The organism is Paraburkholderia humisilvae (assembly GCF_902859855.1).
GTDB lineage: Bacteria > Pseudomonadota > Gammaproteobacteria > Burkholderiales > Burkholderiaceae > Paraburkholderia > Paraburkholderia humisilvae.
On the sequence record NZ_CADIKH010000016.1, the window covers coordinates 1 to 54185 of the forward strand.

The 54185-nt window shown below is 63.9% G+C and carries 57 protein-coding genes and 2 pseudogenes (1 of these 59 running past the window's edge); 27 read left to right on the plus strand and 32 right to left on the minus strand.

Annotated elements, in window-relative coordinates:
* The first annotated feature begins 283 nt into the window (after positions 1-283).
* The 3 genes from HV796_RS18070 to HV796_RS18080 all read left to right on the plus strand — a co-directional run bounded on the left by HV796_RS18070 (position 284) and on the right by HV796_RS18080 (position 1772).
* On the plus strand, positions 284-553 hold the full coding sequence (locus tag HV796_RS18070; protein WP_246355913.1) for a hypothetical protein: 270 nt from the start codon (positions 284-286) through the stop codon (positions 551-553).
* A gap of 44 nt (positions 554-597) precedes the next feature.
* Positions 598-984, plus strand: a complete 387-nt coding sequence (locus HV796_RS18075; RefSeq protein ID WP_175227863.1) for a VOC family protein — start codon at positions 598-600, stop codon at positions 982-984.
* A 176-nt stretch (positions 985-1160) separates the two neighbouring features.
* Complete coding sequence (locus HV796_RS18080) at positions 1161-1772, plus strand: hypothetical protein (RefSeq protein WP_246355914.1); 612 nt, start codon at positions 1161-1163, stop codon at positions 1770-1772.
* A 16-nt stretch (positions 1773-1788) separates the two neighbouring features.
* On the opposite strand, the pseudogene HV796_RS18085 reads toward HV796_RS18080, so the two are convergent.
* Together HV796_RS18085 and aldA are read right to left on the minus strand one after the other, a co-directional pair.
* Positions 1789-4175, minus strand: a pseudogene (locus HV796_RS18085) (phosphoketolase family protein).
* Between the two features lie 224 nt (positions 4176-4399).
* Positions 4400-5845, minus strand: coding sequence for an aldehyde dehydrogenase (aldA, locus tag HV796_RS18090; protein ID WP_175227865.1), 1446 nt, complete (start codon positions 5843-5845; stop codon positions 4400-4402).
* A gap of 431 nt (positions 5846-6276) precedes the next feature.
* Here aldA and HV796_RS18095 point away from each other — a divergent pair, with 431 nt between their 5' ends.
* Positions 6277-6681, plus strand: coding sequence for a heme-binding protein (locus tag HV796_RS18095; RefSeq protein ID WP_175227866.1), 405 nt, complete (start codon positions 6277-6279; stop codon positions 6679-6681).
* 119 nt (positions 6682-6800) lie between these two features.
* Positions 6801-8981, plus strand: coding sequence for a malate synthase G (locus HV796_RS18100; RefSeq protein ID WP_175227867.1), 2181 nt, complete (start codon positions 6801-6803; stop codon positions 8979-8981).
* Between the two features lie 132 nt (positions 8982-9113).
* Here HV796_RS18100 and asnB read toward each other — a convergent pair whose 3' ends face one another.
* Together asnB and HV796_RS18110 are read right to left on the minus strand one after the other, a co-directional pair.
* Positions 9114-10949, minus strand: coding sequence for an asparagine synthase (glutamine-hydrolyzing) (gene asnB, locus HV796_RS18105; RefSeq protein WP_175227868.1), 1836 nt, complete (start codon positions 10947-10949; stop codon positions 9114-9116).
* Between the two features lie 275 nt (positions 10950-11224).
* A complete protein-coding gene (locus HV796_RS18110) occupies positions 11225-12211 on the minus strand; it encodes a polysaccharide deacetylase family protein (RefSeq protein ID WP_175227869.1) in 987 nt (328 codons plus the stop codon).
* Between the two features lie 403 nt (positions 12212-12614).
* On the opposite strand from HV796_RS18110, the gene HV796_RS18115 reads away from it, so the two are divergent.
* From HV796_RS18115 to HV796_RS18135, 5 genes are all read left to right on the plus strand, one after another.
* Complete coding sequence (locus HV796_RS18115) at positions 12615-13388, plus strand: GntR family transcriptional regulator (RefSeq protein WP_175227870.1); 774 nt, start codon at positions 12615-12617, stop codon at positions 13386-13388.
* Between the two features lie 110 nt (positions 13389-13498).
* A complete protein-coding gene (locus HV796_RS18120; RefSeq protein WP_246355915.1) occupies positions 13499-14596 on the plus strand; it encodes a BMP family ABC transporter substrate-binding protein in 1098 nt (365 codons plus the stop codon).
* Between the two features lie 74 nt (positions 14597-14670).
* A complete protein-coding gene (locus HV796_RS18125) occupies positions 14671-15825 on the plus strand; it encodes an ABC transporter permease (protein WP_175227872.1) in 1155 nt (384 codons plus the stop codon).
* A gap of 1 nt (position 15826) precedes the next feature.
* Positions 15827-16756: an ABC transporter permease gene (locus HV796_RS18130; protein ID WP_175227873.1), complete on the plus strand. Its 930-nt coding sequence runs from the start codon at positions 15827-15829 to the stop codon at positions 16754-16756.
* 79 nt (positions 16757-16835) lie between these two features.
* The gene (locus HV796_RS18135; RefSeq protein ID WP_246355916.1) at positions 16836-18434 is read left to right on the plus strand and encodes an ABC transporter ATP-binding protein; all 1599 of its coding nucleotides are present in this window, start codon (positions 16836-16838) and stop codon (positions 18432-18434) included.
* Between the two features lie 28 nt (positions 18435-18462).
* Here HV796_RS18135 and HV796_RS18140 read toward each other — a convergent pair whose 3' ends face one another.
* The 14 genes and pseudogenes from HV796_RS18140 to HV796_RS18200 form a co-directional block, all read right to left on the minus strand.
* On the minus strand, positions 18463-19959 hold the full coding sequence (locus HV796_RS18140; RefSeq protein WP_175227874.1) for an amidohydrolase family protein: 1497 nt from the start codon (positions 19957-19959) through the stop codon (positions 18463-18465).
* Positions 19960-20046: 87 nt separating this feature from the next.
* On the minus strand, positions 20047-20172 hold the full coding sequence (locus tag HV796_RS45405; RefSeq protein ID WP_281369793.1) for a hypothetical protein: 126 nt from the start codon (positions 20170-20172) through the stop codon (positions 20047-20049).
* Positions 20169-21320, minus strand: a complete 1152-nt coding sequence (locus tag HV796_RS18145) for a DUF1501 domain-containing protein (protein ID WP_175228013.1) — start codon at positions 21318-21320, stop codon at positions 20169-20171. The genes HV796_RS45405 and HV796_RS18145 overlap by 4 nt, the downstream gene beginning before the upstream one ends.
* Before the next feature lie 8 nt (positions 21321-21328).
* Positions 21329-22870, minus strand: a complete 1542-nt coding sequence (locus HV796_RS18150; RefSeq protein ID WP_175227875.1) for a DUF1800 domain-containing protein — start codon at positions 22868-22870, stop codon at positions 21329-21331.
* A 73-nt stretch (positions 22871-22943) separates the two neighbouring features.
* A complete protein-coding gene (locus tag HV796_RS18155; protein ID WP_175227876.1) occupies positions 22944-23450 on the minus strand; it encodes a periplasmic heavy metal sensor in 507 nt (168 codons plus the stop codon).
* On the minus strand, positions 23447-23872 hold the full coding sequence (locus HV796_RS18160) for a hypothetical protein (protein WP_175227877.1): 426 nt from the start codon (positions 23870-23872) through the stop codon (positions 23447-23449). The genes HV796_RS18155 and HV796_RS18160 overlap by 4 nt, the downstream gene beginning before the upstream one ends.
* Before the next feature lie 127 nt (positions 23873-23999).
* A pseudogene (locus HV796_RS18165) lies at positions 24000-24536 on the minus strand (RNA polymerase sigma factor); the annotation flags it as partial.
* A gap of 214 nt (positions 24537-24750) precedes the next feature.
* Complete coding sequence (locus tag HV796_RS18170) at positions 24751-26658, minus strand: tetratricopeptide repeat protein (protein ID WP_175227878.1); 1908 nt, start codon at positions 26656-26658, stop codon at positions 24751-24753.
* 105 nt (positions 26659-26763) lie between these two features.
* Positions 26764-27960 (minus strand): cytochrome P450, encoded by a 1197-nt coding sequence (locus HV796_RS18175; protein ID WP_175227879.1) that lies wholly within the window; start codon positions 27958-27960, stop codon positions 26764-26766.
* Between the two features lie 127 nt (positions 27961-28087).
* Entirely contained in the window at positions 28088-29305 is a 1218-nt protein-coding gene (locus tag HV796_RS18180) for an MFS transporter (RefSeq protein WP_175227880.1), read from the minus strand.
* A 233-nt stretch (positions 29306-29538) separates the two neighbouring features.
* On the minus strand, positions 29539-29907 hold the full coding sequence (locus HV796_RS18185; RefSeq protein ID WP_175227881.1) for a superinfection immunity protein: 369 nt from the start codon (positions 29905-29907) through the stop codon (positions 29539-29541).
* Positions 29908-30119: 212 nt separating this feature from the next.
* Positions 30120-31472: a TAXI family TRAP transporter solute-binding subunit gene (locus HV796_RS18190; RefSeq protein ID WP_246355917.1), complete on the minus strand. Its 1353-nt coding sequence runs from the start codon at positions 31470-31472 to the stop codon at positions 30120-30122.
* A 170-nt stretch (positions 31473-31642) separates the two neighbouring features.
* Complete coding sequence (locus HV796_RS18195) at positions 31643-32455, minus strand: alpha/beta fold hydrolase (RefSeq protein ID WP_175227882.1); 813 nt, start codon at positions 32453-32455, stop codon at positions 31643-31645.
* 32 nt (positions 32456-32487) lie between these two features.
* Positions 32488-33030: a 2,4'-dihydroxyacetophenone dioxygenase family protein gene (locus HV796_RS18200; RefSeq protein WP_175227883.1), complete on the minus strand. Its 543-nt coding sequence runs from the start codon at positions 33028-33030 to the stop codon at positions 32488-32490.
* Between the two features lie 455 nt (positions 33031-33485).
* Between HV796_RS18200 and HV796_RS18205 the strand changes: the two genes are divergently transcribed.
* Positions 33486-33746 (plus strand): hypothetical protein, encoded by a 261-nt coding sequence (locus HV796_RS18205; protein WP_175227884.1) that lies wholly within the window; start codon positions 33486-33488, stop codon positions 33744-33746.
* A 103-nt stretch (positions 33747-33849) separates the two neighbouring features.
* On the opposite strand, the gene HV796_RS18210 is transcribed toward HV796_RS18205, so the two are convergent.
* The 3 genes from HV796_RS18210 to HV796_RS18220 all read right to left on the minus strand — a co-directional run bounded on the left by HV796_RS18210 (position 33850) and on the right by HV796_RS18220 (position 37116).
* A complete protein-coding gene (locus HV796_RS18210) occupies positions 33850-34266 on the minus strand; it encodes a hypothetical protein (RefSeq protein WP_175227885.1) in 417 nt (138 codons plus the stop codon).
* Between the two features lie 190 nt (positions 34267-34456).
* Positions 34457-35809, minus strand: coding sequence for an alpha/beta hydrolase family protein (locus HV796_RS18215; RefSeq protein WP_217477931.1), 1353 nt, complete (start codon positions 35807-35809; stop codon positions 34457-34459).
* A gap of 467 nt (positions 35810-36276) precedes the next feature.
* Positions 36277-37116, minus strand: a complete 840-nt coding sequence (locus tag HV796_RS18220; RefSeq protein ID WP_175227887.1) for a sulfite exporter TauE/SafE family protein — start codon at positions 37114-37116, stop codon at positions 36277-36279.
* Positions 37117-37264: 148 nt separating this feature from the next.
* Between HV796_RS18220 and HV796_RS18225 the strand changes: the two genes are divergently transcribed.
* Positions 37265-38161: a LysR family transcriptional regulator gene (locus HV796_RS18225; RefSeq protein WP_175227888.1), complete on the plus strand. Its 897-nt coding sequence runs from the start codon at positions 37265-37267 to the stop codon at positions 38159-38161.
* Positions 38162-38187: 26 nt separating this feature from the next.
* Positions 38188-38646, plus strand: coding sequence for a GNAT family N-acetyltransferase (locus tag HV796_RS18230; protein WP_175227889.1), 459 nt, complete (start codon positions 38188-38190; stop codon positions 38644-38646).
* 70 nt (positions 38647-38716) lie between these two features.
* Here HV796_RS18230 and HV796_RS18235 read toward each other — a convergent pair whose 3' ends face one another.
* From HV796_RS18235 to HV796_RS18250, 4 genes are all read right to left on the minus strand, one after another.
* Complete coding sequence (locus HV796_RS18235; protein ID WP_175227890.1) at positions 38717-38938, minus strand: alpha/beta fold hydrolase; 222 nt, start codon at positions 38936-38938, stop codon at positions 38717-38719.
* Positions 38939-39017: 79 nt separating this feature from the next.
* Positions 39018-39374, minus strand: coding sequence for a BON domain-containing protein (locus tag HV796_RS18240; RefSeq protein ID WP_175227891.1), 357 nt, complete (start codon positions 39372-39374; stop codon positions 39018-39020).
* Between the two features lie 426 nt (positions 39375-39800).
* Positions 39801-40148: a TFIIB-type zinc ribbon-containing protein gene (locus HV796_RS18245; protein WP_175227892.1), complete on the minus strand. Its 348-nt coding sequence runs from the start codon at positions 40146-40148 to the stop codon at positions 39801-39803.
* Between the two features lie 90 nt (positions 40149-40238).
* A complete protein-coding gene (locus HV796_RS18250) occupies positions 40239-41009 on the minus strand; it encodes a TerC family protein (RefSeq protein ID WP_175227893.1) in 771 nt (256 codons plus the stop codon).
* A 127-nt stretch (positions 41010-41136) separates the two neighbouring features.
* Here HV796_RS18250 and HV796_RS18255 point away from each other — a divergent pair, with 127 nt between their 5' ends.
* Positions 41137-42018 carry a LysR family transcriptional regulator gene (locus HV796_RS18255; RefSeq protein ID WP_175227894.1) on the plus strand — a complete coding sequence of 294 codons (882 nt, stop codon included), beginning with the start codon at positions 41137-41139 and terminating at the stop codon, positions 42016-42018.
* Between the two features lie 35 nt (positions 42019-42053).
* Here HV796_RS18255 and HV796_RS18260 read toward each other — a convergent pair whose 3' ends face one another.
* On the minus strand, positions 42054-42458 hold the full coding sequence (locus HV796_RS18260) for a TerB family tellurite resistance protein (RefSeq protein WP_175227895.1): 405 nt from the start codon (positions 42456-42458) through the stop codon (positions 42054-42056).
* Between the two features lie 256 nt (positions 42459-42714).
* On the opposite strand from HV796_RS18260, the gene HV796_RS18265 reads away from it, so the two are divergent.
* Positions 42715-42936, plus strand: coding sequence for a hypothetical protein (locus HV796_RS18265; protein WP_175227896.1), 222 nt, complete (start codon positions 42715-42717; stop codon positions 42934-42936).
* Positions 42937-43211: 275 nt separating this feature from the next.
* Here the strand turns inward: HV796_RS18265 and HV796_RS18270 are convergent, their stop codons facing one another.
* On the minus strand, positions 43212-43448 hold the full coding sequence (locus tag HV796_RS18270; protein WP_175227897.1) for a hypothetical protein: 237 nt from the start codon (positions 43446-43448) through the stop codon (positions 43212-43214).
* A gap of 402 nt (positions 43449-43850) precedes the next feature.
* Here HV796_RS18270 and HV796_RS18275 point away from each other — a divergent pair, with 402 nt between their 5' ends.
* Together HV796_RS18275 and HV796_RS18280 are read left to right on the plus strand one after the other, a co-directional pair.
* The gene (locus tag HV796_RS18275; RefSeq protein ID WP_175227898.1) at positions 43851-44720 is read left to right on the plus strand and encodes a slipin family protein; all 870 of its coding nucleotides are present in this window, start codon (positions 43851-43853) and stop codon (positions 44718-44720) included.
* A gap of 36 nt (positions 44721-44756) precedes the next feature.
* The gene (locus tag HV796_RS18280) at positions 44757-45566 is read left to right on the plus strand and encodes a PRC-barrel domain-containing protein (RefSeq protein WP_175227899.1); all 810 of its coding nucleotides are present in this window, start codon (positions 44757-44759) and stop codon (positions 45564-45566) included.
* 30 nt (positions 45567-45596) lie between these two features.
* On the opposite strand, the gene HV796_RS18285 is transcribed toward HV796_RS18280, so the two are convergent.
* A complete protein-coding gene (locus HV796_RS18285) occupies positions 45597-46316 on the minus strand; it encodes a Crp/Fnr family transcriptional regulator (RefSeq protein WP_175227900.1) in 720 nt (239 codons plus the stop codon).
* 454 nt (positions 46317-46770) lie between these two features.
* Between HV796_RS18285 and HV796_RS18290 the strand changes: the two genes are divergently transcribed.
* The 3 genes from HV796_RS18290 to HV796_RS18300 all read left to right on the plus strand — a co-directional run bounded on the left by HV796_RS18290 (position 46771) and on the right by HV796_RS18300 (position 47882).
* Positions 46771-47040, plus strand: coding sequence for a hypothetical protein (locus HV796_RS18290; protein WP_175227901.1), 270 nt, complete (start codon positions 46771-46773; stop codon positions 47038-47040).
* 39 nt (positions 47041-47079) lie between these two features.
* The gene (locus tag HV796_RS18295; RefSeq protein ID WP_175227902.1) at positions 47080-47529 is read left to right on the plus strand and encodes a type II toxin-antitoxin system HicB family antitoxin; all 450 of its coding nucleotides are present in this window, start codon (positions 47080-47082) and stop codon (positions 47527-47529) included.
* Positions 47530-47645: 116 nt separating this feature from the next.
* Entirely contained in the window at positions 47646-47882 is a 237-nt protein-coding gene (locus tag HV796_RS18300; RefSeq protein WP_175227903.1) for a hypothetical protein, read from the plus strand.
* A gap of 70 nt (positions 47883-47952) precedes the next feature.
* On the opposite strand, the gene HV796_RS18305 is transcribed toward HV796_RS18300, so the two are convergent.
* The 3 genes from HV796_RS18305 to HV796_RS18315 form a co-directional block, all read right to left on the minus strand.
* Positions 47953-48159: a hypothetical protein gene (locus HV796_RS18305; protein WP_175227904.1), complete on the minus strand. Its 207-nt coding sequence runs from the start codon at positions 48157-48159 to the stop codon at positions 47953-47955.
* A gap of 122 nt (positions 48160-48281) precedes the next feature.
* A complete protein-coding gene (locus tag HV796_RS18310; protein ID WP_175227905.1) occupies positions 48282-48437 on the minus strand; it encodes a hypothetical protein in 156 nt (51 codons plus the stop codon).
* Positions 48438-48499: 62 nt separating this feature from the next.
* Positions 48500-48652, minus strand: a complete 153-nt coding sequence (locus tag HV796_RS18315; protein ID WP_175227906.1) for a DUF3309 family protein — start codon at positions 48650-48652, stop codon at positions 48500-48502.
* A gap of 137 nt (positions 48653-48789) precedes the next feature.
* On the opposite strand from HV796_RS18315, the gene HV796_RS18320 reads away from it, so the two are divergent.
* The 7 genes from HV796_RS18320 (at position 48790) to HV796_RS18350 (ending at position 53848) form a co-directional block, all read left to right on the plus strand.
* On the plus strand, positions 48790-49374 hold the full coding sequence (locus HV796_RS18320) for a BPSL1445 family SYLF domain-containing lipoprotein (protein ID WP_175227907.1): 585 nt from the start codon (positions 48790-48792) through the stop codon (positions 49372-49374).
* Positions 49375-49432: 58 nt separating this feature from the next.
* Positions 49433-49579, plus strand: a complete 147-nt coding sequence (locus HV796_RS18325; RefSeq protein ID WP_175227908.1) for a DUF3096 domain-containing protein — start codon at positions 49433-49435, stop codon at positions 49577-49579.
* Positions 49580-49686: 107 nt separating this feature from the next.
* The gene (locus HV796_RS18330) at positions 49687-49890 is read left to right on the plus strand and encodes a hypothetical protein (protein ID WP_175227909.1); all 204 of its coding nucleotides are present in this window, start codon (positions 49687-49689) and stop codon (positions 49888-49890) included.
* A gap of 123 nt (positions 49891-50013) precedes the next feature.
* The gene (locus HV796_RS18335) at positions 50014-50469 is read left to right on the plus strand and encodes a hypothetical protein (protein WP_175227910.1); all 456 of its coding nucleotides are present in this window, start codon (positions 50014-50016) and stop codon (positions 50467-50469) included.
* Positions 50470-50773: 304 nt separating this feature from the next.
* Positions 50774-51892, plus strand: coding sequence for a DesA family fatty acid desaturase (locus HV796_RS18340; RefSeq protein WP_425497096.1), 1119 nt, complete (start codon positions 50774-50776; stop codon positions 51890-51892).
* A 510-nt stretch (positions 51893-52402) separates the two neighbouring features.
* Positions 52403-53287, plus strand: a complete 885-nt coding sequence (locus HV796_RS18345) for a manganese catalase family protein (RefSeq protein ID WP_175227912.1) — start codon at positions 52403-52405, stop codon at positions 53285-53287.
* Between the two features lie 66 nt (positions 53288-53353).
* Positions 53354-53848: a YciE/YciF ferroxidase family protein gene (locus HV796_RS18350; RefSeq protein WP_175227913.1), complete on the plus strand. Its 495-nt coding sequence runs from the start codon at positions 53354-53356 to the stop codon at positions 53846-53848.
* 284 nt (positions 53849-54132) lie between these two features.
* Here the strand turns inward: HV796_RS18350 and HV796_RS18355 are convergent, their stop codons facing one another.
* Positions 54133-54185: the 3' portion of a hypothetical protein gene (locus tag HV796_RS18355; protein ID WP_175227914.1), read on the minus strand. Its footprint extends 262 nt past the window's final position; only the last 53 of its 315 coding nucleotides appear in the window; its start codon lies beyond the right edge, outside the window; the stop codon is at positions 54133-54135.

The following is a 54185-nucleotide window of genomic DNA, read 5'->3' on the forward strand; positions in this document are numbered from 1 at the left end:
GGCCCGCAGCGGGCATTACCGGCTGCAACAAGGCCGGATAGAGAGCTGCAGCCCATCCTGTCAGTCCGAACACGCGAAAGCTGTTGCAAAGCGGGACGCGTTCATAGAGAGTCGTATGGCTAACGATCAGTGTAATTAATATTTCGTTTGTCACGAGATGGCATGCTGTCGCCTCGCGGGCCGATTTCTAAACGAATGTGTTAGTGCGCGCGAACCTGCGCTTCTTATAATGAAACAGCGCACGTACCTGCCGACGCGCACACCTCTTTTGTGGACGAGCACGATGACTGAGTCGCCGCTTAATATGACCGCGCCGATGCTGCGCCAGGACGCCGCGGTGTGGTTTTCCGTTTACGGCTTTGGTTGGGGCTATCGCGCGTATGCGCTGCCTCATGAAATGGTGTGTGCGCGCCTCGGTGCGAGCGACACCAGCGAACAGCAGCTGCGCCTCGCGTTCGAACTGAGCAAGCTGCGCATCCTGCGTGCAATCGAGCCGAGCGGATCGACGCCTTACGACGGTCAGCGTGTCGCGCTTGAATCGGAACAGCTGTAGCCGTTCGCCGCCATTCGTTCAGCAAGAAAAGGAGTGAGCCTGCGATGAGCCTGATCGATCATCTCGACCATCTGGTGGTGACCTGCGTCGACGCCGAAGCAACCCAGGACTTCTACACGCGTGTGATGCAAATGAAACTCGAGACGTTCGGCAAGGGTCGTGTTGCATTTCGTTTCGGTAACCAGAAGATCAATCTGCACGTGCGCGGCAGCGAATTCGAGCCGAAGGCGCATTTGCCGGTGCCGGGCGCGCTGGACCTGTGCTTTATCGCATCCGTGCCGCTCGATCAGGTGATCGCGCATCTTGCCGCGTGCAACTGGCCGATTATCGAGGGGCCGGTTGAGCGGGCCGGCGCGACACAGAAGATCCGTTCGGTGTATCTGCGCGATCCGGATTTGAATCTGATTGAGATTTCGGAACTGATTGATTGAGGGTGTGCGTGGCCGCAATGGCTGCGTTTGCCAGACGGGCAGGCGAAGCGCGTTCGGGAAGCGCCATAGGGCGCCGCGTTGTTAAAGCAATTGGAATTATCTTCGCCATCCGCAAGTAATGATCACCCGGGCGGAATAACCGATGATTGAGCCGTCATCCCATCAAGGACGCGCTCATGAACCCCAGCACCTCAGACGCAAGCGCCGGCGCGACGGCGCACGCGCGCAAGACTGTCGCGCCGATGAGCCGATTCCCTTACTTCAAGCGCGTTTTATCGCTGGCATTGCTTGTCTTTGCCGTCGTAAGCGACAGCCTCACACTCCGCGCGACCTCTGCACAAGCATCGGAGCATCCGACCATGAAACTCTCAACCACCTATCTTCACCTGTTGCGCAAGACCCCGTTTTTCACGGAGCTGAATACTGCGCAACTGCGCTGGACCATCGACCATTCACAGGAATGGGAAGCCCAAGTCGGCACGGTGATCGTCGATTGCGCGACCACCGAGGCGAAGGACGACGTCTGGATTCTGCTCGACGGCGGCTGGCAGGTCGAAACCGGCGGCCGTGTGTACCCGGCGGGCCACGCGGACCCCGGCAAGTGGTTCAGCGCGCAGCATGCGACAGACGATTGCCGGCTCGTCGCGACCGAGCACAGCTACGTGATGAAAATCACCGGCGCCGAGATGCGCGACATGCAGTCGCTCGGCTTCGCGTTCAACGCGCACCTGGACGCGGGCCGCGAGTACTATCGCAAGCTGTTCGGCGCGCGTGCGGCGCAGCGTTGAACGCGTTTCGCGCGGGTTACCCCTTCCAGCACCAGTCGCGAATCTCCTCGCGGTCGATGCCTTCGGTGTGCGCGTAGTTCAGGTGATCGATTATCTGATCGCGCAGTCGCTCCTTCGCGTGGTCGCCGATCCCGCGCAGGCGCGACACGCGGTCAATCACGTCGATGGCGAGCGTAAACCGGTCGATGCCGTTGATAATCGCGAGCTCGAGCGGCGTATTGATGTTGCCTTGTTCCGCGTAGCCGTGCACATGGATGTTCTCGTGATTCGTCCGCTTGTAGGTGAGCTTGTGCACGAGCGTTGCGTACGAGTGGAAATTGAAAATCACCGGCTTGCTCGTCGTAAACAGCGAATCGAAATCACGCGAGGACAGCCCATGCGGATGCTCGGTTTCCGGCATCAGCCGGAACAGATCGACCACGTTGACGAAGCGGATCTTCAGATCGGCAAACAGTCCTTTCAGTATCTCGACCGCGGCGAGCGCTTCCATCGTGGCGATATCACCGGCGCACGCAACCACCACGTCCGGTTCGAAACCCTGATCGGTCGAGGCCCAGTCCCAGATACCGATGCCCTTCGTGCAATGTGTGACGGCTTCGTTCATATCGAGGTACTGCAAATGCGGCTGTTTGTCCGCCACGATCACGTTGACGTAATCGCGTGAACGCAGGCAGTGGTTGGCCACGCTCAGCAGGCAATTCGCGTCGGGCGGCAGATAAATACGCACGACGTCCGGGCTCTTGTTGGTGACGACGTCAAGAAAGCCTGGGTCCTGGTGCGTGAAGCCGTTATGATCCTGACGCCACACGAGCGACGTGATCAGCAGATTCAACGATGGCACCGGCTGCCGCCAGCGCAATTCGCGCTTCGCTTTTTCGAGCCACTTCGCGTGCTGGTTGAACATCGAGTCAATCACATGCACGAACGCTTCGTACGTCGCGAAGAGCCCATGACGGCCGGTCAGCGTGTAGCCCTCTAGCCAGCCTTCGAGTGTGTGCTCGCTCAGCATCTCCATCACGCGGCCGTCGACCGACAACTCGCCGCCGTCGGCGTCGCTCTCTTCGAGTTCGGCCAGCCAGGTTTTTTTCGACGCTTCATAAACGGCGTTGAGCTTGTTGCTCGCGTTCTCGTCCGGGCCGAATACACGAAAGCTCGTCATGTTCCGCCGCATCACGTCGCGCAGGAACTTGCCGAGCACGTCGGTCGGCGGCACATATTCGCTGGCCGGTTTCTTCACCGCGACCGCGTACTCCTGAAACGGCGGCAAATCGAGTGCCTTGCAGAGCGCGCCGCCATTCGCATGCGGGTTCGCGCTGATGCGGCGCGAACCTTCCGGCGCGAGCGCGCGCAATTCTTCGACGAGGCGTCCGGATGCATCGAACAGCGTGTCGGGCTGGTAGCGCTTCAACCACGCTTCGACGAGGCGCAGGCTCTCGCGGTTGGTTGCGGGGTCGGCGATCGGCACCTGGTGTGCGCGCCACGAACCTTCCACCTTATGGCCGCCCACCTCGCGCGGCCCGGTCCAGCCTTTCGGCGAGCGCAGCACGATCATCGGCCAGCGCGGGCGGTTGCGGATGCCTTGCGTGCGCGCTTCGCGCTGGATCGCGTGAATTTCGTCGACGCAGCGGTCGAGCGTCGCCGCCATTTTCTGGTGCATCACGGTCGGATCGTCGCCTTCGACGAAGTAGGGCTTATGACCGTACCCGATAAACAGCGCTTCGAGCTCGTCATGCGGAATGCGCGCGAGAATCGTCGGGTTCGCGATCTTGTAGCCATTCAGATGCAGCACGGGCAGCACCGCGCCGTCACGTATCGGGTTGAGAAACTTGTTCGAATGCCACGATGTCGCGAGCGGCCCGGTCTCCGCCTCGCCGTCGCCGACCATCGCGGCGACGATCAGATCCGGGTTGTCGAATGCCGCGCCATACGCATGCGACAGGCTGTAGCCGAGTTCGCCGCCTTCTCGTGAATGGACCCCGGCGTTTCGGGCGTGCAGTGCGAACCCACGCCGCCCGGAAACGAAAATAGCCGGAAGAACTGCGCCATGCCTTCCTCGGTTTCGCTGCGATCCGGATAAATCTCCGAATAGCGGCCTTCGAGGTAGCTATGCGCAAGCGTAGCGGGAGCCCCGTGACCCGGGCCCGAAACGAAAATCACATTCAGGTCGCGCTGCTTGATCAAGCGGTTCAGATGCACGAGCAGAAAGCTTTGCCCTGGATCGGATCCCCAGTGGCCGAGCAGGCGCCGCTTGATGTGCTCGGCGGCGAGCGGCTTGCGCAACAACGGGTTCGCGCGCAGGTAAATCATGCCGGCAGACAGATAATTGCAGGCCTGCCAATACCGGTCCATTTTGCGCAATTCTTCGGATTGCAGCGGGGATTGAGCGAGAGGAGCGTCGGCCATTGCGAAAGCCTCCGTGTGCGGTGTGTCGCGACGCGGGGGCACGGCGATGCGTCGCGAATGACGTCTGGCAGCGCCGCCGCGGGACTCGCGACGCTGGGCGAGTTACCTATCATAGGATGCCCATCGCGATTTTTCGACTGTCTTTCGTGCCGCATCATGATCTTGCGCAGGCTGCGCAAATCGCACGGCAGCCTGCGCAAGCGAGCCGATCGCCGCCTGATGCGTTATGCGTTCAGATAAATGGTTTTGGTGCGCACGTAGGCATCGAGGCCATATTTGCCGTCCTCGCCGCCGAGGCCGCTGTCACCGTAACCATGATGGAAACCTTGCGGCGCTTCGCCGAGCGACCGGTTCACGTAAATCTCACCGAAGTTCAGTTCGGCCGACGTACGCATCAGCACGCCGATGTCTTTCGTAAACAGATACGCGGAAAGGCCATAGCTCGAATCGTTCGCGAACTTCAAGGCTTCATCGAAGCTGCTGATTTTCAGCACGGAAACGACTGGACCGAATACTTCAGCATGCACGATATCCATCTGATGGGTGATGCCGGTCAGCAGGGTCGGCTGGTAGAAGTGGCCGAGGTCGTACATCCCGCCGCTGAGCCGGCCGCCGCCGAACTGCACCCTGGCGCCTTGCTGCACCGCTTTCGAGACCATCGCGTCGACTTTCTCGAGCTCGACCTTGCTGATCTTCGGCCCCATGTCGGTGGTCTCGTCCGTCGGGTCGCCGACTTTGAGCGCCTTGATCTTCTGCGTGACGAGTTCGATAAAACGGTCGTAGACGGCTTCATGAACGTAGGTGCGCTCGTTGCTTGTGCAGACCTGGCCCGCGTTCAGAAAGCGCGCTTCGACGGCGGCGCTGGCCGCCAGTTCGAGGTCCGCGTCGGCCAGTACGATAAACGGCGCCTTGCCGCCCAGTTCGAGCCGAACTTCCTTGAGCAACGGCGCGCCGGCCGCCATGATCTGCTTGCCCGCGCGGGTGCTGCCGGTCATCGTGATCAGCTTGACCAACGGGTGCGTCACGAGCCGTTGGCCGGTGCGGATGCCGCCGCTGACGATATTCACGACGCCCGCCGGAATGCCCGCTTCGGCGATCAGCTTGCCGATTTCGAGCGATGTAACAGGCGTGATTTCGTGCGGTTTCAGCACAATCGTATTGCCGGCCGCGATGGCCGGCGCGACCTTGCGCGCCAGCAGCGCAGCCGGAAAATTCCACGCGGTGATGCCGCCTATGACGCCGTGCGGCAGTTTCTCGATCAGGATCTTTTCTCCGGGGCGGCTGCCCGGCACGATGTCACCTTCGATACGGCGCGCGTTTTCGGCGGCATAGCGGATCAACGCGATCGTGAAGTCGATTTCGCCGCGCGCCTCGCGGATCGGCTTGCCCACTTCCTGGGTGAGCAGGCGCGCGAGGCGCTCGTGGTCGCGCTCGATCAGCACGTTCAGACGCAGCAGGAAGTCGGCGCGCTCGAGCGCGGTGCGGCGGCTCCACGCAGCAAACGCGGCTTGCGCGGCATCGACGGCGCGATCGACATCGGCGTCGGTCGCGTCGGTCACGGTGGCGATCGTTTCGCCGGTGGCGGGGCTGCGAATGGTCAGGCGTTCTGCGCCCGTCGACGGCATCCAGTCGCCGTTGATAAAGAGCGAATACGGTTGGGTCGAACTCATGCGGGGTCACCTTTGGCTGAAGGGGGTGCCGCGTCGCGCGGCGTTCATTCGGTGCGTGCGCATCGAATGCAGTCAGTAGACCTCGCGACACCGCATTTGTTGCTGCGAATCCTCGCAACAATCGTTGCGAGAGCAACGCGTCCGCCGCGCCTTAGACTGCGCGCACGATACACAGAACGCATTTCAAAGTGGTACTCTCGCCCCCGAACCTGCGTTTCGGGCGTCATCACGCCTGGGCGCCGCACGACCGGCGGTACCCCACCGTTCCAGTGCCGTGAATGAAAGGTTCAGGCTTCGCTTCGATCCATCGGGAACAGTCATTGCCTGGATGTCAATGGCCGCGTCCCGCGGCGTGCGCGGGCCGGGCGGACACCCGCGTTCGCAGGTCCGGTGTGTGCCGAGCAAACCTATCGTCGAAAGGAAAATCGAATATGTTGAACAAGCCCACGCTGTCCGTCGCCGAAACGTCGCGTATTCTGGATGCTGCCCGCGCCGAGGCCGAAAAGAACCACTGGGCCGTGACGATCGCGGTCGTCGACGACGGCGGCCACCCGCTCGCGCTTCTGCGCCTTGACGGCTGTGCGCCGATCGGCGCCTATATCGCGACCGAAAAGGCCCGCACCGCCGCGCTCGGACGCCGCGAATCGAAACAGTACGAAGACTCGGTCAACGGCGGGCGCGCCGCGTTTCTCAGTGCGCCGCTGCTGACTTCGCTCGAAGGCGGCGTGCCGGTCGTGGTCGACGGGCAGGTGGTCGGCGCCGTCGGCGTGTCCGGCGTGAAGGCGTCGGAAGATGCGCAGATCGCTCGTGCCGGCGCACAGAGTGTCGCGCATTGACGCAGCCCCGGACGCAGCCCCGGAACGCCCCGCGCCCAGCCCGCGCGCGGTCATTTAGCCGATAACTTTACTCGCAACCTCACTTGCCCCAACGAAACAGCAGACAGGATGTACCGACGATGACACCGACCAAGATGATTCAACGCGGCGGCCTGCAAGTGGCTGCCAACCTCGATCAGTTCATTGAAAAAGAAGCGCTGCCGGGCACCGGCGTCGATAGCGCGACGTTCTGGGCCGGCTTCGACAAGCTGGTGCATGACCTCGCGCCGAAGAATCGCGCGCTGCTCGCCGAGCGCGAGCGGCTGCAGCGCGAACTCGACACGTGGCACCGCGCGCACCCGGGACCGGTGCGCGACGCGCATGCGTACCGCGATTTTCTGGAGAAAATCGGCTATATCGTGCCGTCGCCGGCGCGCGTGCGAGCGACGACCGACGACGTCGATACGGAAATTGCCGAGCAGGCGGGTCCGCAACTGGTCGTGCCGCTGTCGAACGCGCGTTATGCGCTGAACGCCGCGAATGCGCGCTGGGGCAGCCTCTACGATGCGCTGTACGGCACCGATGCGATTGCCGGGACCGATGGCGCGGAAAAAACCGCGAGCTTCAATCCGAAGCGCGGTGCGCGTGTGATTGCGCGCGCCCGGGCGTTCCTCGATGAAGCCGCGCCGCTCGCGAACGGTTCGCATGCCGATGCGACGCGCTATGCGATCGAGGGCGGCAAGCTGGTCGTCACGCTGAAGAGCGGCAGCAGCGCGCTGCGCGACCCGGGCCAGTTCGCCGGCTTCCACGGCGAAGCGGCGACGCCGTCGGCGGTGCTGCTCAAGCACCATGGGCTGCACTTCGAGATCCAGATCGATGCGGCCGATCCGATCGGCAAGACCGATGCCGCGCAGGTGAAGGACGTGCTCGTCGAAGCGGCGGTGACGACCATCATCGACTGCGAAGACTCGGTTGCCGCGGTCGATGCGGACGATAAGGTCGAGCTCTACCGCAACTGGCTCGGTCTGATGAACGGCACGCTGACCGAAGCGGTCACGAAGAACGGCAAGACCTTCACGCGCCGGCTGAACGCGGACCGCGAGTACCGCCGCCCGGACGGCTCGAAGCTGACGCTGCACGGCCGCTCGCTGCTCTTTATCCGCAACGTCGGCCATCTGATGACGAACCCGGCCGTGCTCGATCGCGACGGCAACGAGATTCCGGAAGGCCTGCTCGACGGCATGATCACGACGCTGTGCGCGCTGCACGATCGCACCACCAGATTGAATTCGCGCACCGGCTCGATCTATATCGTGAAGCCGAAGATGCACGGCCCGGATGAAGTCGCGTTCTCGAACGAACTGTTCGGCCGCGTCGAAGACGTGCTGGGCCTCGCGCGCAACACGATGAAGATGGGCATCATGGACGAGGAGCGCCGCACCAGCGTGAACCTGCTCGCGTGTATCGCGCAAGCGTCCGCGCGCGTCGCGTTCATCAACACGGGCTTTCTCGACCGCACCGGCGACGAGATGCATACGTCGATGGAAGCGGGGCCGATGCAGCGCAAGGGCGACATGAAGTCGACCGCGTGGATCACCGCGTACGAGCGCAGCAACGTGCTGGTCGGTCTTGCGGCGGGCTTGCGCGGGCGTGCGCAGATCGGCAAGGGGATGTGGGCGATGCCCGACCTGATGGCCGCGATGCTCGAACAGAAAGTCGCGCATCCGAAGGCCGGCGCCAACACCGCATGGGTGCCGTCACCGACGGCCGCGACGCTGCATGCGCTGCACTATCACCAGGTCGACGTGCAGGCGGTTCAGCAGCAACTCGAGCGCACCGATTACGCAAGCGCGCGCGACGAATTGCTGGCCGGTCTGTTGACGGTGCCGGTGGTCGAAAAGGCGCAGTGGAGCGCAGACGAGATTCGTCAGGAAGTCGACAACAACGCGCAGGGCATTCTCGGCTATGTGGTGCGCTGGATCGACCAGGGCGTCGGCTGCTCGAAGGTGCCCGACATCAACAACGTCGGCTTGATGGAAGATCGCGCGACGCTGCGTATCTCGAGCCAGCATATTGCGAACTGGCTGCATCACGGCGTCGTCACCCGCGAACAGGTCGAGGATACGTTCCGCCGGATGGCGAAGGTGGTCGACCAGCAGAACGCGGGCGACCCGAACTACCGGCCGATGGCGCCGAACTACGACGCGTCGCTTGCATTCAAGGCCGCGTGCGCATTGGTGTTCGAGGGGCGCGAGCAGCCGAGCGGCTACACCGAGCCGCTGCTGCACAAGTTCCGACTGGAACTGAAGGCGAAGGGCTAAGCGCGCTGCACGTGTGAAAAGCGGCGCTCATCTGCCGGCACGGCCGGCGGGTGAGCGCCGCGTTGCGTTTACCGCGCTTCATATGGTTCGCTTCACGTCCTTCACTGCATATCGCTGACTTCGCATCGATTCTCACACCCGTTCGACGTCGTAGCGCTCGAGCCAGTCGATCAGCACGAGCGCTTGATCGAGATCGATCCGGTCGTTGCTGATGCTCACCTTGCCGACCGGATTCCCAGATATGCCCCGCAACGCGTTGAGGTCGAACGTCTGCTGCATCATCGGCGACGGATTCGCGAGGCGCGCCGCCATCTGTCGCTGCAACAACCGTTCATAGCCCGGGTCCTGGGTGGCCGGATAGGGGCTCTTGGTTCGCTTGAGAATTGCTTCGGGCAGCACGTCGTCACAGGCGGCGCGCAGCAGGCTCTTTTCGCGTCCGTCGAATGTCTTCATGCTCCATGGCGTATTGAAGACGTACTGAGCGAGTTCGTGATCGCAAAACGGCACGCGCACTTCGAGTCCGACCGCCATGCTCATCCGGTCCTTGCGATCGAGCAGCACCGGTAGCCACGAGGTCAACGCGAGAAAGCAGAGTTCGCGCATGCGTTTTTCGGTGCTGTTCTCGCCGGGCAGGGACGGGGTGGCGGCGGTCAGTTGTGCATACATGTCCGCCTGGTATTCGGGCAAACGCAGCGCTTCGACCAGGTCTTTCGACAGCACGTGGCCCAGGCCGGGAAAGTCCCGCAGCCACGGCAGCTGCGGCGCGTTGATGGCTTCGGGTAGGTGAAACCATTGATACCCACCAAAGACTTCATCGGCGGCTTCGCCGGACAGCGCGACCGTTGAATGTTTGCGCAGCGCGTCGAATAACAGGTAGAGCGACGGGTAAAGGTCGCTGCCGACGTTCCAGTTCGCGTCGAGCGCGTCCACCACTGCGCGACGTACGCCGGAATCGCCCAGTTGCTCGGGTTCGAGCACGACCTCGGTATGGTGCGTGTGCACTTCCTTGACGAATTCGTGCACGAACGGAGTGTCGGACGTGCCGCGAAGCGGGTCGGGCACGAACGCCATGCCCCGGTCGGGAAAGTCAACGGAGTAGGACCTGACAGGCGAGTGGGCGCGTCGCCGCATCACGCGGTCGGCGAGCGCGGTAATGGCCGATGAGTCGAGGCCGCCCGACAGCAGGCTGCATAGCGGCACGTCGGAAACGGTTTGCTGTTGCACGATCCGGTCCAGATGCGCGCGCACGGTCTCGATCGTGACCACGAGCGAATCGGTATGCTCGCGCGCTTCGAGTTTCCAGTAGCGGCGTTCGGTGATCCCGCCGCGCGAGACGCGCACGACGTAGCCGGGTTTCACTTCGTGCATGCCGTCGTAAATCGCGCAGCCGGGGAGGCGGCCGGCGGTCAGTACCTGCCGTAACCCGTCGAGCCCGACGCGCGCGCGCACATCGGGATGCGCGAGAATCGCTTTCGGCTCGGAGCCGAACAGCACGCCGTGGCCGAACGGCTGATAGAAGAGCGGCTTCACACCGAACCGGTCGCGGATTAGCACCAGTTGCTGTTCGCGTACGTCCCAGATCGCGAACGCAAACATGCCGACAAAATGCTCCGCGCACGCATCGCCCCATTCGAGGTACGCGTGCAAGACGACCTCGGTGTCGCTCTTCGTTCTGAAGGCGTGACCGCGCTTGCGCAGTGCGTCGCGCAGTTCGACGAAGTTGTAGACCTCGCCGCTATAAGTGAGGCACGCGATGGCTCTGTTGTCTTCGGCAGCGCACATCGGCTGCACGCCACCTTCCAGATCGATAACCGCAAGCCGTCGATGACCCAACGCCGCATGTCGGTCAATCCAGATGCCTTGGGCGTCGGGGCCGCGCAACGCCATCGTGTCGGTCATCGCCTGAACGATCGGCCGCGCGCCGTTCAGATCGCAATCGTAGTCAACCCATCCCGCAATACCGCACATAACGTCTCCTGACAGTCATCTAACGACGTGAGTGCACGCAGCGATCGGTCGCGTGTCGCGCGGACCCTCACGTGTGAATAACGCTTGTCTGCCAGGCAAATTCCTCGACGCTCGACAAGCGCGCTTCTTCTCTGCGGCCGATCGTCACGCGGGTTGCTTAATGGAGGCTTAAGCGCCGCGGCGCGGCTGTGCAACGTCGCATCGCACGGAAGGCGCCGGTCGCGAATGTGGCGGTTATCTGGATGCCGCGCCGGCGCAAAGACTTCGCCCCGGCTTCAGCCAGCATGCGCGTCGTGCGGCGGTGTGTACGTCCGCACGAGTCCCGCGCTTTGCATCGCGTCCATATGGCGTGCGATCGCACCGGGCGTCGTGACCCACACGTCGCCTTGCGCACGGGCCGCGGCGATGTGCTGGAGCGCCCGCCGCAAGTGACGCAGCCGGTAGGGCTGCCCGACCAGATACGGATGCAGCGCGATGCCCATCACGAGCGCTTGCGGATGCCGGCCTGAGCGCACCTGCTCGCGCATTTCGTCGAACTGGTCGATGATCATGTCCGCGAATGCGCGCCCGTCGAGGTGACGGGCGATCATCATCGGCAGATCGTTCAGCTCCTGCGGATAGGGAATCGACCAGAGCGCACCGCTCCTGGTCGTCATTGGCACCGGGCGATCGTCGTGACACCAGTTCAGCGTATAGCGATAACCGGTCTCGGCCAGCAGGTCGGGTGTCGCGTGCGACTCGGAGATCCATGGCGACAGCCAGCCGGTTGGCGGCGTGCCCGTGTGCGCGGCGATCCGCTCGCGGCAATGCGCAAGCAGTGCGCGTTCGTCGGCTTCGCCGAGCGTGCTTTGCCGCTGCGAGTTCGTGTGGCCATGTCCGATCAACTCGTCACCGCGCGCGACGCACGCGTCGATCACTTCCGGGCAATGGTCGTATAGCGCCGTATTGATGAGTACCCCTGCCGGCATATCGAGTTGATCGAACAGTTCGAGGCAGCGCCATACGCCGACCCGATTGCCGTATTCGCGCCAGCTGTAGTTGAGCACATCCGGCTCCGGCGACACAGGGCCCAGCGCCGCACCGAGACCGCTGCCGAACGCGAAGTGTTCGATGTTGAAGCCCAGATAGACGGCGAGTCCTTTGTCGCCGGGCCAGCGGAACGCATCGGCGTGCGTGATAGGACGGTAAGCAAAGCGGCCGTGTGTCGCGAGCGGACCGAATGCGGCCGCATCGGCTGCGTGGACAGCGCGGGTTTCGTTCATAGGCGAAGGACAGTGAAAGGAGGCATTCAGCTGTTAGCGAGGCACGCGGACACGGCCGGATTTCCGCTGTCCTGTATCCCTGACTAAAAATCGTTGTCGACAATACGTGGTTTTCACGTATGCAGCAAGAAGTCAAAACGGTGTACCAAAACGGGGTGCCGATTCTTCGCTATGGCGCATGGCGCGCGCCAAAAGCGGGCGCGGCACGGTGTGAGTGCGGCGCTCGAAGCGAACGGACAGGTTGCCCTGAGTGTGTCGCGAAGCCGCATCTGTATGCCGCTTCGGGCCAGTTCAGTATTCTTGACGCTGGTGTCTGGCATACAAGTTGCGATCTATCGCGTCCACTTGCCAGTCCGTGCGCGATGCTGCGCGGCCGGTCCCGCTTCTCTTTCCGCTTTCCTTCATGAAGCCAGTCAGTCGTGCCGATGTCGCCTATCTGTCGTTGCGGCAGGCCATTGTCGAGCAAGCGCTCGTACCCGGCACAAAGCTGCCCGAAGACGCGCTGGCCGCGCATTTCGGCGTGAGCCGCACACTGATTCGCGCGGCCCTCGCGCGGCTCGCGAACGAAGGTCTGATCGACACCGGCAACAAGCGCACCGCGACCGTTGCGCGGCCTAGCCGCGAAGAAGCGAAGGCGGTTTTCGATGTGCGCCGCTGTCTCGAAGTGGAGGTCGTGCGTCTGGTCGCGCAGAACTGGCAGCCGCAGTTCGCCGCGCTGCTTGAGGACCACGTGCGCGCCGAGGAGGCCACGCTCGGCGCCGGCAGCGCGAAGCTCGAGCTGCGCATTGCCAGCGAGTTCCATCTGCTGCTCGCGCAACTCACCGGCAATCCGCTGATGGAGCGCTACGTGTCCGAGGTCGTGTCGCGTTGCTCGCTGATCCTCGCCGTGCATGGACATGAGCCGTCGCAGGAGTGCGGGATGCGCGAGCATCGCACGCTGATCGAAGCGCTGCGCAAGCGCGACGCGGTTCGGGCGCAACAACTGATGCGCGACCACCTGGAGGCGCTCGAAGCGCGTTCGCTGGTCCATCCCCCGGACGAAGGGCCGGCTGACGTCGTCGAGATACTCGGCCGCTATTCGGCGGCTTTCGCGTCAGCCGACCAACCGGTGGCGCGGCCTCGCGCGGCCACGGGCACATCGCGCGAGGCCGCGGCAAAGCGTACCCGCAAACGATGATCCGGCCGTGAACCGCTCGCAAACGATAGCCACCGCCCCCGCGACCTGAAACGTCATCCGTACACGCCTGAACAAACACACGCCTGGAGCGATCACCCATGAAGCAGCAGATGAATCGACGACACTTTCTCGCGCTGTCCGGCGCCGGCGCCTTCGGGCTTGCCGCCGGCATGCTGCCGCAGGTCGCCGCCGCGAAAGACAAGTTGACGATCGGCATCGTCTACGTCGGCCCGCGCGACGACTTCGGCTGGAACCAGTCGCATGCGGTTGCCGCGCAGGCGTTGCGCTCGCTGCCGAACGTGAACGTGGTCGAGGAAGAGAACGTGGCCGAAACGATCGCGGTGCGCAAAACGATGGAGTCGATGATCCAGCTCGATGGCGCATCGCTGATTCTCGGCACGTCGTTCGGCTACTTCGATCCATATATGGTCGATCTTGCGCGCGCGTATCCGAACGTGCAGTTCCGGCATGCCAGCAAGCTGTGGGACCCCGCGAAGAACCCGGCCAACCTGGGCGGCTATTTCGCGTACCGCGACCAGGGCCATTACGTGAACGGCGTCGCAGCCGGCCTGTCGACGAAGAGCAATCAGATTGGCTATGTCGCGGCCAAGCCGATCGGCATCGTGCTGCGCACGATCAATTCATTCGCGCTCGGCGTTCGCAAGGTGAACCCGAATGCGAAGGTCAAGCTGATCTTCACCGGCGACTGGTCGCTGCCGGTGCGCGAAGCGGAAGCCACCAACGCGCTGATCGCGGGCGGCTGCGACGTGATCGCATGTCACGTCGACAGTCCGAAGGTGGTGGTCGAAACCGCCGAGCAGCATGGCGCGAAAAGTTGCGGACACAACACTTCGCAGGCGGCGCTTGCGCCGAAGGGGTTTATCACCGGCGCCGAGGCAAAGTGGGAGACCGCATACAAGAGCTATGCGACCGACATCGCCGCGGGCCGCAAGCTGCCCAACGTGATGTATGGCGGCTATGACAAGGATCTGGTCGCGAGCACGCCGTTCGGCGCCGGCGCGACGCCGCAGGCACGCAGCGCGGCGCTTGCCGCGATTGCCGACCTGAAAGCGGGCAAGCCAGTCTATGTCGGTCCGATTCGCAGCAACACCGGCAAGATCGTGATCGACAAGACGTACGGCAACTACGATCCGTTCCTCGAACAGACCAACTACCTGGTCGAAGGCGTGATCGGTTCGATCGCGTGAGCATGGATTGCGCGGACCGGTTCGCGTTGGGCGGACCCGGTCCGCGCGTGGAATGACTTTATCTGCAACTGGCTATGGCAAGCGACCCGACGCAATCGGTTACACACCCCGTGACGCGGCCGTCGACAGCCGGTGCGTTGCACGCGCGCGGCGAGCGCTTCCTGCCGCTTCGGCAAAGCGCGGAAATGCTGACGATTTCGCTGCTGGCCGTATGCGGCGCGGCCGCGCTCTTTTCGCTGCTGCTGCTGGCGCTCGGCACGCCGCCCGGTGAATTTTTCGAGTTGCTGTGGCGCGGCGGCTTCGGCACCTGGTTCTCGCTGCAGAACACGCTGGTGCGCGCGGCGCCGCTCGTGTTTACCGCGCTGACCGTCGCGATACCGGCACAGCTTGGCCTCGTCGTGATCGGCGGCGAGGGCGCGCTCGTGCTGGGCGGATTCGCGGCCGCCTGTGCCGCGCTGCCGTTTAACGGCGGCGGTCCCACGGCGCTCGTCACGCTGGCGATGGTCGCCGCGGCGCTCGCGAGCGGCGCTGCATGGATCGGCCTGGTCGGCGCGCTCAGGCACTTTCGCGGGGTCAACGAGACGATCTCGAGTCTGCTGATGTCGTATCTCGCGATCGCGCTCATGAACTTCTTCGTCGAAGGGCCGCTGCGCGATCCGGCCAGTCCGATCAAATCGTCGACGCGGCCGATCGGCGACGCGAACATGGTCGGCAACCTGCCCGGCACGAGCGTGCACTGGGGGTTGGCCGTGAGCGTCGCGCTCGCGCTCGTCGCGTGGCTGCTGATGCGCCGCACGACGTTCGGCTTCGCCGCGCGGCTTACCGGCGGCAATCTGCGCGCTGCGCGCGCACAGGGTTTGCCGGTCGGCCGGCTGATCGTGACCGCCTGTGCGCTCGCCGGCGCCTGCGCGGGTCTGGCCGGCTATTTCGAAGTGGCCGCGGTGCAAGGGCGCGCGAACGCGTCGCTGGCGGCGGGCTACGGCTTCTCCGGCATTCTCGTGTCGTTTCTCGCGCGCCACAACCCGCTCGCGATCGTGCCGGTCGCGATCCTGGTCGGCGGCATTTCGGCGGCCGGCGGCCTGATCCAGCGGCGGCTCGATCTGCCGGACGCAACGGTGCTGTTGCTGCAAGGCACGCTGTTCGTCGTGCTGCTCGCCAGCGAAACGCTATACGGGCGCTTCGCGATCTTCCGGGCGGCGCGCAGCGCACCCGGCATCGAGGGAGACTGAAATGGCCACTACGGATATCGGTATCTGGGCCGTGCCGCTCGCGATGCTTGCGGGTGCGATCCGCGTATCGACGCCGTTCCTGTTCGTCAGTCTCGGCGAATGCCTGACGGAGAAGTCAGGGCGCATCAACCTCGGGCTCGAAGGCACGCTCGTATTCGGCGCAATGGCGGCCTATGCGGTGAGTTTTCATACACATTCACCGTGGCTCGGCACGTTGTGCGCGGGTTTCGCGGGCGCTGCATTCGGTGCGCTGCATGGCGCGATCTGCCGGTTGCCGCGCGTGAACGATATCGCGATCGGCATTGCGATGATGCTGTTCGGCACCGGTCTCGCGTTCTTTTTCGGCAAGCCGTATATCCAGCCGGATGCGCCGCATCTGCCGTCGCTCGCGCTCGGCGCATGGTCGTCGCTGCCGCAGGTGCAGGCGGCGTTGCAGATCAATCCGCTGTTCCTGATCGGCATTGCGCTGGCGGTCGTGTTCGCGTGGGCGCTGCGGCGTACGCGCTGGGGGCTCATCGTGCGCATGTGCGGCGATTCCGCGGCCGCGACCCGCGCGGCCGGCTATTCGGTCGACGGCGTGCGGCTTGCGGTGACCGCGCTCGGCGGCTTCATGGCGGGTGTCGGCGGCGCGTTTCTGTCGCTGTCGTACCCCGGCAGCTGGAGCGAGGGCCTGTCGTCCGGGCAGGGGATGATGGCGGTCGCGCTCGTGATCTTCGCGCGCTGGCATCCGCTCGCGTGTATCGGCGCCGCGCTGCTGTTCGGCGCGGCGGGGGCGATCGGGCCCGCGCTGCAAAGTGTCGGCATGACATCGGGCTACTACTTTTTCAATGCGGCGCCTTATCTGCTGACGCTCGTGGTGCTGGTCGCAGCGTCGTCGCCGCGGCGCAATCTGAAAGGCGTGCCGGCCGAACTGTCGATTTCGCGCCGCTGATGTCAGCCAGTCGTGGCGCGCGCCGCGCGTGGGCACAAGGCCCGATGCGGCGCGCGCGATCCGGTTCGAGGGGTTCACCATGATTCATCCATCCGCTGTTCCTTCCGCGCGGCGCGTCAGCGACCGGCCGGGCCGCGCCGGCCTCATGCTCGAAACGATCGGGATGACGAAGCATTTCGGCGCGCACGTCGCGCTCGACGATGTGTCGATCAGGATTCGCGCGGGCACCATCCATGCGCTGCTCGGCGAGAATGGGGCAGGCAAGTCGACGCTCGTCAAATGCATCATGGGAGAACACAGGCCGACGCGCGGCCAGCTCCTGCTCGACAACCGCGAGGTGGCGATCGACGGCATCCGCGACGCGCATCAGCACGGCATGGGAATGGTCTATCAGCATTTCACGCTGGTGCCGTCGTTGAGCGCCGCGGAGAATCTGGTGATGGCGCGGCCCGAGGTGCCGGCGCTGATCGACTGGCGCGCCGAGAAGGCCAGGCTCCATGCGTTTCTTGAACGGATGCCGTTCAGGCTGCCGCTCGACCGGCCGGTCGCGAGCTTTGCGGCGGGCGAACGACAGAAGCTCGAAATACTCAAGCAGTTGTATCTGGCGCGGCGTCTGCTGATTCTCGACGAGCCAACCTCGGCGCTGACCCCGGGCGAGGCCGACCAGGTGCTGTCGCTGCTGCGCACGCTCACGCGCAGCGAAGGGCTGACCGTGATCATGATCAGCCACAAGTTTCGCGAAGTGATGCAGTATGCGGACGACGTCAGCGTGCTCAGGCGCGGCAGGCTGGCGGGCGCGGGCACGGTCGGCGACCTGTCGGTCGATGCGATGAGCCGGATGATGGTCGGCGACGCCGTACTGCGCGAAGCGGCGCCGCGGCGGACATGGAACTTCGCCGCGCAGCCGGTTGCGCTCGCGCTCGAGCGCATCAGCGCGGCCGACGACGACGGACTGCCGGCGGTGCGCGAGGTGAGTCTCGCGGTGCGTGCGGGCGAGGTGGTCGGCATTGCGGGCGTGTCGGGCAACGGTCAGGCCGAGCTGGTCGAGGTGCTATCGGGCCAGCGCGCCGCCAGCGGCGGGCGCCTGCAGGTCAACCAGCGCGTGTACCGGCCGCTGCGTGCGCAGATGCGCGCGGGCAAAGTGTTCTGCTTGCCGGAGGAGCCGCTGCGCAATGCCGCGGTCGCGCAAATGACGGTCGCCGAGAACATTGCGTTTCGCGTATTCGATCAGCCGGGCCTGCGTGGCGTGGGCGGATGGCTGTCGCCCGCGCGGATTCGCGCGTATGCGCGGCGGCTGATCGCCGCGTATCGCGTGAAGACGGCATCGCCCGACGAGCCGATTAGCAACCTGTCGGGCGGCAATGTGCAGCGCGCGATTCTGTCGCGCGAACTGTCCGGCGACGTCGATGTGCTGATCGTTGCGAATCCGTGTTTCGGTCTCGACTTTGCGTCGGCGGCGGAGATTCGCGCACGCATCGTCGAGCAGCGCAATCGGGGTGCCGCTGTGCTGTTGATCTCGGAAGACCTCGACGAGATCGTCGAGCTTGCCGATCGGATCGCGGTGATGAGCGAAGGGCGAATCGTGTACGACGCACCCGCGCATGAGACCGATCAACAGGCGATCGCGCGTGCGATGGCGGGTGCGGCCACCGATGCGCTATCGGTGCAGCCGGCCTGAGCCTGCTGCGGCGTCTTGTGCATCGGATTCAGCAACAGCCGAACCACGCGCTTTTCAGATAGAACGGGCCCAGGTCTTCCGACAGCGCTTGCAGCGTCGCATGCCATGCTTGCACCGATGGCTGCGCGGCAATTTTTGTGCGCAGCTGTCCGATCAGTTCGGCGCGCACGGCGGCTTCGTCGATACTGCAGACGCGGCCTCGCGCGACCACGGTCCGGCCGCCGATCACGACTTCGTCGATGTGCGCGCCGCTGCCGCGCGCCAGCAGCAGGTCGAGCGGGTCGATATTCAGCAGGCCGTCGTCGTCGAGCGCGTCCCAGTCGACCAGCACGAGGTCGGCCGCCGCGCCCTCCGCCAGCCGGCCGCCGGGTGGTGTATCGGCCCGCGCGCCCAGCACGCTGCGCCGGCCGTTCTGCGCGGCGAAGGCCCATAGCTGCGCGCGATCCATCGTCACGTCGAATCCCCAGCCGCGATGCAACTGATAGGCGAGGCGCAGCTCGCGCAGGGCGTCGTGGTCCTCGTCGGTGCCGGTGCAGTCGAGGCCCAGGGCGACGCGGCAGCCGTGCCGCAACATCTGCGGCACCGGCGCGATGCCGGATTTCAGATACAGGTTCGAGCTGGTGTTGATCGCGATGGTCACGCCGCGCTCGGCGAGGCGTTCCAGTTCCTCGGGGCGCGTATGGACGCAGTGGGCGAGTGTGAGCCGCGGGCTCAACAGGCCGAGGTCGTCAAGGAAGCGGACGATGCCTTCGGGATGCGCGCGATCGGCCCATTCCCGTTGATAGCGCGTTTCCAGCAGATGCAGATGGACCGGCCGGTCGTGCTCGGCCGATGCCTGAGCGATGGCCTCGAGCAGCGGCGTCGAGCACCATTGGACGCCGGTCGGGCCGTATTGCACCGTGACGTGCTCGCCGTAGCCTTCGGCGTCGATCATGCGCGCGACGTCGTCGACGAGTGCGAGCTGTTGCCGGGCCGACACCGGTTTGACCGCCAGCTGCGCGGCCACCGCGTCGCGAATCGCTGGGCGCAGCGCGGCCAGCGCGGTCGCATCGTCGCAATACGCAATGCCATGCCGGTCGCGCATCGCGATTGCGAAACCGATCCGGTTGCCGACGTCGCGCGCCGCGCGTGCGACCGCGCGTGCTTCGTCGACGTAGGGCATGCCGCCCTGGACACGCGTGTAATGCACCATCAGATTCGCGACCCCGTGGCGAACCGAGCGCGCGAAGGCGGCCGCTGCGCTGAGATACGGATCGGCGCCGGGAACGAGGCCCATGAACGGCAGCCAGCTTTCCAGCGGCTTGTCGAAGGCGCCGACGCTCGCGCTGCGCAGATAGCGGCCGTGATCGTGTGCGTTGCTCAGCGCGGGCAGCGCCACGCGGCGCGGCGCTTGCGGCGTGCTGAGCGCGGGTGTCGGCGTGAGCGCCGCGATGCGGCCGTGGTCGATGGTGATGCGCATGCCGGCTTGCGCCGCTTGCGTTCCAGGATCGGCGAGTAGCCAGGTGCAGTCGAAAGGGGTGTTCATCGGCAAGCGCTTCGAAACGGGTGGTCGGCCCCGGCGCGCGGCTGGCGGAGGACGTACGCCGACAGACGGGATGCTGGGCAGCCGATTCTAACCAGCCAGAAAAACGCGGGCAGTGAGCAGCCCGGCCGCCGCGTTGCGCAGCGAGCCGATGTGGATGTCGATGTGGATGTCGACGTCGCCGATGCGCGTGGACGTGTACGCGTCGCCCGTCACGCGCGCACGAGCCCTTCAACCGGTCGATTCGCCATCGCCGTCTGCCCGAACAACGCAGCGGCGGTGCGTCGCGGATCGAGCCGCAGACTTTCCGCGGCGGCGCCGGCGATCAACGCATCGAGCGCCGCGGTCGGTTTCAGGTCACGCCCTTCGTACAGGTCGGCGGGACGCAACCCGGGCCAGTCGGCGATCACCCGCCCGCCGGCCACTGCGCCGCCGATCAGCATCGCGGCCGATGCGGTGCCGTGATCGGTGCCGCCGGTGCCATTCGCGGCCGCCGTGCGCCCGAACTCGGTTGCGACTAGCACGGTCGTGTGCGTCCATTGCGGACCGAGCCCCTCGCGCAGCGCGGCGAGCAGCGCGTCGAGGCCCTTCAGCGTCGCGGCAAGCCGTTGCGTTTGCGCGCTATGTGTGTCCCAACCGGCGGTTTCGATCATCGCGATGCGTGGACCGTCGTCACGTGCGAGCATCCCTGCGGCGAACTTGCCGAGCGCGCCCGCGTCCTGGCGGGCGCGCGTGCTCGCATCGCCGACCATCGCACGCGTCGCGGTCGCGGCCTCCCACAACGGCCGCAATTGCGCGTCGTGCTGATAGAGCTGCGTGACGCGCATCAGCAGGTCGTCCTGCGCCGGCGGTAACGCGGACGGCGCGTAGGAGGTCACCGCCGTCTTGCCGCGCAGCGCCATCGGCACCGACGGTGCAAACGCGATCGCATCGGGTCCCGGCGGCAACAGGCCGGCAAGCCGGTTCAGCCACCCGTCCTTCACCTGATACGGCGCGCGGCCGCCGGTCTCGAGCACGTTCTGGCCGTCGAAGTGCGAGCGGTCACGATACGGCGACGCGACTGCGTGCACGAACAGCGCCTCGCGCGCCGTGTACATCTTCGCGGTCTCCGCGAGCGACGGATGCAGCGCGAACAAGCCGTCGAGCTTCGTCGCACTGGCCGGGTCGATCGCGAGCGCGCCGCGCAGCGATGCGTAGGCGGGGTCCCCGTACGGCACCACGATATTGAGCCCATCGGCGGCGCCGCGTTGAATGACGAACACGAAGCGGCGTTCGGTGTCGGCCCGCGCAAATGCGATACGCGGTGCGACCAGCAGCGCGCTCGCGCCGGCGGCCGTGACGTGGATGAAACGACGGCGGGACATCACGATGCTTACCTCCGCTGGAAGTCGGGTGACACGAAGAGCAGCGCGAGCGCCGTCGACGCGCTTTCAGCGCGCGACACCGCGCTCGCGGTCGGTGCGCTGAGCGACCCCGCGAACAGCTGTTCGCCGAGTGCGCGCGCATCGAGCTGGTCGCCGACGCGCGACGCGAGTCGCTGCGCAAGTTCGACACGGCGCAGCAGCGCGTCGGGCGACGCCCAGCTTGCCGCGACGTCGTCGTAGCCAGCGGGCGAGCCGGGCCGCCAGACCGGCTGGCCGAGCTGGGTGAAAAGCGGTGCGCTCTGCAGATTGCCGAGGTCCTGCCAGCCGAGCCCACGCATCGCCGAGATCGTCCATTCCCAAGGCGACTTGAATTTGGCGGCGACCGGCGACCATGCGTCGGGCGAATCGATCAGCGCGCGATAGACGGTCGGCAGATCGCCGCCGCTGCGCGTGAATGCATCCGCGAGCCGTGCGACCACGGCCGGCGGCGGCGTGTCGGAGACGAAGTGGCGCGCGAGCTTGTCCGCCACGTGATGCGCGGTGGCAGGCGATGACGCGAAATCGTGCAGGATCGCCAGCGGCTGCGCCTCGCCGCTCTGGTCGTAGCGGCGTCCGATCACGGTGCGCGCGCCGGGTTCATGCAGCGCGGTGCGGAACACGAAGTGGCCGGGGGCGCCCGCGTTATTGACCGCGCTGTTGACCCCGTTGTTACCCGCATGGTTGCCGCCGTCGCGGGCCTGAGGCAGCGCGATGCTCCAGCCGGTCAGCGCGCGGGCGAACTCGGTGACGTCTTCTTGCGTATAGCCGCTGCGCGCACCGAGCGTATGCAGTTCCATGATCTCGCGCGCGAGATTCTCGTTGAGTCCACGCGGACGCGCCGGGTTGCGCTGTGCGGCACGCATCGCGGCGATGCTGTCGGGTCCGACCGAGTTGGTCTGATCGAGGAACAGCTGCATCGCCGGATGGCGCTCGACCGCGATCAGCATGTCTTCGAAGCGGCCGAGCACGTGCGGGCGAATCGCTTCGGCTTCGAATGCGCCGGCCAGCACCGCGACCTGCGGCTTTTCAGTCGATACCGCGAAGTGGTTCGCCCAGAAGTGCACGAGGCGTTCGACGAACGGCGTTGGCGTGTTCAGTGCGCTTGATACGCGTGCGTTCACCGCGTCGCGGTACGTGGCGACGATGTCCGCGCGTAGCGCTTTGCGCGCGTCCTGGGCGGCCGTTTGCGCGGTGGCGTTCGACGCGCCGCTTGCGGCGCCGTTCGCGGTGGTCATCGCCCCCGATGCCTGCGCGTCCGTTTGACTCGCCGCTGCGTCATCTTTGCCCTGTTTGCGCATGTCGCGCAACGCACGGCGCCGCTGCGCAAATCCGGTGACAAGCGTGGCCGAATCAGGCTCATTCGACCATGCGGCCGGCCGTACGTCGTAGTGGTCGAACTGCGCGAGCAGCCAGGCTTTCGGGTCGGCCGGCGCGGGCTCGTTCGCGACCGCGCCGAGACCAAAGCGGTTCAGCGCGATGGCGGTGGCGTGATCGGCTGCTGAATCGTTCATCGGGATTCCTCAGAGCGTCGGATATGTGCGTTAAACGGATGCCGTGCGCGAATCCGTCGCTACCGCGGAAAATTTATTGGCTAGCTGGTTGCTTCGGCGCCGGTTGCCGCCATTGACCATGTTCGCGGAGGCTGTCGGCGAACTGCGCACGCTCCTGTGGCGATAACGTCGCGGCGTAGTCGGCGACGCTTTGCTCGACACGCGCGCGCAATGCCTCGTCCGCGTTGCGTGCGCGGGCCAGCGCCGCGTCGAGCGCCGGGCGGTCCAGTTGCGCTTCGCCGACCAGACGCAGCACATCGCGCCGCGCGTCGCGGCCGGAACGAATCCATGTGCGGCTAGCGCGGCGCGCTTCCTGCAACGCTTGCGCGAATTGTTGCTGGCGTTCGTCGGAGAGTTCATTCGCGGCGTAGCGTAACGCGTGCGGCTGTGTCTGTGTCTGTGTCTGCGTTTGCACCGCGCCGCCGGTTGCGTGAGGGCGGCTTGCGAACCATTGATAGGTGCCGCCCGCGATCGCGCCAAGCAGGAAGACATTGAGCACCAGCGACGCCGCGAGCGCCCATGTCAGCGAGCGTCCGTTCATTCGCCGCTCCAATCCGACGGGCTGCCGTCGAAGCTGGTCGCAAGCGGCGGCGCGTCCAGCGTCGCGTGTGGCGACGGGTGGTTCGCGAGCATCGCGAACGACACGACGAATGCGCCGGCCAGCGCGCCGGCGAGCCCCGCGCTGACGAACGCGGCGCCGGACCACCAGACGCGCGCGCGTGGCGATACACGGCGCGGCGCGGGCGCCGACGCGACGATGCGCTGTATCAACGCGGCGTCCGGCAGCGCGGGCGCGTCGTCAGCGAGCCACGCGTCGAGGGGCGCGCACGACGCGAACAGCGCGTGGGCTTCGTCGCGATGCTGGTCGGCCCACGCGAGCGCGGCGTCGCGCTCGCCAGCCGGCCAGCGGCGCGCATCGGCGCCGTAGGCTTCGATGATGGTGCGGAATCGTTCAGGTGTCATCGGATGTCCTTGGGCGTGTGTCAGGGGCGTGCTGCGCGGCAGCCTGTGTGGGCGCCGCGTGCGGTGTCGGCGTCGGCGCGCTCAACGGACCCGTCGATGACGCGGGCGCGGGCACGGCCACCGTCGTCGCGAGCGACGCGCGCAGCGTGCGGCGGGCGCGCGCCAGCAGACTTTCCAGTGCATCGACCGTGATGCCCATCACGGCGGCCGCTTCGAAGTTGGACAGCTCTTGGTAATACTGGAGCACGATCGCTTCGCGCTGCCGCACCGGCAGTGCCGCGAGCGCCGCGCGCATGGTCGCGTTGCGGGCCTGCGTTTCGAGGCGGGCGTCGGGCGGCGGGCCGGGGTCGATGCGCTCGGGCAGTTCGTCGACGGGCTCGTCCCGCGTGGCGCGCAGGCGGTCGTAGCACAGGTTCATCGCGACGCGGTGCAGCCAGGTGTCGAAGCGGGCCTCGCCTTCTCGCCAGCGCGGCGCGTGCTTCCAGATTCGCATGAAGGCTTCCTGCGCGACGTCTTCCGCTTCCATACGGTCTCCGAGCATCCGTGTCGCCAGCGCGAGCAGGCGCGGCAGCTTGCGCGCCACCAGCGCGCGCACGGCCGCCGGGTCGGAGCGCGACACGCCGGCGACCAGTTCCGCGTCCGGATCGCGTTCGGCGTCGCTCAACGCGCGCCGCTCCGCGTGAGGGTCCGTGGCGCCTGCCGTCGTGTGGGCGACAGGCGCGGGCGCGATGCCGGTGGCGGATGCGCATGCACCAGGGGCGGCGCCGCCTGCGCGGTCTCGATGCTCATCTGGGTGGCTCCCTGTCGGTTCGGGCGAATCAGCGGCGCTCGCTCTGTCTATGCTTAAACGGGCCAGCCGGGAAAATCCGTCGCCGGTGTTAGCGCGCTTCCAGCGCCGCCCGCATCGCGTCAACCACCTGCGCCCAGTTGCCCGGCTGCGTCTGCCGGAACGCGCGCATGTTATCCGCATACCACGGCGACGCCGGCCCGGTGGGTGCGCGCGTCCAGCGCCATTCATTGTCGGTGGCGGGCAGCATCACCCAGCAGGGCTTGCCGAGCGCGCCGGCCAGATGCGCGACGGCCGTATCGACGCTGATCACCAGATCGAGCTGCGCGACGACCGCCGCCGCATCCGCGAAGTCCGTCATCTCGGCGCCGAGCGGCAGGATCGGCCGGTCCGCCGGGGCGAAGTTCACTTCGTCCTCGGCGGCGCCTTTTTGCAGGCTGACAAAGCGGGTGTCCGCGCGCCCCCACAGCGGAGCGAGCGTTTCAAGCGACGGCAGCGAGCGCTTGTGGTCGTTCACGTGCTTCGCGTTGCCTTTCCAGACCAGACCGATCTTGCACCCGGCGAGACCGTCGAGCCGGCTGCGCCAATGGTCGACGAGGCCGGCATCAAGCGTGATGAATCGCGCGGGCGGGATCGTCTTGTCGTGCAGCAGGCCCGGCACGCTGAGCAGAAAGGTCCAGTAGTCGTACTGTCCTTGGGCGACCGCCGCGTGCGTATCGAGTACCGCATCGACGCCGTCGACGCTCGCGAACAGCCGGCTTAGCGCGGGTGGACACGCGAAGGCGAGGTGCGCGACGCCTTGTGCCTTCAGCGACGCGATATAGCGGCCGAATTGCAGCGCGTCGCCGAAGCCCTGCTCGAGCCAGATCAGCAGCGATTTGCCGTGCAGCGGTTCGCCTCGCCAGCGCGGGCAGCTCACGTCGGGCGCGCTGGCGCGCTTCTGTGCGTCGCCTCGTTCGTGACGCGCTTCGTATAGCGGCCAGCCTTCTTCATAGCGTTGCGCCTGTAGCAGCAGCGCGGCGAGACCGAACCGCGCGGCCGCATGGTCGGGCTGAATGTCGAGCGCGCGTCGGTAGGCGGCTTCGGCTTCGCCGGTGCGGCCCTGTCGGTTCAGCGCGATGCCGAGCGTGTGAAGTGCGTTGGGATCGTCGTCGCGAAACGCGAGTGCGGTGCGGCAAGCCGCTTCGGCGTCGAGGTAGCGATCGCTTTCGATCAGCGTGCTCGCGAGGCTCGTGTGAATCTCCGGCGTATGCGGTGCAAGCGTTAGCGCATGGCGTAGCGACACTTCCGCTTCATCGAAGCGCTTGAGCAGGTTCAGCAGCGAGCCGAGATGATGATGGGCGGGCACGAGCTCCGGCTGAGCGACCAGCGCGGCCCGGATGATCACCTCCGCTTCCTGGAGCCGGTCGCGGTCGATCAGCAGTTTGCCGAGATTCACATACGCTTCGCCGTATTCCGGGTTGCCGGCGAGCGCCTCGACATACGCGGCCTGCGCTTCGTCGTGGCGGCCTTGTGCGTGCAGTAGCGCGCCAAGGTTGTTGTGCGCGGTCGCGAGCTTCGGGCTCAGCGCGATGGCGTCGCGGTACGCGGCCTCCGCCTCCGGTAGACGGCCGGCGCGATGCAGCAGCAGCCCGAGGTTGTAGTGCGCATCGACGTAGTCCGCGCGGTGCGCGAGCGCCGCGCGAAAGCTCGCTTCCGCTTCCGGTACGCGCTCGAGCCGCCTGAACAGGCTGCCGAGGTTGCAGTGCGGCTCCGCGTAGTCGGGTTTGTCTTCGAGCGCGCGCCGCCAGTACTGTTCGGCGTCGTTCAGTTGTCCGAGGTTGAGCGCGCAGACGCCCGCCAGATTGAGCGCCGAGGCGCGCGTCGGGCTGGCTTCGCTCTGCTGCAGGATCGGTTGCAGCACGCTCAGCGCGTCGGCGAAGCGCCGGTGCGAGAACAGCAGGACGGCGGCCTGGAAGTGGTGGGCGTCGTTGCGCGGTGAATCGGAGGACGGCGTCATGGGCGGCGAGCGGACTGGCGCAAAAGAAAGGCCCGTGAAAGGGCGTGAGGACGGATTATCGCCCGCCTGCCTTTCTGATGCCTTCCGTGCGCCGCGTGCGCTGGCCTACCAGTGCGCGGACAGCGATGCGACGCCGCGCAGGCTGGTGCGGCCGTTCCAGCGCAGATCGTCGACGCCGTCGATCGCGAGATCGGGCAGTCGCGCCAGCAGCACGCCGAGTGCGGTCTCGAGTTCCAGCAGCGCGAGGCGATAGCCGAGGCAGTGATGCACGCCGCCGCCGAACGTGATCACGCGCGGCAGCTCGCGGCCGATATCGAGCTGATCCGGATGATCGAACCTGGCCGGATCGCGGTTCGCCGCGCCGAGCGACAAATAGATGAGCGTATCGCGCGGCACTTCAATGCCGGCGATTTCGGTGTCTTCACTGGCGGTGCGGCCGGCCAGTTGCACGGACCCGTCAAAGCGCAGGCACTCCATGATCGCGTTCGGCAGCCTGGTTAGATCTCGCTTGAGTGCATCGAACTGCTGCGGATGGCGCTGCAACGCGATCAACGCATTGCCGATCATGTTCGACGTGGTCTCGTGACCCGCGAGATAGAGCAGGATCACGTTCGCGACAATTTCGTCCTGCGTGAGCGTCTCGCCGTCTTCTTCCACCGTGATCAGCATCGAGATCAGATCGGTGCCCGGCTGTTTGCGGCGTGCTTCGACGACCTCTGTGAAATAGCGTTCGAGTGTCTGATACGCATCGTTCGATGCGGCGAGCTGCGCGGCGTCGGCCGGCGCGGCATCGAGCATTCGCGCGAGATGCTCCATCGCGTCGCCGAGCTTGTCCGCGTGTTCGACCGGCACATTCAGCATCCGGCAAATGATTTCGATCGGAAAGGGCCTCGCGTAGGCCGATACGAGGTCCACGCTGCGACGGTTGGCGAAGTCGTCGATCAGGCGCTGCGCGGTTGAATGCGCGATGTCGCGCATCGACTCGATCTGCCGCGCGTTGAACGCCTTCATCATCAGGCTGCGCAGCCGTGTATGCACGGGCGGGTTGAGCAGCAGGAACATCCGGCCAAGGCCTTGCAGCACCGGCTGGTTCAGTCCGTCGTCGCCGTAGCGCTTGCGCACCGACCCTTCGAAGTTGTGGACCATGTGGCGATCGTGCAGCACCTTGTCGACGATGTCGTAGTGACCGGAGATCATCGAGTTCGGCGCAATCGGCACGAGCGGGCCTTCGGCGCGCAGCGCCGCATAGACCGGGTAGGGGTCGGCGAGGAACGATGGAGTGGCGAAGTCGGCTAGTTTCATGGTCGCGGGCGATGAATGTCGTAGTGCGGGTGGTGAACCCCGATACCGACGAGAACGTTCGACCGCGCGGCCTATTCCGTGCACCCGATTAAATACGGCGCTGCTGTGTCGGTCCGCTCGCGCATCCTCATTTCCGGGCCGCATTCGCATCGACCTGTGCGTTGCGACTGCCGAGCAACAGGAATCCCATTGCGATGATCACTAGCAGGATGGTTGCTGCGGCAAACAACAGCGTCGCGTGCCGGATATCGGTGCGTTGCGTCGCGATGCCAAGGCCGATGATCGGCAGCGAGAGCGCGACATAGAGCACGACGAAGTACGCCGACGTCACGCCGGCGCGCGCATCGGCCGGGCTGCGCGCGGTCAGTTCGCCGAGCCCCGCACGAAAGCTCGCGCCCTGGCCGAGCCCGGCGAGCACCGTACCCGCCAGCAGCGCGCTGCTGGTTGCGGCGAGGGTGCTGAATGCGACCAGCAGCAGGCCGGCGATCAGGCCGACGCAGCCGGCCGGTTGTCTCCATGACGGTGGCAGCAGGCTTTGCGCGGCTTGCCCGATGGCGGACGAAGCGAACAACAGAAATACGACCAATCCGATCGCGACGTCGCTTTGAAAGCCGAGCACGGTGCGCATCAGTTGAGGGGACACCGCGGTGAAAAATCCGACCACGACGAAGCCCGCGAAGCCCGATAGCGCGGCGGGCACGAATGCGCCGCGCACCGCGCGCGGCAGCGCAATACGTTGCATGCGCAACTTTGTGTGGGTCGGGATGGGTGCGGTTTCGGGCACGCCGCGCAGCGCGAGCAATGCGATACCGATCAGCGCGAGGTGCACCGCGTAAGGCGTGCGCATCGGCGCCGGCAGGTACTCGACGAGCAGGCCGCTGAGAACAGGGCCGCAGCCCAGACCGAGCATGTTCGACGCGGTCGCCGCGAGCGTTGCCACATGACGCAAGCTTACCGGCGCCGCTTCGATGACCGCGACGGTCGCTGTGCCGGTGAAGATGCCTGCCGACACGCCGGATAGCAGGCGGGCCACCATCAGTTCAGGCAGGCTCGAGCTAATCAGGAACACGAGTGCCGATGCGGCCGATGCGCCAAGCCCGCAGGTCAGCATCCGTTTGCGGCCCAGTTGATCGGACCAGTTGCCGACCAGCAGCAACGCGCCTAGTACACCGAACGCGTAGACCGCGAAGATCACCGTGATGGTGACGGGTTTGAACCCATAGGCTGCCTGGTAATAGCGGTAGACCTCGGTCGGTAACGTCGTGCCCATCATGTTGATGATGAACGCGAGCGCGACAAGCAGGAAAGCGGGGGACGCGCGCGGTGTATCGGAGGCGATTTGCATCGGACGTCAGTCTGCGTGGGTAGACGAAGCGTCCGATTATCGTCAATGAATGGACTCTCTGCTGAGTGTCGTGCTTGAAGCTTGCAGCCTTAAAGGAACGATGCACGGCGACGAGGCCTGACCCGTGAAGCGGCCATGCGAAAAAAGCGGTCGGGAGCCAACACTCGCCGACCGCAATTCGCCTCTCTACGCATTTACCGCAACACGCCGTTGCGCGGCGTGCAGTTCGCCGTCTATTTTCGCGTGCAGTCGCATTGCTCCGCACTGCGTGTTTGGGCGACGCGAACCTTCGTCACGCGTACCTCAACGAAACGCGGCTGAAACACCGTGCGATGGTGCGCATGCGCAACCAGCTTGTCGATCGTCGCGCGCGCAACCGCGAGCCGCGCTTTCTGTGCGATCTGCGACAGCCGCTGCGCGCCATCGGGCGTGCGCGCTGCGCGCAATGCCGCGAACCAGCCGATCACGGTCCAGCCGAGAAACACATTGACCAGCGTAATCGCGAACGCGTGACGATGTTCGCGCGCATCCGCTTCGAGTGACGGTACCAGATACACCACCAGTGCGCCGAGCAGTCCGATCGCTTCGACATATTTGACCATTGCATCACCTCATCTTCCGATTCACGTTGCCTCGCTGCCCTTGAAGCAACAGCAGGAGCGTTGGGATTGAATGTAGGCCAGTTCGGCGGGGCGACGATAGAGACAGGCACGCAAATCACAATCGCGGTTTTCTGAACAATCGTGCGAGACACTTGCGAATGGCTGTCTGCGGTGCCCGCACCGATGTGCGGTGCAGCGGCGGAAGGCGGACGCTATTGCGTCGCTTGCGAAGCGTGTGCGGCAATCTGGGTGATCCGGTTGCGCACGACCGCAATGGCCTGCTTGAGAGCGTAAACATCCTGAAAGTATTTCTGCGGTAAACGGATTTGCCCCGCATGCGCATCGATGCTTTCGATTTCATCGCGCCATTGTGCGATTTGCTCGGAGCTCGGCCGCGTGGTTATCCAGATCTCGTCTTCGAGCGATTTGAGCTCGCGGTACCAGACGACCAGACGCTTCTTGATGCGCGCCTCGAGCATGCGCGGCAACGCTTGCAGCAGGCCGACGAGCACCGCGAGGAACGGCACGAGGATCAGCAGGCGCCGCTCGATAAAGCTGGCGAGCCAGAACGGAAGGTATCGCTGCAGAAACGGCGGGCCGGACCTCAAATAGCGCACGCTTTCGTCGGCGATCGGGAACTCGGCGGTGTTCAGATTCGGGAACACGCCGACCGGCGTGAAGTAGTCTTCGCCGCCATGCACGGTCTTCGCGGCCTCCAGCAGCACATAGACCAGCGCCGGATGCAGCGTGTCTTTCGCGACCAGCTGGGCGGTCGCGGCAACGAGCGTGACGTCGGCGGGCGGCAGATCTTTCGCGATGCTGGTGGCGCCTCGCGGGTACACGATTTTCGCCAGTGATGGGAATTTCTGCACCAGCGCGTCGGCCTGCACGAAGTTCATCAGCTTCAGGTTGCTGTTCAGCAGCGTTTGCTGCATCGGCGCATCGGGCCGGCCGATAAAGAACGCGGCGTCGAGCGTGCCGTTTTCGAGGCCCTGATACGCGTTGTTCGCATCCAGTTCGACAAGCGTCGAGTTGTCGTGGGTGACGTCGGCCAAGCCGAGCAGCACTTGCGATACGTTATGCAGCCCGCTGCCTGGCACGCCGATTGAAATCCGCTTGCCGCGCAACTGCGATAGCCGGTCGACTGTCGTGGCGCCGCGATAGAACACCCAGATCGGTTCATACGAAACCGCCGCGATGGTCTGCAAATTGTCTGTGTCTTTCGGACGGATCGTGCCGGACTGGATAAAACCGACTTCGTAGACGCTGTTCGGATCGATGAGACGTTGATAATTTTCGACGGCGCCCGACGATGGACGGATATCGAGCGTGATGCCTTTGCGTTTCAGGATCGGTGCGTAATGGTCCGCGAAACCGCGGTAAATGCCTTCGTCGGCGCCGGTCGTGATCACGATGCGGCTATGGAGCGCCGGCTCGACGATGGACCACGCCGCCCAGCCGAGCGCAGCGAGCGCGAGCAGCGTGACGACGAGCACCAGCCGCCGGCGCGTGGGCGTCATTTCTGCGGACTGAATGCGGTGCAACGCGGGGTCGCGTTTACTCATTGCCACTCCCCGATATCGGCTTATGCGCTATGGTGTGCCGCGTTCCGGTGCCTGCCGCGACGATCATAACGCATCCCGCTATCGGGTTTGTGCTCGGCTGGGTGCCGCGGGGTCGGTGCATGAAACCCCGTGCGCCCGCCGGCGTTGCATCGATTTTCAATAACTTCGGGTCAAGCGAAGAACGCGATCAGCGCGCGTGCGACCGCTTGCGGATTGTTTTCGGTCGGAATATGGCCGGCCGCGGCAATCCGCACGAGTGTCGTGTGAGGAATGTCTCGTGTGAACTGTTCCGCATACTCGACGCGCTGAAAGGTATCGTCTTCGCCCCAGACCAGCAGCTTCGGCACCGGCGACGCGCGCAGCGCCGGCACCAGATCGAGCGTGTAGCGGTTGTCCGCCGCGCGCGCCAGCGACAGCCACGAGCGCGCGACACGCGGGTCGGTCCAAGGGTCCAGGTATTCGGCGATTTCCTGCTCGGACGCCGGCCGCGCGAGTCCCGCGATAACGGACGCGCGGCGCGCGGTGAGGATATCGTCAGGCGTGGTGACCGCCGCGACCGCCGGGTCGCGGAAGCGCGCGACCGTTGGGGCCGGCCATGAGTCGAACATCACAGCGTTGACGAGCGCGAGGCGGCTCACTTCAATCTGGCCATCGACAAGCAGCTGCTGCGCAATCCCGCCGCCGATGTCGTGCCCAGCCACATACACGGGGCCGTCGATCGCGAGCGCTCGCAGAAAGCGCGTAACCCATGCGGCGAGTGCCGGCACGGACGCGTGCTCGACGTCGAGCTCGCCGTCTGAACGTCCGAGTCCGGGTAGGTCCACGGCGATCGGCCGCAGGCCCGCGGCCGCGAGGTCTTCGAGCACCGGTTGCCAGACCCGGCTCCAGTACGTGCCGTGCAGCAGCAACAGCACAGGTCCGCTGGTGCCCGCGGTCAGATAACTGGCGGCAATGCCGTCCACTTCGACAGATTTTCGTTCCATTTGATTAAGTCTCCTTGGCAATCGCGAGCGGCTTAGCGTACGAACTGCCTGACGTAGTCCGCGCCGAGCCCGATCGATTCGTAGTGACGCTGCGCGAGGTCGAGTTTCGTGAACACGTCTTCGTAACCGAGCGCAACGCCTTGCGGATCGACATACGTATAGCCGCCGGTCACGTGAAACCACGTGATCATTTCTTCGACATCTTCGGGTACGAAAAGCGTGTGCGTTTCGCCCGGAGGCTCGAAAGCGTACGAACCTTGCTCGGCGACCCAATCATGCTCGAGGTAGTACCAACGGCCCTTCAGCACGAGCGCATGAACCGAGCCCGCATGACGGTGCCGCGACACCACGCCTGATTTGCGCACGCGCAGCAGATTGACGAAATATCCCTGGCTTGTGTTGAGCATCAGCGGCTTGAATGACACGGTCGGCGTGCTGGGTACCCACAGGTTGTCGTCTTCGAGCCAGCTGTCGAGGGCACCCTTGAGCACAAGGTCGGGCGACATCAACGGCGGTTGTGCAAGCTGATAGGGAACGGCGCTTTGGTCCGGTTGCTTGGCTGTTTGTACGGACATACTGCTATCTCCTTTGATATATCGGGGCGGCCGGGCAACGAACCCCAGCCGTGCGATCGGGCGGCCTTCAATGCGACGCCGTGCGATAGCGGTACTATAGTCAATCATTGACACTAGTGACAAGAATGATTTTTGTACGACCCATAAACAGTCATTTGTTCCGGACTGCCATAAAGCGTCGATGCAGCAATGCACGAGCCATCCCGGCTGCGGACCGTCATTTCGATCCTGCTTTATTCTCGATAGGAATGACTAATATGCTGCCGGACCGGCTTTTGAAACACGCCGGGAGGGACAATGCGATGCCGGCGTCGGCGCCGTGGCTATTGGCGGCGCGCGGCTGGAAATGATTGTCCGCGCACGGGGCGGCCCTCTATCCGCGACCCGCTAATCGGGGTACGACCAATGCCGCGATGCATCAGAAAGGTTGAGAATTTGCGGTTAGACTCTGCCTTATGAACAAGTGCCCTTACTGCGAGAAGATTCGTGATGAATGGGATTGCCATGGTCCGGAGTGCCGCTCGGCCATCGCGAAGGCACTGCGCCGGCAGCGTAAAGGTCTGCCGATGGTGCCGAAGGTGATTCGTAACGAAATTCCCGCTGGTGCAAGCACCGGCGAAGTGATCGCACGGTTGTCGCACCAGCGGCTGCGTGCGCGCCGCGGCAATGAAGAGCGGCGCGAGCGCAAGGAAATCGACAACGGCGACGTGGGCTGACCCACTTGTCGTCATGTTCGGGCTTGCGCTCCGCTCGCCTCCGATAGGCCGATTTCGTATTCCACCGCTGTCCGAGCGGCATCGTTTACCGGGTGACCGTCATCTATTGAGCCCGATCGCGCACCTTCGTCGACGCCCGTAGCGTCGTGCCAGTCGCGGGTTTCGTCGCTTCGATTTCTTTTGCTTGCCCGCTGGCGAGCTGTTCGGCAATCTGCCGCAGGCGCGAAACGCGGTTCGTCGGTGACGCGGTAGGTGCGTTGCCGTCTGCGGGATCGATTGCGTCCTGTCGATGCAGAACGATCTGTGCGATGAAATCGGCGTTCACCTCACCGGTGTACCGCACGTCGCTAATCATTTCGAGCATTTTTCGCGCATCTTGCTTGATCGACCCCATCGGTACGCCATTCGATTCGCTTGCGGCAGGCGGGTTCATCGACTTGGCGGCCGCTTCCCGCGCGACATGCGAGAGCGCCAGTGCCGCTGTGAGCAGGGTGAATCGTTTGATAAGGCTGAGTTTCATCGCGGGTCCTCGGCAATGTATGCGATCGCGGCTCGCGCTTCGGCGCGCATGCTTCCGACAACGGCCCGCTTCGATGATTCCCCTGACAGAAGTTCAAGCGTGTTCCGCCGTCACGCCAGCCTCAATGGTGCTTTCTGGCAACGCGCAATGATTGCCGCGCGAGCGGCACTGTCAGCGCTCCTCGCGTGCGTCACTTGCCGTTCCAGACGACGTCGCTGTCGACCGCATACAGTTTGCAATCCGCGTGTCCATTCGCGCATTGAACGAGCGCGCTGTTGATCGGGTCCAGTCCCGACGACGCACCCCATGCGCCGTCCGGTGCGATCGCGAACGCGCGCGGCCGGCGCATCGCGAGGAACTTGCCGTATGCGGCGCGGCCCTGGGGGTTCAGATAGGGAACGGCCGATATTTCGGCAAGCGGCGCGAACTTCGTGGCCGGCGGCGCGGCGGCAAGCCGCGGCCAGACGACGGTGTTGTCCACCGCGTACAGCTGGCAATACTGCGCGATTTCGTAGCAGCGCTTCAGTGCACGGTTGGCCGGATCGAAACCGCCATAGGTCAGCGACCCGTTTGACATGCCGATCGCAATGGCGCGTGGCAGCGGTGCGGCAAGAAACTCGCGGTAGAGCTTCCCTTTCTGGTCGTCGCTCAGATAGGGAATCGCGCTCAGATCGTTTACGTTCGCGTAGGCGGTCGACGCGGGTGCGTGGCCGGGCAGATATTCCGGATTGGTTTCGCTGCCTGGCATGCCGATGCTGCGCAGGAACGCATCGGCCTTTTGCACCCATAGCGGCAGGCCGGCGCCGGACGCCGTCATCGCATGCGCATCCCTCTGGAACGCGCCGTAGTCGACCAGTTCCGCACGGCCGCCCGCGGCCGTATATCGCGTGTACATCTGCTGCCAGGTCCCGGTTGCGAAGATCGAATCGTTGTCGCCGTAAAACCAGATCGACCGTAAGCGCGTGCGTGCGCCCAGTTGCGCGGCGGCGCTGATCAGGCTCGCGTCCGGCGTCTCGCAGTCGCCTTCCTTGACGCCGCCGGCGAAGTCGAGCAGTCCTTTCACGTCGGCGGGGTTCAGCGAGCCGAACGCGAGCGTGTTCCAGCCGCCCATGCTTTTGCCCGCGACGACGATATGCGATGCATCGATGCCCGGCTGCTGCTTCACGACGTCGAGCACCTTGCGGATATCGCGCGCCGCGTCGAGCCCGATTGCGCTCACATCGCAGCCATGCGGACGCCAATGGCCGCTGGAACCCGCATAGCCGCGCATCATCGGCATTGCGACCGCATAGCCGCGCGACAGGAAGTAGTAAGGGATGAACTGGTCCGCGACGCGTGGTGCATTCGCCGGATCGTGTGATGCGCCGTGATTGACCAGCGCGAGCGGAAACGGTCCGCCGCGCGCCGGCATAAAGATCGTCACTTGCAGGCGCACAGGCGGCGTTGCGTCGTCGACCGGCACGGTCAGCACGCGTTCGTTCAGCGGCGCGCCGGGCAGATTGGGCGCGTCGACCGTCGGTGCCGCGCGCGCGGTGTGCGCCACGCCGAGTACCGTGACGCACAGAAGGAGTAGGGCTTTGACCGGCCGCGTCATCGTGCGACGTATCGAAGTATCGTGTATTTAATGCAGTGTGTTATGGCGAGCGATCGGAAAAGCGCCGACGAAAGACGCGCGTAAGCTTGCGTACGCTCGCGAAAAATCTTCGGAAGCGGGTGACCGCGCTGAATACCTATATCGGCGAATTCGATCGAAACTTGAAGCGCGTCGGTTTACGGGTTGTTATGTGTTTGGCTGGTGTGTGCCGCGTCGGCTCGCGATGCGGTGCATTGCTTGCTCGACGCGGTCTATGTTTGGCGGCCGGCCTGCGGCTATCGCCGGCGCAGCTTGCGCCGCAGCGTCGACAGGTTCGCCGCGATGCTCGCCAGAATGGCAAGCGAACCGATCGTTTCGAGTAGCGCGGTCATCATGGTCCCCCACATTGACAAAGGCCGGGCGACACGCGTCGTCGCTCAGCGTTGCAGCAGTCCGGGTGCGTAGGTGCGTGCGAAGAATACGAGCGTGATGCAAAAGGTCAGCGCCAGCGTGCCTGTGCGGATCACAGCGGCGGGCAGGCGCCGACCGAGCTGCGCGCCCGCGTAGCCGCCGATACCCGCGGCAGTCAGCATCGCCAGCGTCTCGGGCCAGCGCACCGCGCCCGCGACGATAAAGGTCAGCACCGCGACTGCGTAGGCGGCGCTGACGAGCAGCGTGCGTGGTGCGTTCAGGCTTTTCAGGTCGCGCGTATCGAGCAGTCCCCACATCGCGATCATCATGATGCCGACCGCGCCGCCGAAGTAGCCGCCATAGATGCCGAGCGCGAACTGCACAGCGAGTACCGCGCGTGCGCGGATCGGCCAGCGGCTGCGCAGCGCTTCGCCCAGACGCCGGCCGAACGCGAGCGCGAGGCTCGCGAGCAGCAGCAGCCATGGCAGTACGAACGAAAACGCGGCGGACGAGGTCGCCATCAATAGCGCGGCGCCGACGAAGCCGCCGCATAGCGTCGTGAGCAGCAATGCGCGCAGGCTCACCGCATTCGTTTGCTCGCTGCGCTTGATCGACCGACTACCGAGGCCACGGGCGAGTCCGTCACCGACTCTGTTACCGAGTCCAGCGCCGAGTCCTTCACGATAAGCCCATGCGCTCGCAAGCCCGCCGGGAAACAGCGCCACGGTGCTCGATGCGTTCGCCTGCACCGGCGGCACGCCGGCCGCGATCAGTGCCGGCAGACTGATAAACGAGCCGCCGCCCGCCAATGCGTTCATCGCGCCGGCTAGCAGTCCCGCCGTGGAAACGAGTAAAAGTGAATGCATGCCGGCGATGCTAACGACGAAGCGATGCCGTCACAATCTGGCATTTCCAATGCTAGACTTCGGCAAAACCGAAGCGGGCCGAAAGGCCGATCGAAGAGTGCGACGCGATGCGGAGCATGCGCGCCTGTAATCAGAGGAGAGCTAACCCATGCGTTTCGACCTGACCGATATGCGGCTTTTTCTGACGGTGGTCGAACGCGGCAGCCTCACGCAAGGCGCTCAGGCGATGCACCTCGCACTCGCGTCGGTCAGCGAACGCATTGCCGGCATGGAAGCCGCACTCGGCGCGCCGCTGCTCGAACGCAATCGCCGCGGCGTGCAGGCGACGCCCGCAGGCACGGTGCTGGTGCGGCATGCACGCGCGATTCTCGAACAGGTCGAACAGATGCGTGGCGAACTGCGCCCTTACGCGACCGGCCTCAAAGGACGCATCCGCCTGCTGTCCAATACCGCCGCGCTGGCCGCGTTTCTACCGCCGCACGTGAGCCGTTTTCTTGCGTGTTATCCCGATCTGTCGATCGATCTCGACGAGCGGCCGAGCGCGGAAATCGTTCCCGCGCTGGCTGAGGGGCGCGCGGATCTGGGCATCGTCGCCGATATTGCGGATCTCGGTTCGTTGCAAACGCATCTTCTTGTGCAGGATCAACTGGTCGTGGTTGCAAACCGGTCGCATCGGGTCAGTGGCGGGGCATGCGTTGCGTTTGCCGAGATTCTCGATGAGCCGTTTGTCGGCCTGTCGGATGCCGCGCTCGAAACCCATCTGGCCGAACGGGCTTCGCGCTTGGGCCGCCAGTTGCAGTACCGGATTCAGATGCGCAGTCTCGACAATGTCGGGATGCTGGTCGAAGCGGGCATTGGCATCGCGATTCTGTCGCAGGCGTCGGCCGATACCCTGCGGCGGCCGGGTCTTGTGATTCTGCCGCTATCCGAGCCGTGGGCGGCGCGGCGGCTGCATCTTTGCGCGCGCGATTTCGCCGCGCTCACGCCGCATGCGCATCTGCTCGCCGAACACTTGATGGAAAGCGCGGCGCCGCGCGAATCGTAAGTCCTTGCATCGGGGAGAGGCATCGAATGGAAGTGCGTGCGCTTGAAGAGGCGGATCTCGAACTCGTCTGCCGGCATCGCGAACAGATGTTTCGCGATGCCGGCCGCGACGAAGCCGTGCTGCAAACGATGACCGCGCATTTCCGCGAATGGCTGCGGCCGCGTTTGCGCAACCGCACTTATTTCGGTTATGTGATGACCGACGGTCACGATCCGGTTGCGGGCATCGGCCTGATGCTGATCGACTGGCCGCCGCATCCGTCGCATCCGGCGTCGGACCAGCGCGGTTATGTGCTGAACGTCTATGTCGAGCCTGCGTATCGCCGACGGGGGCTCGCACGCGAACTGATGCAACTGGCCGACGCGGAATTCGCGAAGCGCGGCGTGCAGTATGCGATTCTTCATGCGACCGACGCGGGGCGCGACCTCTATGCCGGCCTCGGGTGGGGTGCGACGACCGAGATGGCCAGGCCGATCACGGGGTGAGACTGCCCGACGTTCTTGTGGAAGGACGCTTGCTCTTGCTGCATCGCGCGGTGGTGTGCCGGTCGCGAGCTTATGCGCCGGACGCGTGCGCGGTCAAAAACCCGGTCACCACCTCGAGCGACGTCTCGCGTTCCTCGGAAAAGACGAGGTGACCCGCCTCGTCGAATTCGATAAGCTGCGCGCTGGGTATGCCGCGCGCGATCGCACGGCTCGCGCGCGGCGGGCTGATCGAGTCATGCCGGCCGACGCGATGATGGTCGGCGCTGGAAATTGAATGTCGGGAGAGCCGCAACCGGCGTGTGAGCGATTGCGGCTGATGCGGTTGGTCTAGGGCCGTCGTGTCCAGCTTGCTGTCCTGCTTAAAGCCCTGCTTAGTGCCCTGCTTCGCGCATCGTCAGCAGGTTCTGCACCGACGTGACGCCGGCCACCGTGCCTGCTGCCTCGCCGGCGGGCTGCACCATGTCCTGGTCGGGCACCGTGCCGTCCAGCGTGACCTTGCCGCTGCGCGCGACGATCCGGATATCGGCGTCAGGTATTTTGGCGTGTGTCAGTGCGATGCGCACGTTATGTTCGAGACGGTGGTTCGCCTTGCGGATGCTCGCACGGGTCGGATGTTCGGTGGACTGCGTGCTTTGCGCGATCGCTGCCGCGCTGACAACGGACGCAGCGACGGCCAGACAGGCGGCGAGTGAACGTGGCGCGAACAGCTTCTGAACCGGGAATTTCACAGTTTGATCCTCTTGGAAATGGCGCGGTTCGTTGCACGTGCCGCGCACGTTGGGATGAGCGACGACAGAACGACGGTCGTGCGCAGGCGAGTCGTGCCACGCGGCCGGCCGCGATTTCGCTTGCCCGCATTCTGTCCGCCGAAAATAGATGCGACTTTCTTCAGTGCACTGAAGTTCTCGAAACGCACGGGAATCGGGGTCGGTGCGACAAGCGGGCGCTGGCGGATTACCGGTTACCGGCGTTGCGCCGCGTGCTGCCGCATGCGTCTACGTGCCACAAAAAAAGAGGCCGGCTTGCGCCGGCCAAAAAGAGCTCTAGCCATTCCGAGGGCCTGGCGGCCAGAGCCTGAGAGCCTGAAAGTCCGTCTGGTTTGCGTGGCGCGACGGTCGTCGCGCCAACGGGTGGGCGTGATGCGACGCGCGAGGTCAGTCGAAATCGAAGATGTCGAACAGCGAGCGTTTCTTCCTGTATCCGCCGTGTTCGGACCGGTAGTTACCGTGCCTGTCGTTGTCGTGTCGGTAATCGCCGCGCGGGTGCTCGTCGTGGCGCCGCTCGCTGTCGTGGTGCGGCCGTGCACGCTGGGGCGCCGGTGCATGATCGCTGCGAGGCTGCGCTTCGGCACGTGCCGGCGACGCATCGTTCATCTGTGCGACGAGCTTGTCCAGCTCGCCGCGGTCGAGCCAGACGCCGCGGCAGCTCGGGCAGTAGTCGATTTCAATCGACTGGCGTTCGGTCATCAACAGGTCAGGCGTTTTGCAGACGGGGCATTTCATTTCGTTGCTCCTTTGCGCATTCGTTAGCGCTTCCGATGGGTTCAATGTAGCGCGGAGCGCGGTGCGAAAGAATCTGGATAAGTCGAGTCTTTACTTCGAAAATTCCGCACTTTCGCGACCACGGGCTGCAGGCCGCGCCCTGGCACGCCGCGCGAGGATGTTCATGCCCTCGACGAACGCGGAGAACCCCATTGCGGCGTAGATGTAACCCTTCGGCACATGCGTGCCGAAGCCTTCGGCGATTAGCGCCATGCCGATCACGAGCAGGAACGCGAGGGCGAGCATCACGACGGTCGGGTTGCGTTCGATGAAGCGCGACAGCGGTCCGGCGGCGAACAGCATCGCGGTGACCGCGGCGATCACCGCGATAAACATGATCGGCACGTGCTGCGTCATGCCGACCGCGGTGATGATGCTGTCGACCGAAAACACGAGGTCGAGCAGCAGGATCTGGCTGATGGCCGCCCACGCGGTCAGTGTGCCGGCCGCGCTGGCGGTGTGTTCAGCGGTGCTGTCACGTGCGACGTGGTGGTGCATCTCGCGCGTCGCTTTCCAGACGAGAAAGAGACCGCCGGAGATCAGGATCACATCTCGCCACGAGAACCCGTGTCCGAACAGATCGAACGCGGGTTCGGTCAGGCGCGCGATCCATGCGACCGTCGACAGCAGCCCGAGTCGCATCACGAGTGCGAGCAGAATGCCGATGCGGCGCGCGCGGTCGCGCTGCGCGGCAGGCAGCTTGTTGCTGAGGATCGAGATAAAGATCAGGTTGTCGATGCCGAGCACGACCTCCATCACGACGAGCGTGACGAGTGCCGCCCATACGGTGGGGTCGGCGGCAAGAGCGAGCAGATAGTCCATGGAAGTTCGCAGTCGAAAGAGAGGGTGAGTCGAGTGGTGCGACAGGTGCGATCATCCGCTGCCTTGTGCTTCGGAGAAATCAGAGATAATCGCAGTTCGACATCGGTTTTTTCGAAGCGAGGTCTGTATGCTCAACTTTCGCCATCTGTATTATTTTTGGGTCGTGGTGAAGGAGGGCGGCTTTGCCCGTGCGGCGGAGCGCCTCGATATGGCCGTGCAGACGATCAGCGCGCAGGTCCGCGAACTCGAGAAGGCGATGGGCCGCCAGTTGCTGAAGCCCGCCGGCCGCGGCGTGACGATGACCGAAGCAGGGCAGGCGGCGTTCGGGCGCGCTGAGCAGATTTTTCATCTTGGTGCGACGCTGGTCGAAGAAGTGCGCGAGGCGGCCAGCGAACCGGCCGCGCGGCTCGCGGTGGGGCTGTCCGATGGCATCTCGAAGCTTGCCGCGCACGCGCTGCTCGCGCCGGTGCTCGATACGCCCGCGCTGCGGCTGCTGTGCCACGAGGGCGAGCACGGCGAACTGCTTGCGGAGCTCGCGCAGCATCGGCTCGATCTGGTGCTGGCGTGCCAGCCGGCGCCGCATAACAGCGACCTGCGCGTGTTCAGCGAGCGTCTGGTTGAGTCGCCGGTCGATTGGTACGGACCGGCTGCGCTGGTGCGCAAGACCGTCAAGGGTAGTTTTCCGGCCTGCCTCGCGGAGCTGCCGGTGCTGTTGCCGACCGGCCACGCGGCGCTGCGCGCGCGGCTCGACCGGTGGTTCGAGTCCGCGGGCATCCGGCCGAAGATCGTCGGCGAGTTCGAAGATAGCGCGCTGATGGCCGTGTTCGCGGCGCGCGGGCTCGGTGTGTTTCCGCTGGCGGAGCTGGGCGCGGAGGACCTGTCGCTGATGCGCGGGCTGCGCTGGCTGGCGCGCGCGGAGGGTGTCGCGGAGGAGATTCACGCGATACGGTCGCGGCGCGGCCAGCATCACCCGCTTGCCTTGCAGGTGCTGGCCGCGCCGCGCGCATGAAGGGCGTGCAAGGACTGAGGGCGCGGCCCGGTGCGTTAGATTGCGATCGTCGTGCGGTGCGGACGCCATGCGTCCAGCATCGCGGCCAGCAGCGCGATTTCGCCGTCGGCGAGATAGTCGTCGGCGACGGCGACCGCAAGACACAGCCGCATTACCTTGCGGCGTAGCGCGGGGTCGTCGATTTCGGCCATCAGCGTCGTGAGCGCATCGTCTTCGAGGTCGCCCGCCGGTGCGGCCCATGATGCGGGCCCAAGCAACTGGTCTTCGCAGAGCGCCTGGACGATGCCGGGAAATTCGCCGGGTGCGAGCCCGAGTTCGCGCGATACGTTGAGCCGGTCGAGCGCGCGGTCTTCCGAACTGCAGACGTGTCCGTCCGCGGTCAACGCGAGCGCGACGATACGCGCGGCGGCTTCGGGGCTGTTACGGGGATAGGTACGCATGACTTGATTCCTTTCGCGGATCAGGTCCGCAGTGATGGGAGCGCCTAGTTTCGCGGATGCATGCGATCGGATAAACCTGCAAAGGCGGAAGTGGAGCTTCGGAAAAAGCGAAGTGTGGGTGAGCGCGGCTTTTGCGCACATGGGTGCGTGCCACGATAGCTGGGTGACAGGTAATTCGGGTAATCTTTTAATGTTGTGTGCGGCCGAACGGGATACGTCCGGCCGCGGACAAACCTTTTGAAGCGACGAAAATACGATGCCAGCCACTCCTGACCATCCGAAAACACCCAAAAAACCGTCGAACGCGACGCTATACGCACTGACCTGGGTTATCGGGCTTGCGACGCTCGCCTTGGGGGCAGGCTGGCTGTACTGGTTTGTGATCGTCGAGCGCAACGAATTGCCTTGGGGCGCGTTGCTGCTGATTCCTTGCGTCGCGGTGATTGCGGCGGTGACGTTTCGTAATCACTTCAGGTGAACGACGGTTGTCCGGTTGCGAGCGCACCGGACGCCGGGCGCCTTTGCGCGTCGCGTGGGTGGGGTGGAGTGGAGTGCGCCAGGGGTTATCCCGGATCTGGAGCGTGCGTTGGAATAGCGACGGACGGCTTGCCTCGACACCTTCGCTATCTATGTATGGCCTGCCGCTGATTCAATGTCGCCCCACAACTATCACGCAATCCGGCGAGAAGGGGGGCGAAGAAGGCCCGCATTGAATCATAAAGACGATCGTAGGCTACGGGGAAAACCATACGGTCAGTCCGTGGGGCCAAGCAGAAGGTCAATTGCCGCCTGCCCGGCCACTTCCGCGATGAGGTATGCCCATCGCCGACTGAATGGGCCGTTACGCAGTTTTATGCGGGCACGCCGTGCGCCCAGGACTTCAATATTCTCGCTGCCCTTTATCTGGAAGGTCACGTCGAACATATCCTCTGCAGCCGGAGTTAGCTCGACATGAATCTCGAAGCCGCGGTATGTGATCAAGCGGTTCATGAAACTCTCCGTGTGCGTCGGACGCCGATTGTGCGCCGCCCCGGTCGGAACGGGATCGTCTTCAAAGCAAAAAAGACATCAGCCGACCTTGCCTCGCGCACCGTCATTCGACCCACATCACGCGCATCGGCGACGCCACGGACCGTCACATCGCAATCGGTAACCATGCGGATCACCTTGTTGTCGAGACACACTGGCAGCGCGCCGACGTTGCTCAAGACAACACAGTAGCCGCTGGACTGGCGTAAGCCGATTACGCGCCTTCTCGCGATGTTACGCGCCGACGGTCACGAAAGCCGTCCGCCACCGTACCGACTTTCGCCGTAGCAGCGCGCACAGTGGGCCAGCCACCTTCCGGTATGCACGCGCGGTGACCGCTATCTGCGATACGGAGCATTGACCATGAATCCCATCACACTTTCTCTTTCCATCGCAATCGCGCTGATCGCAGTCGCGGTCGGTCGATGGGTCGATGTCTATCTCGCGCCCCCGATTTTTCTCGTTGCCATCCTCGTCGCCGCGTCGGTGAAAGTCGCCAACGTGTGGCAAAAATTCGTCATCCTGCGTGTCGGGAAACTTCAGAGCGTTAGAGGTGCGGGACTTTTCCTGATCATTCCGGTGCTGGACAGCGTGGTCGCCATCATTGATGAGCGTGTCCAGACCACAGCGTTTAATGCCGAGCAGGCGCTGACGAAAGATACGGTCCCCGTCAACGTCGACGCGATTATCTTCTGGCACGTGCATGATGCACAAAAAGCGGCGCTCGCCATCACGGATTACCGGCAAGCAATCGACCGTGTCGCGCAGACGTCGTTGCGCGAGATGATCGGCTCCTCAATGCTGGCTTCGCTTCTGTCGGATCGTCGGGCCGCCGATGCACACTTGCGCGATGAAATAGGCGGCAAGATTGCGGACTGGGGCATCACGGTTCGTTCGGTAGAGATCCGGGATGTTGCGATTCCGGTGGCCTTGCAGGACGCGATGTCGAGGCAGGCCCAGGCCGAACGCGAAAAGCAGGCTCGTGTGATCCTTGGTTCCGCCGAAGCGGAAATTGCCGCAAAGTTCGTCGACGCTGCCCGGGTCTACGAAAACCACCCAGGGGCGCTGCAATTGCGCGCAATGAATATCATCTATGAAACAACCAAGGAGCGCGGCGCGACCATCCTGATTCCGAGTTCGATGATCGACAGCCTGAATCCACCGCTTGCGCTGGCCATTGCCGCGCATGACGTGGCGGGCGGGTCGCCGACGCCGCTCAAGACCGCAGCTTAGGCTCGCGCCCGGCGCCCATAGGGGGAGCATCGAATCATGCTACGCAATATCGAGAGTCTGAAGGGATGCACCGTGGCCGCGAGCGATGGAGAACTAGGCCTGGTTGAAGAGCTTTATTTCGATGATAAAGCGTGGGGCATCCGCTATCTGGTCGTCAAAACGGGAAACTGGATCGACGGGCGGCGCGTGCTGATTTCGCCCTACTCGGTTATCCGCACGGAGCCAGGGACGCTGAGCGTCCACGTCGAGCTCACGCGACAGCAGGTGCGCGACAGTCCTTCTATCGACACCCACAAACCGGTCTCGCGTCAGCATGAAGCCGAGTATTCCCGCTATTACGGTTACCCGACGTACTGGGGCGGACCGGACGTATGGGGCGTCAGCAGCTATCCGGCATTTAGCCGCGCGGTGCTGTCGGCTGGATCGCCGCAGGTTCGCGCGCAACTCCCGCCGTACGGTGACGAACCGCCGGGCGACAGCCATCTGCGTAGCACGAACGCGGTGGACGGTTACCACTTCGCGGCGGCCGATGGCGATATCGGCCATGTGTCCGGATTCATTTTCGACGATGAAGCCTGGACGATTCGCTATCTCACCGTCGACACGCAAACCTGGTGGCCGTCGAAGGAAGTGTTGCTGTCGACCGAGTGGATCGCGCTGATCGACTGGTTCGAGTCCACCATTTCGACACAACTGACACGCGACGCCATCAAAAGCAGTCCCGCCTATGACAGCAGGATTCCACTAGCGCGCGATTTCGAAACGCAGCTATTCGCGTTCTACGGCAAGGCGGGGTACTGGTCGGATGAAAGGACGGCGTTGCGACTGAAAGGAAGAGGGGCGTAGCCTGTGCGGCGCCATCAAGCGGCGCGACTTCTATAGCGCTTTCAGATCGGGTAACAGGCGATCGAATTCCCGTTTCACGACGCTATAGCACTCGCATACGCGTGCTTCCAGTCCGGGGCGGTTCAGCACTTCGATATGCCCGTGACTGTAGCGAATCAGCCCCGCATCCTGTAGTTTCAAGGCCGCCTCGGTGACGCCGGAGCGCCGCACGCCGAGCATGTTGGCGATGAGTTCCTGCGTCATCTTCAGTTCGTTGGATGGCAGGCGGTCTATGCTCAGCAGCAGCCAACGGCAGAGTTGCTGATCGATCGAATGATGACGGTTGCATACGGCTGTTTGCGCCATCTGGGTGATCAGCGCCTGGGTGTAGCGCAACAATAGCCGCTGCACCGGGCCGGCCCGGTGAAACTCTTCTTTCAGAATCCGCGCATCGAGGCGGTACGCTTCGCCGGCACTTTGCACGATCGCCCGGCTTGGCGTTGTCTCCCCACCCATGAATAGTGCAATACCGATGAGCCCTTCATTGCCGACGATCGCAATTTCCGCTGACGAGCCGTCTTCCATCACATAGAGCAGCGAGACGATCGCCGTCGTCGGAAAATAAACGTGATTAAGGCGATCGCCGGATTCATATACGACCTGGCCCAAGGGCATATCGACGCGCACCAGATGAGATGCCACGCGCGCCCACTCCCCTTCCTGCAGAACGGAGAGCAGATGATTTTTTCTTGCAGGGTCCACGTTTGCCATGTACCGCTCCTCGACATTCCGCTGAAAGCCGGGCGACAGCGGCCCACCGCCGCTCCGCGTCATGCGGCGAAGCGGCCCATTCAAATTATAGTTCGCGAGTTTCCGCGCGGGATTATGCCGGATACTGGCGCTATGCAGCGCAAAAAGACGAAAGTACTGCGGTATCGGCGAATCTCGATACCGGCCACCTCGTCGAGCTTTTGGAGAAGCTTCGCACGCGCGGACACGACAACCTTGCGTCGCCCGGGCAAGGTCGTTGGATGTCATCGCTGTCGTCCGATGAAGTGGCTGGCGAGAAGCCAGTTTTTGTCTTCACCCCCCGCGTGATTTCGTTTGCTTTGTGGCGGCATCAAGCGCATTGTGAAGTGATCCCAGATGGACTCGTGGCCGCCCTTTTCGCATCCGGATTGACACAGTTCGATGACGGTCAGCACCGCTTAAGGAGCACGTCATCATGACCATTCCGACCATCGAATACAGAGGGTACGAGCTGCGTGCGTACTCGCATCAGGAATTTCCGCTGCATCGTGACCCGTATGCCAAGGGTCCGCGGCAGTTCTCATCCGTCGTGCGAATCGACAACATTCAGCCCAATGCGGGCGAGCCGCGGCGTTATGCAACGCTGTTCGCTGCAACTCCCACCACCGCGAGCGATGCCATCGACCTCGCGATGCAATACGGCAAGGACATCGTCGACGGCAAGGTTCAGGCGAGTGGACTCTGATGCATCGAATGTCAGTCCATAGCTCGAGTGGAGCAGGTCATGCAATACCCCCTTTATGTCCACCGCGATGGCGACATTGGCTTTCGCGCCAGTTTTCCCGATTTTCCCCGCGCGGCTGCACGTGGCAACTCGTTCGATGAACTCAAACGCAATGCGCAGCAAGTGGTCGAATCGTTGTACGACCGCAGCGAGCAACTCATACCCGTTCCCACCTCCAGCACGTCGGAATTGCATGACCTCGACCTGGACGACGGGGAAGGCCTTTGGATGTTCGTCGACATTAATCTGGCGCGAGTCACCTCGAAAGCCGTGGGCATTCAGTTCAGTCTGCCCGAAGATCTGCTGCGGCAAGTCGATCTGGCAGCAAGAGAGCGGCATATGACACGCTCGGCGTTCATCACCCTGGCGGCCGTACACGAACTTGCGAGCCGGTACGAAGGGCAATTGTCTTGCGCGCCGGTTTCCCAATCCGGTTTAATGGCTGGATGATCGCGCTACGGCAACGTCGGAAATCAAGCCCGAACTGATGAGTCGCGCCATCCCGGCTGTCGGGGCGGCGCCACCCGCCGGTCGGCGAACCCGTTTGTCTCACACAGGAGAGCAGCATGAAACATGACCGGGTGAATGCGGAAGCGCTGGCAGAAACGAAACGATGCAGGGAAGCCATGCAGAATGCGACGGACGATGGTATGCCGGCCGCCGCGGAAATTGACGAGCGAGATGCTGAAAAGCCAGATGCTGAAAAGCCAGATGCCGCGGAGATCCCACACGGCAAGCCAAAGCAATGGGTCAGGCATGCGAGGAAATGGCTGGGTGCTGGAAGCGGCTTAATGCCGCCCTGACCATGGGCGGCTCAACAAAACGACGCCGCCTCGCCTGGAAACGGAGAAATAAAAAACCGGCACGATCGCCTTATTCCTTCCCGCCGCCGTTGATTCCGCTTCCAGTCCGCCATACCTGCTTGCCTTGCTCGGACAACTCGCCGCAACTGTGCTCGGCGTCGGCCTCCGTGCCTTCTACTGCCATGACGCCGCCCGCCTGCTCCTGCGCCTTCTGTTTCTGCTTGTGTCGCGCTGCGACGGCTTCATCGTGCGACCTGCCTGCATAGTCCAAGGTCATTTCGTCCACTCCTTCAGGGCCAGTCTTTACAACGTGACACTCCCGGTGCTTTCGGAAATCGTGTTAAGTCACTCCGTGCAGAAGCGAGTGATCCCGCTTCGCTGTGCATGGTCGAGGTCCGACTACAAACCGAGTCTGTCGCGCAGTCTGTCGATTACGTGATGCTCGTTCAGCCAGCGAATCTGCTGCTTGCGCGCTACGCTTTTGCGATACCGGTGAAGGGAGAAGCAGAAAATGAACGTCATGCCTGCCAGAATGCCCCACATCGCGTAAGTCATGGTGTTCCCTGGATTTGCGGCGTTGAAGATGGCCGGATTAACTTCTATCGAGACGGCGTGCCTTACATCTTTCCCATCAAAACCAGCACGAGGACGGCAATGGCGACCACTCCCAGCATACTGGTCGGGAAGTATCCCCACCTGCGGCTATGCGGCCATCGTGGCAGTGCCGCGACCAGCAGTACGACCGCGACGATCAGTACAAGAATGCCCATATCCACCTCGAATCCTTCTTTACCTCTGAGCGTTCAGCTTATTGAGCGGGCGAAGGCTTGTCTGTACGGTGTCGTACCGCTTGTCGATCTGTTATGGGTTAGCGTCGGAAACATCTGCAAACGAAGAGGAAACTGCGATGCTTCGACGAACATTCGTGTGGGGCGCACCCGGTTCGGTTCTCGCGATCGGCGTCGCACTGTCGGGCTGTACGACCACGATCTCGGCCGATTCGATGGGGCAGAACGACAAACGCCGTACCATCGACGCCGGAGTCGACTCGACGCTCACACGGCTTTACAACGTCGCGCCAGGTTCCCCGGAACTGGTCGGGAAATCGACTGGTATGTTGATCTTTCCGTCCGTGCTCAATGCGGGATTTGGGCTGGGCGGACAGTATGGTGAAGGGGCGTTGCGCGTCGGCGGCAGATCGGTTGCTTACTACAGCACGACAAGCGCGTCTGTCGGATTGCAGGTTGGCGCGCAAGCGAAAGCGATAGTCTTTCTGTTCATGACAGCCAATTCGCTGGAGCGCTTTCGCAGCAGCGAAGGCTGGTCAGCGGGCGCCGACGCTTCGGTGGCCGTTGTCAAAATCGGCGCGGACGGCAATGTCGATACGGGCCCCGCAACCGGACAGATCAGCGCCTTCGTGCTGACAAACGGCGGCCTGATGGCGGGCGCAACAGTCGACGGTACGAAGGTGAGCCGGCTTGAATCGCTGTAACGGGTGTTCCTTGGTCGCGGAGGTTCGTTCCCGTCGTCCGCGTCCGACTGGAGACAGCATGCACATACTGGTTAGCGCGGGTCCATTGGTTTCACTGGTTGCGGGCATACTGATTCTGCTTATGCCGCGCCTGTTGAATTACATCGTGGCGATCTATCTGATCATCATTGGGCTTCTCGGCCTGTTCGGGCATCATCTTCATTGATGCCGTGAGACCCGGTGCTGCCCCATGCCCTGTACGGTAGCGGGCGGACATGCAGAAGCGGTCCGCCCATACTCGCCGCTGGACATCAGGCATTGGCGGTGAACACCATGTTGCACAATCAATTCGAAGATGAACTGAGGCACCTTGAACAGATCATCCCGTTTCTTGTACGGGGCAGCCCGCTCGGACTCGAGTACTGGCGTCATCGCATTATTTCGCTGTCCGCGCACCAGCGTTTGCTACCCGATGGCAAGACCCGTATGGCCCGGCTTCTCACGCTATTCGATGAAATCGAGCGACTCTCGGCGTAAAGAAAACTGCCTGCATGCTGGCTTCCGAACAAAGCAATCACACGAGTCGACGATGACGCCTGCGCAAAAGACCACAGAGGTAGGGACGGGAGCCGCTGCTATCCCGACACGGGGGAGTGTTCGATGACTTCCCTGGGCGCTCCCACACGATTGAATGACCCACCTGGTGTCTGTTTCGACTTCGCGCGCATACAACTTGCCGGGCCCGGTTGGACGACGACGCGGAACGACTTCCGCGTTGCGGTTCGCATCCCCGATGCGGATAGCCTTGCGGTGGCGTGGAGCGCCCAGGTTGAAAGTCCCGTGCGTGCCGGTCTTTACGATGACGGCGTCGCTGACGTCATATGGTTCCTGTGTTTGTACCACCAGCGCATCGCGCTGCCGCTCGCCTATTTTTCAGACTCGTTTCCCCGACAGTGTGGCGCACATCTCGAAGGACGGCCGGTGAATTACTACAGGCATAACGGGAATTACGGCAGGCACTGGGAATGGCAGCACGACGTTTCGACGCAGTTGCAAACCTGCGATGGCGCAGCGGGAAAATTCGTCTACGCGTTGAACGTTACCGCGTGCGGCTAGCGGGCCGCCGATTGTGAACGCGGACCGCGCTTACCGGTGCGGCACCGTACCGACGGCTCATACGGACTCAGGCATGGTGAGGCTCACGTGCATGAACGCGCTCACGCTGTTCATTTTCAGCGCGCTTGTGCTTGCCTCGCCTGATTGATGGCAAGCGCTCGCGCGAGTCTATTGTCGCGCAACGGGTTCTCGAGTTGACGCTACGTTGCCATAGAGAGAGGCCGCCGTGTTCAGCACTTCACTCGCATTCTTCTCGCATGGCCTAAGCGCTTTCCCGTGGTGGAAGGTCCTGTTAGTCACGCTGATGTCGACGCATGTCACCATCATCAGTGTGACGGTCTACCTGCACCGCTGTCAGGCTCACCGCGCGCTTGACCTGCATCCTCTCGCCAGTCATTTCTTTCGCTTCTGGTTGTGGATGACGACAGGGATGGTCACGGGCGAGTGGACCGCGGTCCACCGCAAGCACCATGCGAAGTGCGAAACGCATGAGGATCCTCACAGCCCACAGATCAGCGGCATCTGGCAGGTGCTGCTTGGCGGCGCCGAACTTTACCGCATCGAAGCGAGGAACGAGGAAACACGGCGCAAGTTCGGCCACGGTACACCCGACGACTGGCCGGAGCGGAACCTTTATGGAAAGTATCCGAATCTCGGCGTCAGTCTGCTGATGGTGATCGACGTTGCGCTGTTTGGTGTCGTCGGCCTGTCGGTTTGGGCCTTGCAGATGATGTGGATTCCTTTCTGGGCCGGCGGCGTGGTCAACGGGCTGGGCCATTTCTGGGGTTACCGAAACTTCGGAACGCCCGATGCGAGCACGAATGTGATCCCTCTCGGCATCCTGATCGGTGGCGAAGAACTTCACAACAATCACCACGCTTACGCAATATCCGCCAAGCTGTCGAACAGATGGTACGAGTTCGACATCGGCTGGATGTACATTCGTATCCTTTCAGCGCTTGGACTGGCCACAGTCAGGAACGCGGCGCCCGGACCCCATCCGGTCAAAGGCAAGACGATACTCGACGACGAGACGCTGCAAGCGGTACTGCGAAACCGCTGCGAGGTGATGGCAAGCTATGCCCGAACGGCTGAACGTGCGTACCGGCGTGAACTTCTGCATGTGATGCACATTAGCCGCCGCGAGCGAGCGGTGCTGATGCGCGGCATAAGAGACTGGTTTCGCGACGGGCAGGCAGAGCATGACGGGACGTGCCAGCCGGCGCCCATGCGGCTATACGACAATGCCCCGACGCTGCGTGTCTGCGCCGAATTGCGCGTGGATCTGTCGGCAATCTGGGAGCGCTCGAATCGCTCCCGGGGGCAGCTGCTTTGTCAGTTGCAGGACTGGTGCCGTCGTGCCGAACAAAGTCGCATCGACGCTCTCAGGGAATTTTCGCTTCGTCTTCGCCGTTACGGTTGATGTCCGCGCAGGTACCGGGCGTCATAGGGATGGCCTTCTGGTGCCCATCCATTGCTGGCCGGCCGGCTTGATGGTCCCCCTCACGCTGACCCTTGCGTGCGCTTACCCGCTATTGTCGACCCCGCGTCCGAGGGCGGCGTCGTCGCTCCAGCTCCGGGAATCAGGAACATTGCCATGCAAAGCAGCACGGCAAGGGCGCCAGCTTTGAGAGCGAACGGCCGGCCCGGACACGCATCGTCTCAAACGTACCGGCAAACAGTGTAGAAACGGCGTCGTCGCTGTGCTCGCTTAGGGTTGGAGCTCCCTGACTGTACGCGCCCGTAAAGACTACTGATCGAGTCGGGCCGACATGCCGCTTCGTTGTCACGCACGGAGCAGCTCATCCGCGATGATTTCGTCCGTCTAATCGTGTACGCCCCCGTGGACAGCCAAAGGGTCGAGGAATGCCTGCGCGGGCACACCCCATGCGCTGGGTTGCAGACACCCAACCCAACTGGAACGGAGGTTCCCATGTTCATGCACAACAGGCTGCTGCAGTACACGGTGCGCGTAGGCGCGACCAATCCCGGTCTCGCAAACCTGATGCTCGAGCAGTTCGGCGGGCCGCAGGGCGAGCTTGCCGCTGCGATGCGCTACTTCACCCAGGCCGTCGCCGAGGAAGATCCGGGCCGCAAGGATATGCTGTACGACATTGCGACCGAGGAGCTCAGCCACCTCGAGATCATCGGCTCGATCGTGGCGATGTTGAACCGCGGCGCGAAAGGAGAGCTTGCTGAAGCGGTGGATGAGCAGGCGGAGTTGTACCGCAAGCTTAATGCTGCAGGCAACGATAGCCACGTCACCCAGCTCCTGCACGGCGGTGGTCCCGCGCTGACCAATTCAGGAGGCGTCCCGTGGACGGCCGCCTACATTGACACGATCGGTGAGCCGACCGCTGATCTGCGCTCGAACATCGCGGCCGAGGCACGCGCGAAAATTCTCTACGAGCGGTTGTTCAACGTCACAGACGATCCGGGTATCCGCGATGCGCTGGGTTTTCTGATGACCCGCGAAGTGGCCCACCAGAAATCGTTCGAGAAAGCGCTGTATGCGATATCGCCGAATTTCCCGCCGGGCAAGCTGGCACCGATGCCCGAATTCGCGAGCACCTACTTCAAGATGTCGCACGGCGGGGAGGGGGTTGGAGCGCCCTGGAACAGCGGCACCGGGCTCACGATGAAGGATGGCGAACCCGCGGTGGATGGCGGAGACGGTAACGCTTGGGTTAACCTCGATTCTGCCGAGAAAACGCCGCTGTCCGCGATGGCCGCGCGCCTTCGGTCGGATCCGGAAAGCGATCCGATGACTGGCGCGGAACTCGGCAGCGCAGAGGCGCTTTCCGACGACGTACTGTGACTGGAATTTCCGCCGTTTTACTTACGAACATCATTTCACAAATTTCATCTATTCAGGGAGTGAGCCATGACCACCAGGACCATCAGCGATCTGTTTATCCATTCGCTATCCGACATATACAGCGCAGAGAAGCAGATGACGAAGTCGCTGCCGAAGCTTGCCCGCGCGGCAACCAATTCCGATCTGAGCGCTGCTTTCATGACACATCTGGAGGAAACGCGGGGCCAGATTGAACGGATCGACGAGGTTGTCGAAGCATGCGGGATCCGTCTCAAGCGGGTCAAATGCGTCGCCATGGAAGGCCTTGTTGAGGAGGGCCAGGAGCTGATCGATGAGATCGAGCGTGGTCCCGTTCTCGACGCAGGGCTGATTGGGGCCGCGCAAAAGGTCGAGCATTACGAGATCGCCGCCTATGGCTCGATCATCGCGCTTGCAAAGCAGCTGGGAGAAACGCATGCGGTCACCCTTCTGCTGCAGACACTGAGCGAAGAGAAAGCCACGGACGAGAAACTGTCGCTCCTCGCTGAGGAGGAGGTTGTAGCCGAAGCGCTCGGTAAATGAACCGCCTCGGTGCAGGCACGCGCCACTTGCGGCTGCGCAGCGCGTGCCCATTTCGCGGAGCCGCTTGGAAAGAGTGGATGGTCACCTATCAGGTGCTGGTATGGCTCGGTGCGGCTCTGCTCTCGATCAGCGGCTGGATATGAGCGGTGGCGGAGCGCAAGCCGGAACAACGATCTTCCCTGAGCACGTGTCTGCGCACGGCTCAGCCCCGCATCGAACGATCGGCTTCATCTGTTGAACACAAGCAATCGTGAGAGCACACCCACTCCAGCTCTCCAGCGAAACTAAAGCGGCAGGAACAGGTTGATGCCGGGTGCCGCTACCGGCGCATAGACGA

What these genes read in the sequence shown, in the direction of transcription:
- HV796_RS18170 (WP_175227878.1), bottom strand. Translation starts at nt 26,658, where the DNA reads ATGACGCCGTCCTCCGATTCACCGCGCAACGACGCCCACCACTTCCAG.
- HV796_RS18345 (WP_175227912.1), top strand. Translation starts at nt 52,403, where the DNA reads ATGTTCATGCACAACAGGCTGCTGCAGTACACGGTGCGCGTAGGCGCG.
- HV796_RS18095 (WP_175227866.1), top strand. Translation starts at nt 6,277, where the DNA reads ATGTTGAACAAGCCCACGCTGTCCGTCGCCGAAACGTCGCGTATTCTG.
- HV796_RS18335 (WP_175227910.1), top strand. Translation starts at nt 50,014, where the DNA reads ATGACTTCCCTGGGCGCTCCCACACGATTGAATGACCCACCTGGTGTC.
- HV796_RS18150 (WP_175227875.1), bottom strand. Translation starts at nt 22,870, where the DNA reads ATGAACGATTCAGCAGCCGATCACGCCACCGCCATCGCGCTGAACCGC.
- HV796_RS18225 (WP_175227888.1), top strand. Translation starts at nt 37,265, where the DNA reads ATGCGTTTCGACCTGACCGATATGCGGCTTTTTCTGACGGTGGTCGAA.
- HV796_RS18120 (WP_246355915.1), top strand. Translation starts at nt 13,499, where the DNA reads ATGAATCGACGACACTTTCTCGCGCTGTCCGGCGCCGGCGCCTTCGGG.
- HV796_RS18285 (WP_175227900.1), bottom strand. Translation starts at nt 46,316, where the DNA reads ATGGCAAACGTGGACCCTGCAAGAAAAAATCATCTGCTCTCCGTTCTG.
- HV796_RS18245 (WP_175227892.1), bottom strand. Translation starts at nt 40,148, where the DNA reads ATGAAATGCCCCGTCTGCAAAACGCCTGACCTGTTGATGACCGAACGC.
- HV796_RS18135 (WP_246355916.1), top strand. Translation starts at nt 16,836, where the DNA reads ATGATTCATCCATCCGCTGTTCCTTCCGCGCGGCGCGTCAGCGACCGG.
- HV796_RS18160 (WP_175227877.1), bottom strand. Translation starts at nt 23,872, where the DNA reads ATGACACCTGAACGATTCCGCACCATCATCGAAGCCTACGGCGCCGAT.
- HV796_RS18295 (WP_175227902.1), top strand. Translation starts at nt 47,080, where the DNA reads ATGCAATACCCCCTTTATGTCCACCGCGATGGCGACATTGGCTTTCGC.
- HV796_RS18155 (WP_175227876.1), bottom strand. Translation starts at nt 23,450, where the DNA reads ATGAACGGACGCTCGCTGACATGGGCGCTCGCGGCGTCGCTGGTGCTC.
- HV796_RS18070 (WP_246355913.1), top strand. Translation starts at nt 284, where the DNA reads ATGACTGAGTCGCCGCTTAATATGACCGCGCCGATGCTGCGCCAGGAC.
- HV796_RS18080 (WP_246355914.1), top strand. Translation starts at nt 1,161, where the DNA reads ATGAACCCCAGCACCTCAGACGCAAGCGCCGGCGCGACGGCGCACGCG.
- HV796_RS18230 (WP_175227889.1), top strand. Translation starts at nt 38,188, where the DNA reads ATGGAAGTGCGTGCGCTTGAAGAGGCGGATCTCGAACTCGTCTGCCGG.
- HV796_RS18330 (WP_175227909.1), top strand. Translation starts at nt 49,687, where the DNA reads ATGTTGCACAATCAATTCGAAGATGAACTGAGGCACCTTGAACAGATC.
- HV796_RS18185 (WP_175227881.1), bottom strand. Translation starts at nt 29,907, where the DNA reads ATGGTCAAATATGTCGAAGCGATCGGACTGCTCGGCGCACTGGTGGTG.
- HV796_RS18275 (WP_175227898.1), top strand. Translation starts at nt 43,851, where the DNA reads ATGAATCCCATCACACTTTCTCTTTCCATCGCAATCGCGCTGATCGCA.
- HV796_RS18290 (WP_175227901.1), top strand. Translation starts at nt 46,771, where the DNA reads ATGACCATTCCGACCATCGAATACAGAGGGTACGAGCTGCGTGCGTAC.
- HV796_RS18270 (WP_175227897.1), bottom strand. Translation starts at nt 43,448, where the DNA reads ATGAACCGCTTGATCACATACCGCGGCTTCGAGATTCATGTCGAGCTA.
- aldA (WP_175227865.1), bottom strand. Translation starts at nt 5,845, where the DNA reads ATGAGTTCGACCCAACCGTATTCGCTCTTTATCAACGGCGACTGGATG.
- HV796_RS18255 (WP_175227894.1), top strand. Translation starts at nt 41,137, where the DNA reads ATGCTCAACTTTCGCCATCTGTATTATTTTTGGGTCGTGGTGAAGGAG.
- HV796_RS18340 (WP_425497096.1), top strand. Translation starts at nt 50,774, where the DNA reads ATGTCGACGCATGTCACCATCATCAGTGTGACGGTCTACCTGCACCGC.
- asnB (WP_175227868.1), bottom strand. Translation starts at nt 10,949, where the DNA reads ATGTGCGGTATTGCGGGATGGGTTGACTACGATTGCGATCTGAACGGC.
- HV796_RS18260 (WP_175227895.1), bottom strand. Translation starts at nt 42,458, where the DNA reads ATGCGTACCTATCCCCGTAACAGCCCCGAAGCCGCCGCGCGTATCGTC.
- HV796_RS18220 (WP_175227887.1), bottom strand. Translation starts at nt 37,116, where the DNA reads ATGCATTCACTTTTACTCGTTTCCACGGCGGGACTGCTAGCCGGCGCG.
- HV796_RS18145 (WP_175228013.1), bottom strand. Translation starts at nt 21,320, where the DNA reads ATGTCCCGCCGTCGTTTCATCCACGTCACGGCCGCCGGCGCGAGCGCG.
- HV796_RS18110 (WP_175227869.1), bottom strand. Translation starts at nt 12,211, where the DNA reads ATGAACGAAACCCGCGCTGTCCACGCAGCCGATGCGGCCGCATTCGGT.
- HV796_RS18305 (WP_175227904.1), bottom strand. Translation starts at nt 48,159, where the DNA reads ATGACCTTGGACTATGCAGGCAGGTCGCACGATGAAGCCGTCGCAGCG.
- HV796_RS18350 (WP_175227913.1), top strand. Translation starts at nt 53,354, where the DNA reads ATGACCACCAGGACCATCAGCGATCTGTTTATCCATTCGCTATCCGAC.
- HV796_RS18130 (WP_175227873.1), top strand. Translation starts at nt 15,827, where the DNA reads ATGGCCACTACGGATATCGGTATCTGGGCCGTGCCGCTCGCGATGCTT.
- HV796_RS18195 (WP_175227882.1), bottom strand. Translation starts at nt 32,455, where the DNA reads ATGGAACGAAAATCTGTCGAAGTGGACGGCATTGCCGCCAGTTATCTG.
- HV796_RS18320 (WP_175227907.1), top strand. Translation starts at nt 48,790, where the DNA reads ATGCTTCGACGAACATTCGTGTGGGGCGCACCCGGTTCGGTTCTCGCG.
- HV796_RS18075 (WP_175227863.1), top strand. Translation starts at nt 598, where the DNA reads ATGAGCCTGATCGATCATCTCGACCATCTGGTGGTGACCTGCGTCGAC.
- HV796_RS18190 (WP_246355917.1), bottom strand. Translation starts at nt 31,472, where the DNA reads ATGAGTAAACGCGACCCCGCGTTGCACCGCATTCAGTCCGCAGAAATG.
- HV796_RS18140 (WP_175227874.1), bottom strand. Translation starts at nt 19,959, where the DNA reads ATGAACACCCCTTTCGACTGCACCTGGCTACTCGCCGATCCTGGAACG.
- HV796_RS18200 (WP_175227883.1), bottom strand. Translation starts at nt 33,030, where the DNA reads ATGTCCGTACAAACAGCCAAGCAACCGGACCAAAGCGCCGTTCCCTAT.
- HV796_RS18175 (WP_175227879.1), bottom strand. Translation starts at nt 27,960, where the DNA reads ATGAAACTAGCCGACTTCGCCACTCCATCGTTCCTCGCCGACCCCTAC.
- HV796_RS18315 (WP_175227906.1), bottom strand. Translation starts at nt 48,652, where the DNA reads ATGGGCATTCTTGTACTGATCGTCGCGGTCGTACTGCTGGTCGCGGCA.
- HV796_RS18205 (WP_175227884.1), top strand. Translation starts at nt 33,486, where the DNA reads ATGAACAAGTGCCCTTACTGCGAGAAGATTCGTGATGAATGGGATTGC.
- HV796_RS18325 (WP_175227908.1), top strand. Translation starts at nt 49,433, where the DNA reads ATGCACATACTGGTTAGCGCGGGTCCATTGGTTTCACTGGTTGCGGGC.
- HV796_RS18180 (WP_175227880.1), bottom strand. Translation starts at nt 29,305, where the DNA reads ATGCAAATCGCCTCCGATACACCGCGCGCGTCCCCCGCTTTCCTGCTT.
- HV796_RS18210 (WP_175227885.1), bottom strand. Translation starts at nt 34,266, where the DNA reads ATGAAACTCAGCCTTATCAAACGATTCACCCTGCTCACAGCGGCACTG.
- HV796_RS18125 (WP_175227872.1), top strand. Translation starts at nt 14,671, where the DNA reads ATGGCAAGCGACCCGACGCAATCGGTTACACACCCCGTGACGCGGCCG.
- HV796_RS18115 (WP_175227870.1), top strand. Translation starts at nt 12,615, where the DNA reads ATGAAGCCAGTCAGTCGTGCCGATGTCGCCTATCTGTCGTTGCGGCAG.
- HV796_RS18100 (WP_175227867.1), top strand. Translation starts at nt 6,801, where the DNA reads ATGACACCGACCAAGATGATTCAACGCGGCGGCCTGCAAGTGGCTGCC.
- HV796_RS18265 (WP_175227896.1), top strand. Translation starts at nt 42,715, where the DNA reads ATGCCAGCCACTCCTGACCATCCGAAAACACCCAAAAAACCGTCGAAC.
- HV796_RS18300 (WP_175227903.1), top strand. Translation starts at nt 47,646, where the DNA reads ATGAAACATGACCGGGTGAATGCGGAAGCGCTGGCAGAAACGAAACGA.
- HV796_RS18280 (WP_175227899.1), top strand. Translation starts at nt 44,757, where the DNA reads ATGCTACGCAATATCGAGAGTCTGAAGGGATGCACCGTGGCCGCGAGC.
- HV796_RS18250 (WP_175227893.1), bottom strand. Translation starts at nt 41,009, where the DNA reads ATGGACTATCTGCTCGCTCTTGCCGCCGACCCCACCGTATGGGCGGCA.
- HV796_RS18310 (WP_175227905.1), bottom strand. Translation starts at nt 48,437, where the DNA reads ATGACTTACGCGATGTGGGGCATTCTGGCAGGCATGACGTTCATTTTC.